Below are 57517 nucleotides of genomic sequence, written 5' to 3' on the forward strand. Positions count from 1 at the left end.
TACAGAAGATAGGCTTGTGCCAAAGATTGTAGTAAGAAAGGGAGATAAAGTAATAGTAGCCATAAGGGAGAATGGTGTTTTATTAGAGTTTTTATTAGAAGCACAAAAAAATGCGGCAATAGGAGATGTAATAAAAGCCAAGATTGATAAAAAAACATATCAAATAAGAATCATAAGCGAGGGTAGGGGTGAGCTTATATGAGGCGTATTGTAGTTGGCATTAGTGGTGCTAGTGCTATTTATTTGGGTTTTAGGTTTTTAAATATTTTGCCTAATGAGATTGAAAAGTATCTTGTCATATCAAATGGTGCAAGGCTTGTGTTACAGAGTGAGGATATAAAGGTTGATTTTAGCGGTGTAGAAAATTTAACGATTTTTGATGATACAGCTTTAGAATCTTGTATTTCTAGTGGGTCTTTTAGATGTGATTGTATGGCTATTATCCCTTGTTCTAGTAATACTTTAGCAAAGATTGCATGTGGGATTAGTGATACTTTAATTACTAGAGTTGCACATGTGATGATAAAGGAAAGTAGAAAATTGCTTCTTGCTCCTAGAGAAATGCCATTTAGTGCTATTATGCTAGAGAATATGTTAAAGCTCTCACGGCTTGGAGTTGTGATTTCTCCTCCGCTTTTTGGTAGTTATAGTGGGAGAACATTAGATGATATTGAGAATCTAATTTTGGGTAAATGGTGCGATAGTTTGGGGATAGACTATGATTATAAGCGTTGGAGTTAGCAGTTATATGTTTTTGCTAAGAAATCTTCTATTTTATTAAAATCAAGCTTATCATTTATGTCATTTGCAAAGTCTTTATAAACAAGGATCCCTTTATCAATTACAAATAATGCCCTGCTTAGAAGTCCTTCCAAGATTCCATTACCTATTAGAGTGCCATATTTATAGCCAAAACTTTTATTTGCATAATCACTAGCAAAGGTTAGGTTGCTAATCCCAGAAATTGCACAAAATCTATTTGCCGCAAATGGTAAATCCATACTAACTATAATTGTATGAAACCCCTCTTTGGAGGCTAGTTTTTGGTTTATTTCTTTTGTTTGTTTAGAGCATACAGAAGTATCAAGGCTAGGTAGAGACATTATTATTTGGGATTCTGTTTCTTTTGCTATTTCTACATATGACAGATTCCTGCTTCTTAGCAATACCTTTGGTGCTTTTATATCTAGTGTTGGTTCATCTCCTAGTAGTTGCAAGATTTGATCTTTAAAAGATACAATACGCATATAGCCTCCATAAAGTTTTTTAAAATTTTACAATATTCATTTCTAATTAGACTTAAAGATTCTGCTAGGGTGGCGGTATATCTCCCTAGCTTTAGAGTATAGAAAAATTAGTCTTGGATATTTAATTAGTTTTTCTTCTTTTAGTTTATTTATTAGATTTAGTATATCTTTGTTTTTATAAAGTAAAATGTAGTGCAGTATGTATGTTGTGAATAATTTTTTGTATGCTTTTTTATCTTGTAAATTTATTTGTTTGTAGAATCTATATATGTGTAATGCTGCAATTACTTTAGAATATGATAGAAAATATTCTCCCAAGTCTTTGTAATTTGTAAAATGTCCTCTTAGTGGTTCTAAGATTCTTGGCATTTTCTGTGGCATTGTTTTAGTGTAGTGCATTGTTGAATTTTCTCTTATTGTGTAGATATAACCTATAAAGTTTTTATATAAAAATCCCCTGCATAAAGCATATAATATCGTCCCAAAATCTAAGTCTTCACAATAGATTCCTAACTGATGTCGCAAGTTGTATCTATTTAGTATATTTGTATTTATAATCCCTTGCCAACAAAATGAAGAAATATATTTTTTGTGATTTTTTAGCATTTCTAGTCCATTATCGTATGATAGAGATTCATATCTGCATAAAGAATCGCAAGTTATATCGTTTGTGTTTGTGTTATTATCATTTGTTATACTGTGGCTAACAAGCTCTAAGTGTTTGTTATTTTGTGTTTCTCTAACACATCTTTCTATACTATCTAGTGGCAGATAATCATCAGAATCTACAAATCTAATCCACGAATCTTCTGGTAGCTTTTGTGTTAGCAGTGTGCTTATATCTTCTAGGTTTGTTTTTATGTGATTGTTGTTTGTTGTGAAGTGTTTTAGTATTGTTTCTTTGTCTATTATTTTGGATTCTTCGTTGAATGAGTTTTGTGTATATGATGTAACTTTAGTTGTATTACCAAATATACACTCTCTAAGCTCACTACCATGAATAAATTCTAGTCCCATATTTTTTGCGCTACTTTGCAGTGCATTTGGTTTTTGGATTATTAGAATCCTATTATCATTTTGTGCGTATTGTAGTGCTATATTTAGGCTATTATCAGTGCTTCCATCATCAACTAAGATTATGTCAAGATTCTTATATGTTTGATTTATTATTGATTGCAGACATCTAGCTAGGTAGAATTCTACGTTATGTATTGGTATTATTATTGAGACTAGCGGGTTTTCCATTTTGCAAAGATAGAGATTATCCTCTATCTTTTAGTCCTAATTTATCAATTAGTGTTGCATATCTTTTAAAATCACTCTTTTTAAGATAGCTAAGAAGTCTCTTTCTGTGAGAAACCATTTTTCTTAATCCTAAACGACTTGAGTGATCTTTTTTGTTGATTTTTAAGTGATCTGTTAGAGTTTTTATCCTATCGCTTAGTAGTGCTACTTGCACTTCTGTCGAACCTGTATCCTTTGGATTTCTAGCAAAAGCAGAAGTAATTTCTTTCTTTTTCGCCGAATCTTGAGCCATTTTAGACCTCCTGATTGGTAATTTAAAATAAAGGCGAGATTCTAGCATAAAATTGTAAAAAATTGCTAAAACTTAGTGGATTTATTGATTTTATGGGCTAAAGTAGATTAGAATATCAGATTATTTTTGTCTTTAGGAGATAAGTTGGCTAAAAGTAGCGGTGCGAAGAGTTCATTATTAGGAAAGATAGCTCCATTTTTTGGATTTCTAACTGGTTCAAAAGATTTAACGGTTGTCTTTTTTATCGTTGCTATTTTAGCAATCATTATCGTGCCTCTACCTAGTGCATTATTAGACTTTTTCTTGGCTATATCAATTGCACTCTCCGCACTTATTATCTTAATTGCACTTTATGTAAAAAAGCCTACCGATTTTTCAGCATTTCCGACATTACTTTTGATTGTTACGCTATTTAGGCTTTCTTTAAATATCGCTACTACAAGAATGATTTTGAGTAATGGACACATGGGACCAGAGGCTGTTAGTGATATTATTACTGCATTTGGGCAGTTTGTTGTCGGTGGAAATTATGTAATAGGTGTTATTTTATTTATTATTTTGGTAATTATTAATTTCATGGTTGTTACTAATGGTTCTACGCGTGTATCTGAAGTAAAGGCAAGATTCACACTAGATGCTATGCCCGGGAAGCAAATGGCTATTGATGCGGACTTAAATACCGGACTTATAGGACAAGAAGAAGCAAAGGCAAGAAGGGATGAACTAGCAGCTGAAGCGGATTTTTATGGTTCTATGGATGGTGCTAATAAGTTTGTAAAAGGTGATGCAGTAGCTGGTATTATAATTACGCTTATTAATATAATCGGCGGATTTTTAATTGGCGTATTTCAAAAAGATATGTCTGTTGCAGATTCTGCTTCTACTTTTACTATCCTTACTATTGGTGATGGGCTTGTATCTCAACTTCCTGCACTTATTGTATCTACTGCTACGGGTATTATTGTTACACGATTTAGTAAAGAGGGAGAAAACTTCGCTGCAGGAATTATAGACCAGCTAGTTAATGAATCTAAGACTTTGTTAATTGTTGGTTGTGTTCTGCTTATGTTTGCGTTAGTGCCGGGACTTCCTACTTTATCGCTTGGGTTTGTTGGATTGTTATTTCTATCATTATCCTTGCTTTTAAACAAGCAAAAAGATGGCGAGGTATGGAAGTTTGTAGAATCCATGTTCCAAAAACTAAAAAAACCAAAACAAGATGAAGAATTAGACCCACAAGCAGCACTAAATGCAGCAAAGCAAAGACAAGAAAAAGCCACACAACAAGCACAACAAGTCGCCTCCCAACCACCACAGCCACAAGAGAGTGAAGAAGCAAGGCGAAAGAGAGAGGAAGCAGAGCTTGATAAGGCATTAAAAGTTACTATTCTTAGAGTATCGCTTGGTTATCAGCTAATTAAATTTGCAGATCCAGCACAAGGTGGAGAGCTTGTAAATAAAATAAGGCAGATTCGTAAAGCAGTTGCAACAGAACTTGGTGTTTTAGTCCCTATGGTACATTTGAGGGATAATTTGAATTTAGAACCAGATGAGTATCAAATATTCTTAAAAGATGTAGAAATTGGAAAAGGCAAAATAATGCCTGATAAATTCTTAGCAATACCGGGTGGCTTTGTTGGTGAGCCACCAGATGGGATTCCTACAAAAGAGCCTGTATTTGGTATGGACGCATATTGGATAGATCCAGATAAAAAAGAAGATGCAATTATAGAAGGATATACTACTATTGATTGTGCAACGGTGATTTCGACGCATATTCAAGAGGTAATCAAACAATATGCAGAGGAGCTATTAACAAGACAAGAAGTATCAAATCTAGTATCAAAACTAGGAGAAGATTATCCTATATTAGCAGAAGAAATGAAAGGCGTCGGCGTAGGTATCATTCAACATGTATTAAAAGAGTTGTTGCATGAGCAGATTCCTATTAGAGATATGCTAAGCATTTCAGAAGCAATAGCAAATGGAGCTCCTGCTTATAAGGCTGATTTGCCATCTTTGGTGGAGTATGTTAGGGCTTCTTTAAAGAGAGTTATTACTTATAACTTCAAAAGTGATGATGGTGCGTTAAAGTATTTTGTGCTTTCACCAGCTTTGGAGCAGTTTTTATTAGAGAGATTACCAGACCAGAGTAAAATTGGTCAAAGATTGCGCCTAAGTCCTACTGAATCTCAAAGCCTATTTGATGCTATTGTGGCTTCATATAATAAGAGTGTATCAGTTGGTGCTTCACCTATGATAATAGGTGCTGTGCCTATGATATTAAGAAAACCACTAGCTACTTTTGTAGATCAGTATGGAATCTCTAGGAAAGTAGTTGCGCTATCAGTTGCAGAGATAGATCATCAAAGCAAATATGAGATTTTAGGAATGGTAGATTTTATAGTTTAAAGGTAGATAATGCACATTCACCACCTTTCGCACATTGATTTAGACGGGTATGGTTGTCAGCTTGTAAGTAGTGAGATTTATAAAAATATTGCAACTAAGATGTTTTTTTATAATGCTAATTATGGCAAAGAAGTAATGGCAAGAATCGAACATATAATAAAGAATATAAAACAAAACAAAGAAAATAAGGCACATATAATAATTAGTGATTTAAATCTAACTCTAAGTGAATGTCAGAGTTTAAAAGATGAGATTTTTGAGCTAAATTTAAATGGATATAGCGTTAGTTTCGAACTACTAGATCATCACAAAAGTGGTGCAGAGTGTGCAGCAAAATATGAATGGTATGTGCTAGATACTACAAGATGTGCTACAAAAATAGTCTATGATACGCTAAGTGCCAGGTATGAAGTGTTAGATTTGACTAAAAGTTGGCTATCTCCTATGGTGGATATGATAAATAGTGTTGATTTGTGGTGTGAGAATAGCTATGCCTTTGAGTTTGGCAAGGTGGCTATGCGTATAATTGCTGAATGTAGAGAGTTTAGTAGATTTATGTTTGATGATGATGATAGGGGCTATAAGCTTCATTTATTAAAAGAATCTTCAAAGATTCTTGGACTAAATAATAATTATATAGAGCTTGATAATAGTATTTTGGGGATTAAAAAGAGATATTTAGGTGGTGAGTTAAATAGTGATAGTATTGATAATTTAATATCAAATTTTCAAAATAAGCTATTAAGCAAAAGAGCAGAATCTTCTCTTGTGTATTGTGATGGATATAGAGGGTTTTTGAGTTATGGGCTAGGAAGTATTTCTGTTGTGGCTAATTTGTTTTTAAAAACGAATTGTGATTTTGACTTTTTTATTGATGTTAATACTAGAGGAAATGTGAGCTTGAGAGCAAATAATAAATGCGATGTAAGTGCCATAGCTTCTAAATACTTTGGAGGTGGAGGACATTTTAATGCTAGTGGTGGTAAGATAGAGGGTTTTAAGGAGAGTTTTTTATATGATGATATAAAGGTTATGATAGAAGAAATTTTCAAAGGAGACAAATATGAGTAAAGATAGAATAAAAGAACTAGAAGAAGAAGTAGAAGAACTCTCAATACAGCTTAGTGATATGCTATGTGTAGCACTACTCTTAGCAGGAGTAGATGAAGACAAAATAGAAAAAGCACTAGATTTGTATGTCGAAGAATTAGATGATGAAAGTGTAGAGTATGGTGTAAAGGAAATTTTGGCAAATATAGAGAATCTAAAGACAAAGCACGGAGAATTATTTAAGTGAAAAAAAATATAGCAATACTCTTTAGCGGTAATGGCAGTAACTTAGAGCGATTAATAAGGCAATTACATAATAAAACATTTATCCCTACAAATGAGATTCCAATACATGAATCATTTTTTATCTCTGGGCTTAAGAGGGGGTTTAGAGAAGCTAGAGATAATGAAGATGGAAATAAATTTAGTATAAATGTAGCTCTAGCACTAAGCAATAAAAAAAATGCCTATGGTGTGGTTAGAGCACAAAATCAAGGGATTAAAACAATAGTGTGTGAAAGCAAGGGCAAGGATAGGGAGAGCTTTGATATGGAGCTTGTAAATATCCTAAAAGAGCATGATATTGAGCTTTGTGTTTTAGCTGGGTTTATGAGGATTCTTACTCCTAACTTTACAAATAATTTTAAAGCTATAAATATCCACCCTTCATTGCTCCCATTATATAAAGGTGCAAATGGTATAGAAGATAGCTTTAACTCTCCTATGGTGCTAGGGGGTGTTAGTGTGCATTATGTAACTAGTGAGCTTGATAGTGGAGAGATAATAGCTCAAGGGGTGATACCAAAGTATGAATCTTTAGAAATTTATGAAGAGAGGATTCACGCTTTGGAGCATTTTTTATATCCATTTGCACTATTAGAGGCTGTATATAGGGATATATATGGCATATAGGATACTGCACACAGAGTGGAGTGATGGCTATGGTGGTCAAGAGATGAGAATCATAGCTGAAATGCAAGAAATGAGAAAAAGAGGACATTATGTAGCACTTGCTACTAGGGATTCTTGTATGATATTGCAAAAGGCTAGAGAACTTGGCTTTGATACTTATGTTGTGCCATTTTCTGGGAAGTTTGATTTAAGAAGTATTTTGCAGCTTAAAAAAATAACACAAGAAAATAATTTTCAAATCATCAATACTCATAGTGGGATAGATACTTGGGTAGGTGGTCTAGCCTCTCTTATAAGTAATGCAAAATTCATACGCACAAGACATCTATCAAATAAGATAAATAGCTCTAGGCTAAACTTCATAAACGAACTTGCTGATTTTATAATGACAACTGGTGAGAGTGTAAAAGAAGCAATGATTAAAGATAACAGAATTAAAAGTGATAAAATCCTATCTGTGCCAACAGGCATAGATGAGGAAAGATTCGCACCTATGCGATATGATAAGCAAAAATCAAGAAAAAAATACAATATACCGCAAGAAAAAATAGTTGTCGGTTTTTTAGGGATTTTGAGACGATTTAAGAGGTTTGATAACTTTGTCTCTCTTGCAAGAGAGATTCATAAAAGTTATCCAAATGTATATTTTGCTATCGGTGGTGGAGGAGTTGGCAAAGAATACTTAGATAAGCTTGTATGTGGCTATATAAATGAAAATGGAGAGAAAATAGAATCTGCTGAAAGTTATGTTGGAAGAATTGGATTTATTGATAATCCAGCAGAGTTTTTAGAGGCTATTGATATTTTTGTTCTTACTTCAGATAGTGGAGAGGGAGTATCTCAAGCACTAATGCAAGCACTATTTATGGAAAAGATTTGCATTGCCGCTGATATTGGGAGCTTGAAGGATTTGTATTGTGATAATAACTTTATCCTTACAAATGATGCGACATTAGAATCTTTTATAAAAGCTCTAATAGATGTGCTAAAAAAAAGGGTAGATATAAAAATAAATAGAGAGTTTATGGTGGATAATTTCTCTCTTTCTTCAATGGGGAATAAAATAGAAGGGATATACAAAAGACTTTTAGAGTGTTAGCAAAAAGTTGTAAATATCTTTTGCTATATTTTTGTAATCTAGCTTTGCTTGTGCTAGTTTTAGTAAGTTTTGTTTTTTTTCTATTAGTTTATTTTTGTCTGTTTTGATTATCGATTCTATTGTGCTTGTTATATGTGTTTTGTCAAATTTTGTAAAAAATGCACTATTTTCATCAAATAATCTTATATATTCTGGCAAATCATTTATTAGAGGGATTACACCATTACTTGCATATTCCATTACCTTTATTGGAGAGGCTACGCTATATAGCGGTGTGTTTGGGATTATGCCTAAGCCTATATCATAGTTTGGGATTATATTAAATATCTCATTAAATGGAACAGAATCCCTTAGTCTTATTTTATTATTTTGCTTGGTTATTTCTTTTATTTTATCCATTTCAGAATTTTCACTAGAGCTAAAAATATCTAATACAAAATCACTATTTACTTCATTTATAGCGTCTATTATCTCTAACATTTGTCTATTTTTATCTATTGAGCCTATGTAGAGTAGTTTGAGTGGGGTATTTATTTGGCTTATATTTTTCTTTATTAATTCTAAATTGCACAAACTAAAGTCAATGCCATTTGGTATGTAGGAAGTTGGAATTGTAAGATGGCTATAAAACATGTCTTTAAAATGAGGAGTGCTGCCCATGTATGCTAGGCATTTTTCTAGGATTTTTGTATGCAGATAGTATTTTATTTTATACTCTATGCTTTTTCTAAGAATAGCTTTTTTATCTCTTTTTGCTTCATAGATTCTACGATAGTCATGTGGGAAAGTCTCCCAAAACACTATTTTTTGACTAAATGGTAGAATCTGCTTTGCTATTGAATAAAAGTTTCTAACAATTATAAAATCAAAGTCATTTAGATTGTAATTAAGTCTAAGGAGTGTTTTTACGAAATTTCTATGCTTTGTAGAATATGGAAATATAAGCTTGTTATCAACGCTTATTGCAACTTTTGAATCTTTTGTAAAATACACCATATAGCACTCACAATATTCTAAAATATGGTGTTCAAAGATCCCCTTTAGAGCTGTTTCGTGTTCATTTATTTGCTTGTCTGTGATACATAGGATTCTCATAGCCTTTCTTTTATATTTGGAAATTTATCTAGCAGATATAATTTCACTATTTTACCAAATGAAAAGTATTTTCTGTATTTTAGAATTTCTTTTTTTGTGTATATATCAAAATACCCAGTATATAGGATATATTTAAATAATCGTCTTGCATGGTATCTTATTTTTCTTTTTAGGAATTTTTTCCAAAATTTTGATTCTTGATTTATTAATAGTTTTTCATATTCTTGTATTATTGTGTAGAATGATTTTACTTCTAGTTGTGCTTTTTGCATGGTTATATTTGATCTAGTTAGGGAATCTTTTGACTTTACTATTGTATATACTGCTATGTTGTTTATGTATAGTTTTGTTGTTTTTAACATTATGCTTGTGTGATATAGGTTGTCCTCATGTAGTATGTTTGTTTCTATGAAGTTTATATTTGGTAGAGAATAAAAAGTCTGCATCATAGCAATACATGCAAGGAGAGTGCCATTCATTTCTTAAATGAAACGCTATTTGCTGTGGCGATATTAGATTTGTGTTTATTATCTCTTTGTTAAAGAAGTAATTTTCTTGCAGTTCTTTATTTGTGTAGTCATAATTTGCATAATATACGCTATTGCTTAAAATGCATTGTATATTTTTATTTTCTTCTATTATGTTTTTATAATGTTCTAGTGCGAAATTTTCTAATAAATCATCAGAATCTAGGAAGCATACATATATATCTTTAGCCTTTGTTTTTTCGTATTCTTCTTGTGCTATTTTTAGTGCTTTGTTCCTAGCTATACTTACTCCACTATTTTTATGTTTATGCAAGATTATCCTGTTATATTGGGTATATTCTTGTGCTATATCATAGCTATTATCTGTGCTCCCATCATCTATTAAAATAGCTTTGTAATTTTTATATGTTTGATTCTTTAGTGAGTCTAGCGTGTTTTTTAGAGTATTTTGTGAGTTGTATATTGGGATTATTATTATAAATTGTATCAACATATACACCATGTTAGTTTGTGGTGCGCTGAGCGAGACTTGAACTCGCACGGGTCGCCCCGCCACCCCCTCAAGATGGTGTGTCTACCATTCCACCACCAGCGCAATAGATTCTGCAAAAGCAGAATCTAAATATTGTTAAAGTCCTAGCACTGCTAAGAAAGGATTTGCATAAAGTAGGATTAAAGCTACAACAAGTGTATAGATAACTTGTGCTTCAATCATTGCTAAAGCAATAAACATAGTTGTCATTAGCTTACCGCCAACGCCAGGATTTCTAGCCATACCAGAAATAGTAGCAGCAGAAGTATTACCCATACCAATAGCACCACCTAATGCAGCAATACCTAATCCAATACCAGCAGCAATTGCAGAATATGCAAGTAGTATTTCTCCATTGCTTCCACCTTCAGCAGCAAATGCAAAACCTGCTAATGCCATAAATACGAAAAGTAACTTTTTCATTATTTGTCCTTTGTTTAAGATTCAAAGCCTGTTCGGATTCATTCCCCTACTTATCGCTTTGGAAGTGTGATTATTATAAAACTTGCATAAAGATTCAATAAAATGTGCTAAATTTACTATTAAAGATAAATTTATTACAATTTTTAATTGTATTTAGATTGTTTTGGAGTGTTTTATGTATCACATTGTTCTTAATTCTGATGAATCATATATGAAATATGCTGCTGTTTTAATCTCTAGCATAGCTAAAAATAGCCCACATGATAATGGATATATGATACACATTCTTACAAATGAAATTTCAAAAGAAATAAGCGATAAAATGGAGCTTCTAACTAATAGCCTTAGTAAATATTGCAAAATTAGCATAAAGTTACATCATATGGGTGATAAGGACTTTCAAGGCTCACCTTTATGGGGAGAGAATCAAAACTATCTAGCTTATTATAGGTTAAAGTTAGCACAAGTTATACCAGCAGATATTGATAGATGCTTGTATTTAGATGTTGATATGCTTGTAGTTGGCGATATTAGTTGTTTGTTTGAAGTAGATTTAGGCGAGGCAATAGCTGGTGTTGTGCTAGACTTTTATAGACCACAGAATAAAAGACCACTAGCTCTTAAAAGACAAAAGCTATCTTATGTCACTTTAGATACAAACATTTATTTTAACTCTGGTTTATTACTTGTGAATTTGAAGCAATGGCGAGAGCATAAAGTAGAAGAAACATGTATAGAGTTTCTAAGTAATTATGAATCTATGTTTCCAGATCAAGATGCACTAAATGTAGTTATAAAGGATAAGACGAAGATCTTATCGCCAAAGTTTAATTATTATTTGCTACTTCCTTCTAATAAGCTAGTATTTAGAGGTAAGAACAATGCTAACATAAATGAAGAAGAAAGTGTTTATAATGAGGCACTAAAAGATATTAGAATTGTTCATTTTATAGGACATTTGAAGCCTTGGGATTCATTTGTAGAACCATTTTACAATTATGGTCATTTGGTAGCTACTCCATATATTAGGCAGTGGTGGAGTATAGCACTAAGATGTGAAGCCTTTAGAGATGAGCTTTTAGACATTTATGAAAATAGAGAGCAAGAAAAGCTAGACATTCTAGCACGAGATATATATCTAAAAATGAAAAAACTAGAATACAAAATAAACTCTACACGCCACCCAATAAGAACGCTAATTAAAAAATTAAAAGGAGAATTATGAAAGGCATAATTTTAGCAGGTGGTAGTGGCACACGGCTATATCCTACAACACTCACCATATCAAAGCAACTCCTACCAATATATGATAAGCCTATGATTTATTATCCATTTTCCGTGCTTATGTTAGCACACATTAGAGATGTGCTAATAATCTCAACTCCAAGTGATATAGATAGATTTAGAGAGCTTTTTGGCAGTGGGGATTGGCTTGGTATGAATATAGAATACAAGATTCAAAGCTCTCCAGATGGACTAGCACAAGGGCTTATCTTAGCAGAAGAATTTGTCAAAAACGATGATATGGCATTAATTTTAGGGGATAATATTTTCTATGGGCAGGGTTTATCTCCAATGCTAAAAGAAGCAAAAGAAAATGCAAAAAATAACTACGCAACTATATTTTCATATAGGGTAAATGATCCGCATAGATTCGGAGTAGTGGAGTTTGATGAGAGTGAGAACATACTAAGCATAGAAGAAAAGCCACAAGAGCCAAAGAGTAACTTTGCGGCTACTGGACTTTACTTTTATGATAATTCAGCCATTGATATTGCAAAGAGCATAAAGCCAAGCACTAGAGGTGAGCTAGAAATCACTGATGTAAATTCTGTATATCTAAGCAATAAAAGGCTAAAGACACAGATTCTAAGGCGTGGGTTTGCATGGCTTGATACTGGGACACATGATAGTCTGCTTGAGGCTGGAAGTTTTGTGCAGACAATAGAAGTAAGACAGGGTTATAAAGTAGCGTGTTTGGAGGAAATAGCATACAATAATGGCTGGATAGACAAGGAAACTCTGCTTAAAAGAGCGGAATTTTTGGCAAAGAGTGGGTATGGTGAGTATCTAAAAAAAGTATCAGAAGGCTTTCGATGAATATTTTAATCACTGGTGGAGCGGGGTTTATAGGGAGTAATTTTATAAATTACTTTGCTAAAAAGTATAGAAATTATCATATTTTTAACTTAGATTCTTTGACATATGCTGGGAGTTTGGAGAATCTAAGAGAAGTTGAAAGCGAAGAAAATTACACTTTTATAAAGGGTGATATTTGTGATTTTGACTTTGTTAGAGAAGTGTTTTTGGAGCATAAAATAGATTCTGTCATACACTTTGCTGCTGAATCTCATGTTGATAATTCTATTAAAAATCCAAGTGTATTTATAAATACTAATGTAAATGGCACTTTTAATCTATTGCATAATGCTTATAATGCTTGGTTTGTTGAGCCATTTGTGTGTAAGGATTCTGCAAGACATGTATTTTTTCACATTAGCACAGATGAGGTATATGGCTCACTAGAGATTAATGATGAGCCATTTACTGAATCTACCTCCTATGCACCAAACTCTCCTTATTCAGCTTCTAAGGCATCTAGCGATATGCTTGTTAGGTCTTATTTTCATACTTATGGTTTATGTGGATTTATAACTAATTGTTCCAATAATTATGGGATAAAGCAACATGATGAAAAGCTAATCCCAACAATAATAAGAAACGCATTATTAAACAAAGACATACCAATATATGGAGATGGGAAAAATATAAGGGATTGGTTATATGTAGATGATCATGCAAGGGCAATTGATTTGGTATTTCATAGTGATTATTTTGGAGAGAGTTTTAATGTTGGTGGGAATTGTGAGATTCAAAATATAAATATCGCAGAGTATATCTGTAAGGCACTAGATAAGCTATACCCAAAAGAAGAATCCTATACAAAGCAAATAAGATTTGTAAAAGATAGAGCAGGGCATGATAGAAGATATGCAATAAATGCCTCTAAGATACAAAACAAGCTAGGTTTTATACCGCAAGAATCCTTTGAGAGTGGGATTATGAAAACTATACAATGGTATGCAAAGAAATATGGATTTTAGAAATTATAAATTATTAAATTTTAGCGTTATGGGTGATTTGCGTGGAAATCTTGTGAGTTTGGAAGAAAATAAAAACATACCATTTTGTATAAAGAGAGTGTATTATATATACAATACTAGCGATAAAGAGAGAGGATTTCATGCACATACAAGATTGGAACAAGTAGCAGTTGTGTTAAGTGGTGAGTGCGAGTTTGTGCTCGATAGTGGAAAGAGTAGGGAAGTTATAAAGCTAGATACTCCTAGTGTTGGGCTATATATTGGCATTGGAATATGGAGAGAGATGAGGAATTTTAGCTCTAATTGTGTGCTAATGGTTTTAGCTAGTGAGTATTATGATGAGAATGAGTATATTAGAGATTATGATGAGTTTTTAAAATTTAAGGGGATAAAATGAAAAAAGCACCAAAATTATCATTACTAGCACCTAGTTTCAATCATCAAAACTATGTGAAGTATTTCTTAGATTCTGTATTAAATCAAACTTGTGAAGATTTTGAGCTAATTATTGTTGATGACTGCTCTTCTGATTCAAACATACAAATAATAGAAAGCTATAAAGATAAGAGAATAAAGCTAATCAAACATAAGCATAACTTAGGAATGAATGCTGCACTTAATAGTGCGTTTGAAAAAAGCACTGGAGAATACTTAATGTTTTGTGCTAGTGATGATATTCTAGCTCCAAATGCCATTGAGACAATGATAAATGCTCACAATAATAGCAAAGCAGTTACAATTTATACCAAGCTTATCCCAATAGATATTAATAACAATGTAGTTCATAGTCATATGAATGGATATTTAAATATGCAAAAAAGAAGCACAGAAGAGTTCTTGCGACATACATTTTTAGTGTCAAATCTCTTTGTATCACCCGGAATGTGTGTTAAGAGAGAATATTTTGAGAGAATTTATCCATTGCCACTATCATTGTGTAACTACCAAGATTATAAAATGCACATAGATTTACTTAAGTTTGGTGAAATTGATGTGTTAGAAGAAAGAGTTGTGTATTATAGGTTACCAAGTGCTGTATCTGGTGCTAGTGCTCCAAGTGCTAAGACTGGAATGAGAGAATATTTAGAGACGCATTATTTTTTGGATTCTTATATTGCATATGATGATTTAGAGCTTTTATCTAGGACATTTGCAAATGAGATAGAATTTACAGGGATAAAGCCATTTAAAGATACCTTGGAGTTTTTTTGGGGTTGCATGGCATTATGCTCGCCTCATGATATAAGGAAGACTTGGGGTTATCATAAGATTATGAATTTTTATAATACAAAAGAAGGTGCAACTTTACTTTATAAAAGATATAAATTTACATTTGCACATCTTTTGAATCTTGTTAATTTTTTTATCAAACAATAACTATTTTGCGATAATCACAGAGCCAAATAGATCCGCAATAGGAATTATAGTTACATTGTGTTTTTTGGAGAATTCATCTATGGCTTCTTTAGTGCCACTAAATACCTTGTTATGATAGTCGTGTGCCATTATGTATCCACCTTGACTTAATCTAGGGTAGAATATTTCTAATGCGTCTTTCATTGGCTTATATAAATCCATATCTAAGCTAACAAATGCAAATTTCTCATCATCTAGGTCAAATGTCCCTGGAAAGTAACCTTGTTTTATTATGCAGTTTTCTTTATATGGCATAGATTCTAATACTGCATTAGCGTTTGTATTTTTGAATCCTTTATTAAAGAAATCAGTAGATCCAAACTCGCATTTTATATCACTTGGACTAAAGCCCTCAAATGTATCAAACAAATAAAATTGTCTATCTTTGAAGAATCTATTTATAATCCTTGCGAACTCTCCTTTAAATACACCACATTCAGCGATCGCACCATTTACATTTTTGCTCAGTATTTGTTGTGAGAGTAGATATAGTGTTTGGATTCTTATAAAGTCAAATCCTTCTTGTGTGTTTTCATGCCACATTGTTACGGCTTGGAAGTTTTTTGCTTTCCATTTTGGCATTATTTTTTGCGTTAGATCTAAGTTGAGATACCTTTTTACAAATTCATTTGGTAATTTTAGTGCTTCTTGTATTTTTGGATTATTTTCTCTTTCAAATATATAACCGCATATTATAGATTCATTAATACCTGCTCTTAGTAGTTCTTCTTTTACAGATTCAAAGTTTCCACTTGCTATTAAAATATAATCAAATTCTATATCTTTTAATTTTGAGATATTTATTAAGGGTTTATTATTAAATTGCCCCCCCCCCCCCTTGTTAGCTCATAAGAGTTTATAAAGGCTATAATTTCACAACTATCATCTATTAGTTCCATAGCATATTTATAAGCAGAACCAATGCCACATACTACAAGTTTCATAATTTGTCCTTTGTTTAAAACTAAAAAGCCCTAATTATACCCTTTTTGTCATAACTTTAAGCTATCTTTATAATATCTTTAAATATTTCGCTAGTAGAGTAAAATCCTTTTAGTTTGTTATAGTGTTCAGCATAGACTTTTTGCATTATTGGAATTCTATAATGTGGATTATCCACTGCTTTATATGCTATTGTTTTTAGTCTGTCTTGTATTGTTAAATAGTGTCGAAATGAAGTTGCTAGGGGAAGTATGAATTGTCTATTACTAAATTCCCAAAATTGATACCACAAATGTGCCAATCTATAATGCAATAAATCTTCATTAATACTACTAAACACACCATTTCCATGCATATTATATACAGAATCTACATCAGTAGAATGATATGAAAAGCCATGTATTAAATGTACAAAATTCCTAAAGCTATCCCCACCATATATATCATCTTCTAGTGCATTATCAAAAATGTGCATATAATTATTTAGACAATTTCTAAATATAGAACTACTAGTATGTCCCATAGTAGGATGTGACATTGGAGATTTTATTAATTCTAAGTCTTGTTGTGTGAGTGTTTTGTTTTGTATTACTTTATCTCTCTCATCAGCTGTTAGTAGCGAGAGAAACATACAAGAATGATCAATTGGATAATCAATGTATATATAATCTTCATTTGGCTTTTTAACTAGAGTTTTGCCTTGATAGCTCGTGTAGTTTTTGTTAGATTCTAAGAAATTTAGTGCTTTTTCTATCTTATCATCTCTAAGCCAGTAGTCATCACTATCAAGTGTACAAAAATACTCGCTATCTATTTGCTTGTATAGTGCTATTGCATTTTTACATACTTTTAGATTCTTCTTTTGTTTTATTAGCTTTATTTTGTCTTTGTGCTTTTTTCTGTATTTTTCTATTACTTTTATACTATTATCTGTTGAGGCATCATCGCTTATTATTATCTTGTATGGATAGTTTGTTTTTTGATTTAGGATTGAATCTAGAGTTCTTGTGATTGTTTGTTCGCCATTGTAGTTTGGTATGAGTATGCTTAATGAAGGCTTCACTATCTTGCCCCCCCCCCCCTATTTGTAAAATAAAATTGAAACTATACTTAAGCATTTATTAAATATATTTTAAAATATTATTAATTTTTACTTGCTTGAGCTTTATTTTCTGTGTTGTATAACCATATGAAAACTTCTACTACTGCTTTGTATAGTTCTGGTGGGATTTCTTTATCTATTTCTAAATCCATTAATGAATCCACTAATGCTTTGCTTTGAAACAATGGTATGTCAAATTCTTTTGCTTTTTCTATTATTCTATCTGCTAATAGTCCTTCCCCCTTTGCTAGAACTTTTGGTGCTCTTTGTTTATTTTGTTCATATGCTAGAGCGACGGCTTTTTGTATGTGTTTATTTTGCACTAATACGCTCCTAAGATTCTATCTACTGCTTCCCAAGTGAGCGGACTATTTGGCTTTCTATCTAAAAAATGTTTTATCATTCTTGCAAACATATCTGTTTCTATATTTACTTCATCACCTACTTTGTATGTGTGGAGTAAAGTATTTTGCAATGTGTGTGGGATTATTGTTAGTCTAATTCCATTTTGTAATACTTCATTTATAGTTAGGCTAATACCATTTATACATATGCTTCCCTTTGGGATACATAGACTTAGTATTTCTTGTGTTGTTTTTATATAAAAGTCTGTGCCTATTTTGTGTTTTATTATTTTTGTGATTTCTCCTATACCATCTATATGCCCTTGCACGAAATGTCCATCAAGTCTGTCATTTGTCTTTAGTGCTGGTTCTATATGGACTAGATTCTTGTATGATTTTATTGCTATATTTTTTATGCTCTCTTCGCTTAATTCTAAGGAAAACCCATTTTCTAATATTTCTATAATTGTTAGACATGCACCATTTACAGCTATGCTATCACCTAGTTTTCCTTTGTGTTTTGCAATTATTGTCAGTTTATTGTCTTGTAGGCTTTTTACTTGTGCAATTTCTCTAACCAAGCCTGTAAACATCTATCAATCCTTTAAGGCATGTTGTATTAGAATTTTATTTTAACATAAAGGAATTATTATGAAGCTTTGCGATACACATTGTCATTTAGATGATGAACGATATTTTGATGATTTAGATTTAGTGATAAATAGAGCAAAAGAAAATGGAATTACTAGATTTATAATCCCAGCAGCACACCCAGATGACACAAAAAGAGCACAAGAAATATCTCATAGGCATGATTGTGTATTTTTTGCCACTGGACTTCACCCAAACTATCCTCATTTATATGATGAAAGATTCATAGAATCTTTCATTGAGGATAAAAAATGTGTCGCAATAGGTGAGTGTGGGTTGGATTATTACAATATAGAAGAAGCGTTAAATAGGACACAAATACAAAGTGCAGAAAAGCTAAAAGAACTTCAAAAAGAAGTCTTTGAATCTCAAATAAAACTAGCAATAAAGCATAAAAAGCCATTAATAGTCCATATAAGAGATGCTTCAAATGATTCTTTAGAAATATTACAAAAATACTCTAAAGAGCTTGTAGGTGGTATTTTGCATTGCTTTAATGCAGATTTTCAACTTCTATCTTTAGCAAAAGATGGGTTTTATTATGGTATTGGCGGAGTTTTGACATTTAAAAATGCAAGAAAGCTAGTTGAAGTCTTACCAAAAATACCTTTAGAATCTCTCCTTTTAGAGACAGATTCGCCATATCTTACTCCTCATCCTTATAGAGGTGAGAGAAATGAGCCTAGCTATATACCATTAGTGCTTGATAAAATGAGTGAAATTTTAAATATAGACAAAGAGATTCTAGTTTCTAAAATAAACCAAAACACAGAAACTCTTTTTGGGAATCTTTTTAAAGCGTCTTAGTATTTTTCACATTTTTTAAACATGAGTTCAAAGGCATTTTGTGCCTTTGTTATGAATTCTTTATTTTGCATTATTATTAAATTTTCGTAATTTGTCTCAAATGCACTTTTAGACCAGTTTGCAGAGCCTAAGATTATCTTTTTGCTATCGATAATAGCCATTTTTAGGTGCATTAGCCCTGTATATTTTTTATTTTTTGATAATTCTCCATCCAGTGTGCATACTTCTACATTTTTTAGCTTCGCTAGATAGCCTATTGTTGATTTATCTGGGTTTTTATTTGCCTTTTTATCATAGATTATTCTTATTTTTGTACCTTTTTTAGCAGTGTCTCTTAGTGCTTTTGATATTTCCCTATTTGTGAAGCTATATATGGCTACATCTATGCTTTTTGATGATTCTTTTATTGTTTGTGTTAGTGCCTTTATTGCTTGTTTGCTTTCTTGTGGCATGAAATATATTTCATCAGCATAAACAAAAGATAAAATAGCAATAAAACAAACAAGATATTTTTTTATCATAAAATTCCTTCTTTTAAGATATAAAGTGCTAGAATTGTAGCAGATTTTGGTCTAAACTAGGTCATGGAGTGTTTCTTATGAAGTTGTATTTAGTTAATAAAAATCCGATTATTACAAAGCTTGTAACATTAAGTGCTGGTAAAATAGGACTAGATGTAGAAGAATCACAGGAACTAGACATAACAAACACTAGCGATATTTTATTATTAGATGATGAATGTTATGATGAAACACTCTTTAGCTCCTACAAGGCTAATAACGCAGATTCTAAGTTAATTTTATTTTTCTCCAAATCAACAGACAGGATAGAAGGCTTTGATGAATATGTCCAAAAGCCATTTTTGCCAACAGACCTACTTAAGCTATTAAGCAAACTAACTGGAATTGCCGCAGAGAATACACACGCAGAATCTGATATGTCAGATGATATATCGCAGTTTAACGACGATTCTTTAGATGATTTTGGGTTAGATGGTGATATTGATTTGTCTGGATTAGATGATTTAGGATTAGATGATGAGGATTCAAATATGAATGAGAATAATACTTCAGGTGTATTAGATGAAGATGATGTAAATGAAATTAAAACCCTACTAAATGATGATAGTGATAGTGTAGTTGTAGCTAGTGAAGATTCTGCTAATAATGAGTCTTTAGATATGCCTAGTGATAGTGATATTGGGCTTGATAATGTTTCATTAGATGTAGATTCTAGTAGCACACTCGAAAATCCAATGGAAGGAGCTAATGAATCATTTGACTTTGAAGAAAATGTAGATACAAGTGAAAGTGTGAGTGATGTGTCAGACTTTGATAAAGAGCAGTTTGATGAATTTTCAGCTGATGATGAGAGTAAAGATTCTAGCAATGAAGAGATAGATACAAGTGATCTTTTATCAGAGCTTGATGAGAAGAAAGATGAGAATAATAGCACAGATGATACTTTAGATACTGCTAGTTTGGCTGATGCACTAGATAATCTAAACTTTGATGATGAGCTACCACAAGAGCAACCTAGCGTGGATACTGCAGATTCTAGCCTTACAGATATTATGGATTTAAATATTGATAGCATGGATAGTGTTGAGGGATTAGGAGATAGTATTAGTGATTTAGGTAATGCAGATTCTAGCATGGATAGCACGGAGGATTCCGCACTTGATGATGTTAATCTATCTAGCGAAAGTGCAAACACAGAAGAATCTCTAACAGAAAATGAAAACCTAGATAGCCTAATAGATGAGGTAAGCACAGATACAAGTGATAATATAGCTGATGATATGAAGCTTGAATCTCTAGATGAACTATCTAAAGAAGATGAACCAGGAGACATTCTAGGAGATAGTAAAGAACAAGATAATGCAGATGAAAGTGCAATCACAGAGGATATACAAGATGAACTCTTAGAGATTCCACAAGATAACGAAGAATTCTCACAAGAAGACACAATGCAAGAAGATATGATAAATGACGCTAGTAATGAGTTGCCACAAGTAAAAGAATCACAAGAATCAAAGCTAGAGGCTAATGATAATGAATTTTCAGCTTTAAGCTTAGAGGGTTTAAGCGAGGCATTAGGAGAGCCTATAACAAAAGAGCCAAATACCGCACCAATAGTCCCTAAAGATGCACCAAATGAAAGTGTAAATCTTCCTACAAATATTTCTGCTACTTCACTAGATGGACTAATAGGTGCATTACAAGCATTGCAAACACAGAGCTTAAAGGAATTGCTAAATGGTGCTACTATTAACATTAGCATACAATTCCCAAAAAAAGATGATCTATGATAGATTCTAAACAAAAGGGAGTAATTTTAATTCTATCAGGTCCAAGTGGTGCCGGTAAAAGCTCCCTCTATACTGCTTTAAAAGAATCTTTTCCAAACCATTATTTTTCTATTTCATCTACTACAAGAGATATGCGAGATGGAGAAGTGTGTGGGATTCATTATAATTTTGTTACAAAAGAACAATTTCAAAAAGATATAGAGCTAGGAAATTTTTTAGAATGGGCAGAGGTTCATGGGAATTATTATGGCACTTCAAAAGCTCCTATTTTAAATGCATTAGAGCAAGGGAAGCTAGTTATATTTGATATTGATGTGCAAGGACAGGTAAATGTTAAAAAATCCTTTCCAAATCATACAACTTCGGTGTTTGTAACAACAAAAGATAGCAAGATATTAGAAGATAGATTAATATCGCGTGGCGATATGGATAGTGAAGCCATAAAAAAACGACTTAAAAACGCCAGGTGTGAGCTAGATAATATTTCAAATTTTGACTATCTGCTTATTAATGATGATTTTAACACTACTGCAAGTGAGTTGATATGTATCGTAAAATCAGCCTTTCATAAGGCCAGTTTATACGACTTAGAATCATTTAACAAATCATGGAGTAAATTATAATAAAGAGATAATATGCCAAAGAGAAATGATATACAAACAATTCTACTTATAGGTTCAGGTCCCATAGTTATTGGCCAAGCTTGTGAGTTTGACTATTCAGGCACACAAGCCGCTAAGACTTTGAAGAATCTAGGTTATAAAGTTGTGCTTATAAATTCAAATCCAGCTACCATTATGACAGATCCAGATTTTGCTGATAGAACCTACATAGAGCCAATCACTGAAGAAGTTATTGCAAATATTATCAAAGAAGAAAAAGTTGATGCGATACTGCCAACTATGGGCGGACAGACGGCACTAAATGTTGCGATGAGCATGTATGAGAATGGAATGCTGGAAGGTATCAAGTTCTTAGGTGCAAACCCAGAAGCGATAAAAAAGGGAGAAGATAGACAAGCTTTTAAAGAAACGATGATAAAAATTGGCATGGATCTACCAAAATCACGCTATGCGTATAATATAGAAGAAGCGTTACAGGCAGCCAAAGAGATAGGATTCCCGCTTATTATCCGTGCTAGTTACACACTTGCAGGTGGTGGCAGTGGTGTGGCTTATAATATCGATGAGTTTAAAGCAATAGCACAAAATGGACTTGATGTGAGCCCAATTAGTGAAATTCTAATTGAAGAATCACTTCTTGGTTGGAAAGAATATGAGATGGAAGTTATTAGAGATAAAAATGATAACTGCATTATCGTGTGTAGTATTGAAAACCTTGATCCAATGGGAGTGCATACCGGAGATTCTATAACTATTGCCCCAGCGCTTACTTTAACTGATAAAGAATATCAACGAATGCGAGATGCTTCTTTTAAAATCTTGCGTGAGATTGGCGTAGATACTGGTGGAAGCAATGTGCAATTTGCCATAAACCCAAAAAATGGCAGAATGACAGTTATTGAGATGAATCCGCGTGTATCGCGTAGCTCTGCACTTGCTTCAAAAGCCACAGGATATCCTATTGCCAAGGTAGCTACAATGCTTGCAGTAGGCTTCTCTCTTGATGAGATAAAAAATGACATCACAGGCACACCTGCAAGTTTTGAACCTAGTATTGATTATATTGTTACTAAGATTCCACGATTTACTTTTGAAAAATTCCCACAAGCAGATTCCACGCTTACTACTTCTATGAAGAGCATTGGTGAAGTTATGGCAATAGGCACTACTTTTAAAGAATCTTTGCAAAAGGCACTAAATAGTCTTGAGACAGGGATTTTTGGATTTAACCAAATAAGTAGTGATTTAAATGAGATTCAAAGAAATATAAGAATCCCAAATGCAAACAGAATCCTCTACATCGCTGATGCTTTTAGACGCAATGTAAGCTTAGAAGAAGTGTATGAGTGGTGCAAAATAGACCCATATTTTTTAAAGCAAATACAAGAAATCATAGAATTTGAAAAAGAGGTATCATTCGAATCTTTAGGAGATTCTAGCTTTTTAAGAAGGGCAAAAATACTAGGCTTTAGTGATAGAATGCTTAGCTTTTTAGTTAATTCTAAAGAATCTTTAGAGCTTAGAGAAGAAGATATTTTTGAACTAAGAAAGAAGCATAATATAATCCACTCCTATAATGAAGTAGATACTTGTGCAGCAGAGTTTGCGACACAGACTTCATATCTATACTCTACAATTCCATTTACAAATACACAAGACACACAAAAGCAAGATTCAAAGAAAAAAGTCCTAATTCTAGGTGGTGGACCAAATCGCATAGGACAAGGCATTGAGTTTGATTACTGCTGTGTGCATGCAAGTTTTGCATTGCGTGATATGGGGATAAAGAGCATTATGTATAATTGCAACCCAGAAACCGTGAGCACGGATTATGATACAAGTGATGTGCTATATTTTGAACCAATAACACTAGAATATGTCCAATCTGTAATAGAAAGAGAAAAGCCAGATGGCATAATCGTGCATTTTGGCGGACAGACACCGCTTAAACTAGCTAAGATTCTAACTAAAATAGGTGCGAATATAATAGGTACAAACGCAAAAATCATCGACATAGCAGAAGATAGGGCGAAATTTGCAAAATTCGTAGAAGACAACGGACTGCTTCAGCCCAAAAATGGAACTGCATTTAACAAAGATGAAGCAATAAATATAGCACAGCAAATAGGCTATCCAGTGCTAGTGCGTCCTAGTTATGTGCTAGGTGGTAGGGCGATGAAAATAGTGCATAATGTATCTGAATTACATGAATATATAAATGAAGCCGTTACTTTAAGTGAGGATTCTCCAGTGCTTGTGGATAAATTTTTACAAAATGCAATAGAGTTAGATGTAGATGCAATATGCGACGGAGATGAGGTATATATTGCAGGAATCATGCAGCACATAGAAGAAGCAGGGATTCATAGTGGGGATTCTGCTTGTTCTATACCTACCATTAGCATAAGCAAAGAAAGAATAAGAGAAATAGAGAGCACAACAATGAAAATCGCCAAGAATCTAGGCGTAGTAGGGCTTATGAATATACAATATGCGATTTTTGAAGATACCTTATATCTAATAGAAGTTAATCCAAGAGCATCACGCACCGTTCCTTTTGTGAGCAAAGCTACTGGAATCCCACTTGCAAAAGTAGCTACACATGTAATGGTAAATGGTAGTCTAAAAGACGCTCTAAAAGCATATGACAGATATGGTAGGGTTATATACGAAAATGGACTTTATAAACCTAAAGAGCTAAAGCACATATCGGTTAAAGAATCTGTATTTCCTTTTGATAAGCTAAAAGGTGCGGTTATGATTCTAGGGCCAGAGATGAGATCTACAGGAGAGGTTATGGGCATTAGCCATAGCTTTAGCATAAGCTTTGCCAAGTCCCAACTAGCTTGTAAGAATCAGATTCCTACAAGTGGAGAGGTATTTATTTCTTTACGAAATATAGACAAGTTTCAAGTAGGTAAATTAGCTAAGAATCTCCAAGAGATAGGATTTAGCCTATGTGCCACAAAAGGCACTGCAAAGGCGATAAATGATCTAAATATCCCATGTAAAGAAGTGTTAAAGATAAGCGAGGGAAGACCAAATATCGCTGACATGCTAGCAAATCGAGAGATAGCTCTAGCGATAAATACTAGCGATGAATCTTCTAGTCGAGGTGATACTGATATAATAAGAACTCAAGTGTTAAGAAATAATATCCCATATTTCACCACCCTTGAAGCAGCACTTGTAGCAGTAAATGCAGTATATGAGATAAAGCACACAAACCCAAATGAAGTAAAAGCACTGCAAGATTATCTACTAGAAGTATAAATGTATCCTATATTGTTAGCTCAAAGCGATACTACGGCTGGATTCCTCTCCAAAGATCCAAGTCTGCTAAATAAAGTTAAAAACAGAAGCATAAATCAAAAGATAATAATTACAACAAGCAAACTATCAAATCTAAAATCACTAGCTAGAATCCCAAATATACATAAAAATAAAGTAAGAAGACAGACCCAATCAACATTCATCTACAAGAATAATAAAGCAATAAGGGTAATAAAAGATTCTAAACATTCAAAATTATTAGATAACTTTGACTATCTATATTCCACTTCGGCAAATCCACATAAGCAAAATTTTGAAACCACCTTTGCTATAAATAGTGCAGATATAGTAATATTAGATGAGAGAGGTTTGTATGAAGGCAAACCATCACAAATCTATAAGCTAAATAATAAAACCATAAAAAGGCTAAGATAATGAAAGCAGCAGATATATTACAAAGTATTTTAGTAGGAATTTTTTTGACGCTTGTCTTATATTGCGTGTTTTGGGCGGCTATTTATAACAACTATATACACTTCTATGGGATAAGAGAGTTTTTTAATCCATTCTTTGGAAATGTGGTTAATTTCTATGTGTTTTTTACATTAGCGATTATTTTGGGTATTGGGTTTGCATTGCCTATCATCTCTAGTGTATTTTATATATTATATGTATTATCTCTAGTGTTTTCTCTTACTTTATTTGTTCCCTCATTTGGTAAATATATGGGGTCTAAGCTACTAGCAAAACAAGCAGAAATAATAGTAAAAGGTGAAGGAAAACTAGTAAATAGCATATATGAAAATAACTTCTATATAATATATCTATCATCAGAGATTACCGATACAGATAGCAAAGAAGATAGGGAGAGAAAGCTTATATATTATGAGAAATAATTTTTATTGTTTGCTTTATGTTTATTTTAATATTTGCAATAGTATAATTTAGAGTTTTTTAATTTTTATAGAAGGAGAAGATTGTGAAGAAAAAGACTAATAAAAAATTCACAGCAAGTAAGAAAAGTCTAGTGTTATCACTAGCGTGTGTATCTGTGTTAGCAACTGTTGCTAATGCTGAAATTAGTGGTCTAGATCAGTCTGGTGCAGACAAGTCTAGCGTAAAAGGTGACCAAAATCTAGTTATCAACGAACAAATTTCTGGTAGCATTTTAGATATTAATGGTTTTAGTGGTGGGAAAAACATTACCATAAACAGTGGAGTTACCATAGGAAGCATCACAGATAGTGTAAATCCAAGTAATGGCGATATAGGTAAAGCTCACTCTGGTGGCTTCTCTGGTACTTTTCTAAACCAAGGAACCATAACTGGTGGTGTAGAAATTAAGAACTTTATTGTATCTGGCGGAGAAACTGCAACTTTTAAAAATGATGGCTCTATGGGCTATTTACATTTTGATAAAATAGGTGTAAATCCGACAAATAGTGGGGCTAATGCAGTAATAACTAACAATGGGACTATAGAAGGTGATTTTTCTGTTAAGTTGGTAGATGTTAGCACAAGCAAGAAAGCTTCAGGTGCTAATGTATCTATTACTAACGTTGGACAAATCGGTGGCAATATAGTACTTGATAAGGTAAATGTAGCTATAGTAAATGGTTCTGGAGATGCTACTTTCAATCTAAATAATGAAGCAGGTGCTACAGTTAAAGGTTCCATAAATATTGATAAATTAGTTGTTAGCAATGTTAGTGGCGGTGGAGATTTTGGTAAAATAACAGCCAATATAACTAATGCTGGTACGATTGGTAATGGTATGAATATCGGTTCAATCGACTTCAAAGGCAATGGTGTAAGTGGTGGCTCAATTAATATAGCAAACTCAGGCACTATTAAAGGTTATATGACATTAGGAACAGTAGATATTATTAGCCAATCTGGTTCTCATACGCTAGATATATCTAATAGCGGTCTATTGGATGGTTTAAAACTTAATGGAAATATAACATTAGCAGCTGGTGAAAACAAAGTAAGCAAAGGTTCATCTAATTTAAAAATTTCTAACTCAGGTACATTGGGTACTTTTGAAATAGCTAATGGTGTTAATATAAATGTATCTTCAGGCTCTGCTGTTATTTCAAATACTGGTAGTATTACTGATTGGATTAACAACGGGAATATTAATGCTGAAGGCTCTTCAGGTTCTATAACCATCAGTAACTCTGGCACTATTGAAAACCTTATAAATAATGGTAAGGTTCTAAATAAAACTGGATTTGAAAATAGCGGTAATATTACTAACTTTACTAACTCAAAAACTGGGTTTATTTCTAAAATTACAAATGCTGATGCTTCTGCGAATGCATATATTGGCACATTAAATAATGCTGGTAAAATAACAACAATAGTAAATGGTGGCACTTCTTCATATGGCACAATTAATACCCTAGTAAATACAGGTTCTATTGGTTCAGGTGCTAATACTGCTGCTGGTGTTGCAAATAATGCTGGAAGTGTTATTAACACAATTGCTAACTATGGAAACATTATAGATGGTGCAAATTTCTCTGGAGCTAATGCTGCTATTTATAACCTAGGTTCAATTGGAACAATTATTAACTCAAATAAGTTTATCACTGAGAGCCCAGATGGTAGCGGTTCTACTACAACTTCTACAGCTGGTAAAATAGGACATATAGTAGCAAGCGGTGCTAGCGGTGCTGGTACTATTTCTTTGATAGACAACCAACAAGGTGCAAGTATCACTGGAATATTCAACAACGCTACATCAATTAGCAATATTCAAAATGCTGGCAATATTGGTTCTATTAAATTAAATGGTGGAGATAAAGCTACTGATAATAGCGCTACAATTGGCACTATTACAAACGCTATTGATGGTGTAATTGGCTCTATTGCTTTAAATAGTAGTGGTGCTTCAGCTACAATCGATACTATAAATAATGCTGGTGTTATTGGAAATAAAAATGCTACTAACTCAACACAAGATGCTATTTCATTTAAATCTGGTGGTGGAAACATAGCTACACTTAATAATACTGGAAGCATTAATGGTAATATCAACCTAACTGATGTTAGTGGAAATGGTATTGGAACCCTTAATAACTCAGGAACAATTACTGGAAAAATTACTTTAAATGGTGGCAAACTGGATGCTTCTTCTGTTGCAACTATTAATACGCTTACTAACTATGAAACAGGTTCAATTGGTGAAATATTAGTTGGTAGCAATAGTGGTGGTCATATTGGAACTCTTAACAACTACGGAACAATTACAAATGGTATAACTATAGCTAATGGTTCTGGTTCAATTGTAAACTTAAACAACTACTCTACACTTGGAAATGTTGATACTGGTAAAGTTGGTTTAACTAACAATAACACAATCGACAATCTAAGAAACTATGAGACAGGTTCAATCGTATATGCTGGAACTGGAACAATCGATAAGCTTCTAGATAACAAAGGAACAATTGCTTTAGCTAAAGGAACTTCTAATGCTATAAATCTAGCAGATGGTGCAAGAGTAACAAATACTGGTAAAATCATAGGTTCTCAAGATGGAGTTAGTATATTTAGCACTATGGGAGCTATTAGCATCAACAATACAGGTTCAGTAGATGTTAGAAACTATAAGCAATCTCAAATTCACCTATCTGGTGCAGGTGCAAGTGCAAACATTGAAGCTTGGAAACTAACTCTAAATGAAAGCACATCAACATTTAACAACACTCCTGGATATACATACAGAGTAAGTGATGAAAGATATCTATCAGGCACATTTATTCCTGCAGAAGTAACTCCTCCAACAGATGGAAGTGGTGGTGATACAGGTAGTGGTGCAGATGTTGCAACTCCAAAAGGTAAGTGGGTATTTACAACTATTGGTTCTGGTGCTAATACAGATTCAAACAAAATGAATGCTAATTCACATATTTATGTATCTAAAGATGAGAATGGTAAGTTTGAAAATGTAAACTTCCTAGATAAATCTATAGTTCTAGATCTATCAACTCAAGGCTTTGAAATAGGTCAAGTATATAATATGGATAATCTAGTATATGGTGTTGATAATAACGGTCTATTAACAGGTATAGGTTCTGCTGAATGGACTATTAAAGACAATGGTAGTGGTAATGGAACACTAGTATATGAATTAGATAGTGGTGCTTCAAGCGTTAATGGTGGTAGAGGTCTAACATCTGCTAACTTAGCAATCCAAGATGATCTATACACTATTAGTGATACATTCATTGATACAATAACTTCTGAAAAGGGTGATGGTAAGAGAGTAAGAGGTTTCTCTGTTGGTGTTGATGTAGCAAATGGTGCTGGAGCAATCCTAGCTCAAGGTCTAACAAATGTTAGTGCTAGAAGATCTCTATTCATTGATTCAATTACAACAACAGCTATCCAAGCTACAGTTGATCAAACAAATAGAATGCAACAAGTTAGCTACAATGATAGTGATGTTAATTTTGAAAGCCTAGCTAAATATGCTCAAATCTCTACAGATGCATATAGTGCAACAACAAATAGAGATACATATTTCTATGCAATACCTTACTATACAGCAGATAGCATGGATCTACAAGGTGGATTTGAAAACCTAGAAGGTAACACTTATGGTCTTATTGCTGGTGCTCAAAAGAATCTATATGATGCAGGTATAGTTGGTATCTTCTTCGGATTTGAAAGTGGTAGCTATGATACAAGTGCTAGATACACATCATACAAGCAAGATGACTTAACATTCTATGGTGGTCTAAACTACTATAAAGTATTAGGTGGAACAGAAAGCAGAGAATACTATGTAAAAGCTATAGCTAAAGCTGCATTAATTAGCTCAGATGTTTCAAGAAGCACAACAGCAGGAAGTGGAACTGGTGATGCAAGCGTAGATAGTGCTAACTTTGGTGCTGGTGTTGATTTAGGTATCAATTTCTATCTAACAGATGCTCATGTAATTTCACCAGAAATTGGTATAAGCTATGATAGATTAAATACTGATAGTTTTGTAATAGGCAATCAATATTATGAAGAAAGCGATGCAAATCTATTACAAGGTAAAATAGGATTTAACTGGTTAGCTCAATGGTCACCAGTATTTAGCACAAATTTCGGTGCAGGTATCAAAAACAACTTCACAGGTGATATTGATACAGCTGTAAGAATTGACAATAATCACATTAGCCAAACAGTTGATCTACCAAGCACATATCAATATGTTCAAGGTGGTCTAAGCTATATGATTACTAATAACATTGAAGTTTCTCTAAACTACAATGGTAACTATTCAAGTGATACATCATCTCACTCAGGTCTATTAAGACTAGGTATGTGGTGGTAAGCGATTCTTCCCTCTAAGGGAGGAGTAAATTCAATTCTTTACAATCTTCTTTCTTAAAAGTCTAAGTTTCAACACTAAGTTGGATCTTAGCTTTTAGAATTAACACTCTTTTTATTTTTGTTGTAAAATCAAGTTTTAATTTAGGGAAAATGGAGTTTTTATGTCTAGAAGTAGTGCTTTTATATTGGGATTAGCATTTATAATTGGTAGTATAGTAGTCTTTTTTGGTGGTCTGAAACTTGGAGAGGAGTTTCTATCTAAAGAAAGAAGTGTTATTGTTAAGGGGCTAAGTCAAAGGGAAGTGGAAGCAGATATTATTGTCTTGCCGATACAATTCAGCAAAGCCAGTAATGATTTAAACGCTTTATCAATAGAGCTAGAGAGTGATTCTAAGAAAATTTATAACTTTTTGCTTGAATCTGGCTTTAGTAATGATGAAATAACCTTTATGCCAAATACTATAAATGACAAAATAGGTAATTCATATAATAGCGACGCTCAAATTGCGTATAGATATGATGGTTCTGGTGGACTTACTCTATATACCGATAAAATAAAACTTGCAAGAGATGTAATGAATAATTTATCAAGCTTGAGCAAACAAGGCGTTATCATACAAATTAATAATTATGAAATAGAATATTTATATACAAAACTAAATGATATAAAGCCTTTGATGATAGAGGAGGCTACAAATAATGCAAGAGAAGTTGCAAGTAAGTTTGCACAAGATTCTAATAGCAGTCTAGGTAAGATAAAGAAAGCTTCTCAAGGTCAATTTAGCATACAAAATAGAGATAAAAATACAAAGCATATAAAGACTATAAGGGTTGTATCTACTATTGAATACTATTTAAAAGATTAAGTTGTTCTTGTGTTTGTTAGTATGCTTTAATCTAAATAAGCTATAAAAGCTTTGTTTGGCTTTTGTCTTTAGTTTGTTAGTGGGAGTGATGTCTGCTTCCATTATATCTGCATAAAACACTTAATAAGAAGCGTTTATATTTTGGTTTGCTCTAGCAAATAATAGTTAAAATTTTATATTTCAATGCAAACAAAATTTAGTATTTTGTAATATCGCTTGAATCTTTTCTTTTTACTTTTGTATTGACTTTACTTGTTGTGCTTGAACAATGCTAGAGAACAATGAAAATAAAGTGTGAAAATAAAGTGGCCGGGAGAGAGGGATTCGAACCCCCGGAGGTGTGACCCTCAACGGTTTTCAAGACCGCCGCTTTCGACCACTCAGCCATCTCCCGAGAATGGAGGCGACACCCAGATTCGAACTGGGGAATCAAGGCTTTGCAGGCCCATGCCTTACCGCTTGGCTATGTCGCCAACAAAACAACAAAATAAGTGGTGCCCAGAGCCGGACTTGAACCGGCACGGACGCAATGTCCGAGGGATTTTAAGTCCCTTGTGTCTACCATTCCACCACCTGGGCTTATAAATATAAAATAAAAACTTATACTTTTTATGATTATGGAGCGGGAGACGGGGATCGAACCCGCGGCCCCAACCTTGGCAAGGTTGTGCTCTACCACTGAGCTACTCCCGCAAATTAAAAAAGAAATGTGATTATAGCTATGGTTTTTTTAAAATTTTATAAAATTTTACATTTAATAGTAAATTTTACAAAAAATGTTAGAATCGGCAAATTTTATTTTTTAGGTTTATGATATGAAATTAATTGTTATGTTGTTTATGATTTTTATGATTGTTGGTTGTGATACAAGAAAAGATATAGATGATGCACAAATCAAAAGTGAAAAATTAATAAATCTCACATTAAGTGCAAATAATGGTGAAAAGGTAGAGATAAAGCAGATACAAGCAACAAGCGATAATTTATTAGAAAATTTAGAAGTTAAAGGAAGTAGCGAGATTGTTTTGTTGTTTTTCTTTACTACTTGGTGTGAGCCTTGTTTGGGTGTTATGCCACATATGGAAAGATTGTCTATGCAATTTGATAACAAAGTCAAGATTTATGGAATCCCTATTGATGATTTTGTTGGAGAAATTGAGAATTTTGAAAGTAGTGTTATGCTGTTTGTAAATAGCAATGAAATTAAAATGCCAATCATTGTTGATAATTTTAGGCTTGAGTTGTTGGAATACTTGCAAAATATAGAAGGAATACCGTTACTAGCTTTATATGATAATGGATCATATGTTATTGATTATTTGGGTGCTATACCTGAAGAAATGCTTGAATTTGACATTACACAATTATTAAATAAAGATAATCAAGGATAGATATGTTTGGAATCTTTAAAAAAACTATGCAAAAAACAACAGAAAATATAAAAGAGCTAATACCAAAAGCCAAGAAAAAGCTAAGCAAAGATGAGCTTGAGGAAATTTTGATATCTACTGATATGGATTATGAATTAGTCGAGCTAATACTCTCTCCTCTTGGTGATGAGATAAGTAAAAATGAACTTGAAGTTGCATTGCTTAGGTTATTCCGCGGAGAGAGCTATTATGATAAGGTAAAGGAAGTTAAAGTAGAAGCTAAGCCTTTTGTGGATTTGATAGTTGGGGTAAATGGAGCTGGTAAAACAACCACAATAGCAAAACTTGCAAATTTATATAAAAAGAATGGAAATAGCGTCATTTTAGGGGCTGGAGATACATTTCGTGCTGCTGCAATTGAGCAGTTGCAATTATGGGGAGATAGGCTAAAGATTCCTGTAATAGCTTCTAAACAAGGACATGATCCTAGTGCGGTCGCCTTTGATACTATAAGTTCTGCAGTGGCAAAAAATATAGATAATGTAATAATAGATACTGCAGGAAGATTGCACAATCAAAGTAATTTACAACAAGAATTAGAAAAAATAATGAGAATCTGCAACAAAGCAAAAGAAGGCTCACCACATAGGAAAATACTAATACTAGATGGCACTCAAGGCACTTCAGCAATAGAACAAGCAAAGATATTTAGCCAAACACTAAATGGTGTAAATGGTGTTATCATAACCAAGCTTGATGGCACAAGTAAGGGTGGGGCTATATTTAGCATTATACATACTCTAAGAGTGCCTGTGTTATACATTGGCGTAGGAGAGGGTGCTGATGATTTGGTAGAGTTTGATGAGAGTGAGTATATAAATACTATTTTAGATTCAATATATGGCAACTAAATGGCAAAGAAAAAAGTAGTAATTTATGAATGTCAGCATTGTGGATTCCAAAGTTCAAAGTGGCTTGGTAAATGCTCTAATTGTAATGCTTGGGATAGTTTTTTAGAATTAAAAGATGAGCATATACAAGCCTTTGGCACTACTCCTTTAGATGTAAAAATTACTCCAATAACAGAAATAAAAGATGAAGAATATATAAGGTTTAGCTCATGTGAGAGTGAGTTTGATATAGTACTTGGTGGTGGAATCGTGCTTGGTGGGCTATATTTGGTTGGTGGAAGCCCCGGAGTTGGCAAATCAACTTTGCTACTTAAAATATCAAGTAATTTAGCAAAAAATAATAAATCCGTATTGTATGTAAGTGGCGAGGAGAGTGCATCTCAAATAAGAATGAGGGCAGAGAGATTAGATGCATTAGATGATAATTTGTATTTATTAAATGAAATAAAGCTAGAAGATATAATTAGTGCTATTAAAGCCAATCAAAATAAGTTTAGCATGCTTGTAATAGATAGTATCCAAACTATATATAGTGAAAAAATAAGCTCTAGTGCAGGTAGTGTATCGCAGGTTAGAGAAGTTACATTTGAGCTTATGCGACTTGCAAAAAGTTTGCAAATATGTATTTTTATAATCGGACATATTACAAAAGATGGCTCTATTGCAGGTCCTAGAATCTTAGAACATATGGTTGATTGTGTGTTGTATTTTGAGGGGGATTCAAGTAGGGAGCTTAGATTTTTAAGAGGGTTTAAGAATCGTTTTGGAAATACTAGTGAGGTTGGTATTTTTGAGATGAAAAGAAATGGGTTAGTTGGTGCAAAAGAGGCTTCAAAGATGTTTTTTGCCTCTAAAGGAGCAAGTCCAGGCAGTGCATTAAGTGTAGTGCTAGAAGGTAGTAGGGCATTGGTGCTAGAAGTTCAAGCGTTAGTTAGTGATTGTGCTTATGGTATGCCTAAGCGTTCATCAACTGGGTTTGATAGTAATAGGCTAAATATGATTTTAGCACTCTTGGAGAGGAAGCTTGAGATTCCGCTAAATAGATATGATGTTTTTATTAATGTTACTGGTGGGATTAAGATTGTGGAGACTTCTGCAGACTTAGCAATTGTTGCTGCAATTATTTCTAGCTTTAGAAATAGAGTGATATCAAATTCTAGCGTGTTTATTGGTGAGGTTAGCTTGGTTGGTGATATTAGAGATGTCCCAAATATAGAACAACGACTAAAAGAAGCACAATCTCTAGGTATAGATAAAGCAATACTGCCTAAAAAACCACAAAATAGCACTATAAAATGCTTTGAAGTATGTGAGGTTACTAAGATAGTTGATTGGATGTAAATTTTTTATAATTTATATTTGTTGATGTAGTATGTATGGTAATACTATTTATAAGAAGTAAATTATGAAAAAAATTATTTCAGTATCCATGTTAATGTTTGTTTTGGCTACAAATTCATTTGCTATTAATTGCACCTTTTATGGAAATTGTCAAACAGATAAGCAACCTAATATTGCAAGATGTAGCTTGTAAATATCTTGGTATTTGTTGGTAGTTTTATTTAAAATCCATGTTAAAGGATTACTATGGAATATTTCTAAAGCTTTTAAAGGTATTTATGCGACAGTTATGATGAGTGATAAGCCTATGAGTCAAAGTGAGATTCTAAGCTTAATTAAACAACAAGAGAGTAGGTTTCTTATATATTCTAAAGAAAAACAAGATGAAAAATTACAAAAAGAAGAAAGCAAGGCAAATTCCACAAAAGAAAGTAAGGAAGCAAACGATGAAGTAGGTGTAGATGAGAATGTAGAAACTAAATTGCCAAAAGGAAATGATAGTGCAGGTTTGGAGCTAACAGCTTAGTGCTGTTGGATAGATTTAATTGGTCTTATAAGAAAGTAAATCACACTAAGTAAGGCAATAGCACCTCCTGCATAGCCAATTAGTCCAATTGAAGCCCTCTCTACTACTATACCTCCGACAAATGCTCCTCCTCCTATGCCTATATTATAAATCCCAGAAAACATTGACATAGCAACGGGTGTGCCTTTTGTAACAGAGTTTATAACTAGTGATTGGAAAGTTAGGGCAAAGAGCATTATGCATAAGCTCCATACAATACATAGACTAACTAAAGCTATAGGATTCTTCGCAGAAACTGCTAGTAGGATTAAACTTAGCATAATCCCAAATAATGCAATGTATGGGAATATTTTTTCATTTTTTTTGTAGTATTTAGTAAATATCACACTGCTAACAAATCCCATAATCCCATATAGTGATAGCATTATGGTTATTACTTGATTGTTAAAGTATGCAATTTGTGCAAAAAATGGTTCTATATAGCTATATGCACTAAAGTGTGCCGTTATTATTGTTGCAGTAATTATATAGATAGTGATTAAATTTGGAGCTTTTAGAATCTCTGGCATATCTCTTAGCTTTATAGCACCTGCACTTGGCATTTTTGGGAATGTCTTTAAGATTGCAAAAAATACTAAAAACGCTACTATTCCTATACATAAAAATGTAACTCTCCAGCCTAGATACAAGCCTATTGTTCTGCCTATTGGTAGCCCTGCTACAAATGCTATTGCAGAGCCACTAACCACCATGCTTAAAGCAAGAGATTCTTTACCTTTAGGAGCTGCTTTGACTGCCATTGGGGTAGCAATAGACCAAAATATAGCATGAGATAGTGCAACTATGATTCTAGATATCATTAGTGTTGTGTAATTTGTGGATATAAAAGATATTATATGTGCTATTGCAAAGACTAAAATAACCCCTAAGAGCAACTTTTTTAGCTCCATTTTTGAAAATGTAAGCATAAGTGGTAATGAAGCTAATGCTACAACCCACGCATATATTGTAATTAGCAGTCCTGATTCTCTCTCGCCAATCCCAAAATCATTTGCTATTAGACTTAAAATACCTATTGGCACAAACTCTGAAGTATTTAATACAAATGCTGCAAAGCTAATTGCCAAAACGCCGATATATGCTTTCAATCATTCTCCTTGTAATATTTGGACTTCTTCTTGTAGTTGTATTTTGTGAATCTCTAGTGCTTTTTGTTTTGCTAGACTTATTAGCTCTATTGCATCAAAAAATGATGAATCCCCTAGATTTATTAAAAAATTTGCATGTTTTGGGCTAAACATTAATGATTTATTCTTGCCAAAACCAATTCCTTTTAGTCCGCATTCTTCTATTATCTTCCCTGCAAAGTTATTTGGTGGATTTTTAAAACAGCTCCCAAAGCTTGGTTCTTTTGGCTGATTACTCCTCATTTGCCTAAATAATGGCACTAAAGATTCATTAAAGCCAACTTCTTTTTTGAAGATTCCTGCAAAGATAAGAGAATTTATATTGCTTGTTCTATATCCTAAGTTTAGTAGTTTAGAATCTATAAACTCTAACTTGCGAGAATCTTTTATGCTTAAGATTCCTAAAAGATTCTTCTTTATCTCATATTCCTTTAAACCTGCATTCATTTTTATAATCCCACCAATTGAACCGGGCAAACCACATAAAATTTCAAAACCAGATAGATTGTTTTTCTTTGCATAAGAAAATAGTCTGCCACTTTTTGTATTTGCTCCTACTTCTAGGTAGTCTTCACAATCTTTTATATAGTCAAACTCATTTCCTAATTTTATTAGTTCATTTGTATTTGGTGCAACTAGCAAATTATTTGCAAAACCTATGATTTTTGGAGTTTTGTAAGTATTTAGAATCTCATAGTAATCAAGCGGAGATTCTATTATTGTTACTTCATTTATAGAGCCTATTTTTATGCTTGTGTATTTTGAGAAGTCTATTTGTTTTTTTTGCATTAAAAAATAAAAGTTGGCATCATGTTAAAGATTCTAGCAGTAAAGTCAAGTAGCATATTTAGCATCCATGGCATTGTAAAGATTATCACAACAATAACTGCTAGAATCTTTGGAACAAATGTAAGTGTCATTTCGTTTATTTGAGTGGTAGCCTGGAATATGCTTATTAATAAACCAACAACTAGTCCTACAAGCAACATAGGTAACGATAATATTAATGTTATTTTGTAGGTTTCTATTGCTAGATTCATAAGCTGTGCTTCCATACCTTTCCTTTATTTGTCTAGTTCCCAAACCATTGATGCTTTGCCATCTCTTTCTTCTACTGCACACATTCCCATTATATTGTATCCACAATCAACATAATGAATCTCTCCAGTGACCGCACTTGATAGAGGAGATAATAAATACATAGCAGAGTTTCCAACTTCCTCTATGCTTACATTTTTTCTTAAAGGAGAATTTAGTTCATTCCATTTTAATATGAATCTAAAATCACCAATACCGCTTGCTGCTAGTGTTTTTATTGGTCCTGCTGAAATTGCATTTACTCTTATGCCTCTAGCTCCTAAATCATGTGCTAAATATCTCACACTAGATTCTAGTGCCGCTTTTGCAACCCCCATTACATTATAGTGTGCTACATGCTTTACACTTCCTAAGTAGCTTAGAGTTAAAATTGAAGCATTATCATTTAGTAGTGGCTCAAATTCCCTGCATAGCTCTATTAGAGAATACACAGATATCCCCATAGCTGTGTTGAATGCTTCCTTGCTTGTATTAAGAAAGCTACCATCTAGTGCATCTTTTGGTGCAAATGCTACGCTATGCACGATAAAGTCAAGTTTGCCGAAATCTTTTTGTATTTGTTGTCTTAGCTTCTCAAAATGTTCTTTTTTGCTTACATCTAGTTCATATACATATTTAGAATCCCCAATTTCTTCTGCTATTGGTCTTACTCTTTTTTCTAATTGTTCATTTAGGTATGTTAGAGCTATTGTTGCACCTTGCTCTTTGCATGCCTTTGTTATCCCATATGCTATTGATTTGTTATTAGCAACTCCTACTATAAGTCCCTTTTTGCCTTGCATTATCATTTAACACTCCTTAGAATTTTCCAAAATTTTACAAAAGCTTCCTAGTTCCCAGCTAGCACTGCCAACTAAGATTCCATCAACTCCACTTATGCTTAGTATATCTTTTGTATTATCTGGCTTTACGCTCCCTCCATAAAGAAGTGGAATCTTACCTAATTTTTGTTTTAATTTACTATGCACATTTTCTATATCACTGCAAGTTGCACTAACTCCAGTGCCTATCGCCCATATTGGCTCATAAGCGATAATCAATTTATCATAATTTATATCAATTCCTAAAAGTTCAGATTCTAAGAAGCTTAAAGTAGAATCTAGTCCATTTTGCTTGGTTTTTAGATTCTCTCCTATGCAGTATATTATGGTAAATCCATATTGTTTAAAAAAGTTAAATTTTTCAATGCAAATTTCTTGGCTTTCTTTTATAATCTCTCTTCTCTCACTATGTCCTATTAGAATTGTATTTATATTAAATTCTTGTAGTTGATTTAGCCCTATTTCTCCTGTAACTGACCCACTTTCTATTGGATAGGCATTTTGAGAGCCTATTGTTAGATTTTTGAAACTATCTTCTAGGAGTGCTGTATTAGGAGGGAATACAAAAACTCTATTGTTTGAATCTTGACTTAGAGATTCATCTAGTTTTGTTATGAATTCTTGTGTGCTTTTTCTTGTGTGATTAGTTTTAAAGTTGCTTGCTATTATTTTCATTTACTTCCTTTTTTAATAGCTCTAATATAGATATTTCTAAGTTTAATTCTCTTTTTATATCAAGAACTTTTTGTTCTAGTTTTGATATTTTATCCATATCTTTGCCTTTGAATTTTGCCTTTTGCAAGTCATATTCTTTATCTTCTAATTTATCCTTTAGTTTATTGATTGTTTTTTGTTGATTTTCTATTATATCTTTATCGTTACAATATTTTAGATGATTGTTTAGTGCTATTGTTAGCTTTTCTTTGGTGTATTTTAGATTTGATTGTTTTGCTATGCTTATTTTTTGTTCTATTATTTTGGTTTTTATATCACATAAATTTCCTGCATTAAGAGACAATAAAGACATTGTAAAAGTCATAACAATTTTATTCATGGTAAGTCCTCCTTTTATGTTTGTGCTAGATTTTGTAATTATATCAATATTTGGTGTTATAATGGTGTAAAAAGCAAGGTTGCGCCATGCAATACAATAAACTAATTGAAAGTGTAAAATTGATTTTTACATGGAATAAGAGTGATAGACTTTGGCAAATGCCATTTTTTGCTGGGCTTGGTGTTGGTATTATTTTGTTTATTGCGGGTTATTTTAATAGACCAGATTTAGGACTTGTAGCAATAATAGGCGCAAATATTTTTTTATATGTGCAAGATACGCCTATTTATCATAAAATGGTTGTTTGTTTTTGTTGTGCATTTGGTATGACTACTTCTTTTGCTTTAGGGCTTATTGGGCAGTCTTTTCCGTTTTTGATACCTATTATAATTTTTTTTGTTACGATGATTAGTGCTCAAGTTGTTAGGTATTTTAGCATAGGTGCTCCGGGTTTTTTCTTTTTTACATTTGCTGCAATTTTAGGGACTTATATACATTTTGATATTGAAGATTATCCATTTGCCATAGGACTTGTTGCCTTAGGCACTATGCTTGCCAATGTTATGGTATTGCTTTACTCTTTAGTTGTTATATATGTCTTTCATCATTCTCCCAAGCCAGTGCCAAAGCTTGGAGAGTTTGGATTTGGAGTTATTGTTATTGATCCAATAATTATTGCCTTTTTTGTTGCGTTTTCTATGTATTTGCAGAGCTTTTTTGAGCTTGATAGAGGATATTGGGTTGGAATCTCTTGTGCTGCAGTTTTAACCGCTGTTACATTTAAGCAAATATGGGTCAAGCAATTTCAAAGAATTCTAGGCACTATTGTAGGTGTTTGCTTTTCGTATTTTTTATTGCATTTTTCACTCCCTCCCATATATTTTGCTTTGCTTATGATGTTTTTTATGTTTTGTGGAGAGTTTTTAGTAGTTAGAAATTATGCCTTAGCTATGGTGTTTCTAACGCCTTATTCTACATATTTAGCAGAGGTGTCTAGCTTTATGAATTATGACCCTGATTTGATTATCAAATCTAGAGTGTTTGATATTGTAATTGGTAGCTTAATTGGATTGCTTGGAGGAGCATTTATGCATTGGAGTGCATTAAGAGGAGTGATAGATAAAGTAGCTAGAAGGATTGTTTTTAGATGGATTGGTAGAGATTAGGCAAGATTGGGAGAATCCCAAAGACTATTTTAGGATTCTAGGTAGTGTAATTCCAGTTTGTTCTTGATACTTGCCTTTTTTATCTTTATAGCTTACTTCGCAATCCTTATCTCCTTGTAAAAATAGAACTTGTGCAATTCCCTCATTTGCATATATTTTTGCAGGTAGTGGCGTTGTATTGCTTATTTCTATTGTTATATGTCCTTCAAATTCTGGTTCAAAAGGAGTGACATTTACGATTATCCCACATCTTGCATAGGTGCTTTTACCAAGGCAAATAGCCAAAATATTTCTAGGAATCTTAAAATATTCAATAGTCCTTGCTAGTGCAAATGAGTTTGGAGGGACAATACACACATCGCCTATGAAATCAACAACATTGGCAGAATCAAAGTTTTTAGGATCTACAACCATAGCATTTATGTTTGTAAAAATTTTAAATTCATTGCTTACTCTTATATCGTAGCCATAGCTTGATAGTCCATAGCTTACAACGCCTTTTCCTACTTGATTTTCACAAAATGGCTCTATCATCTTGTGTTTTAGTGCCATTTCTCTTATCCAGCTATCTTCTTTTAATCCCATAATTTGCCTTAAAGTTTTTTACTATCATTTTGTGCTATTATAGCAAAAGAATTACATGAAAAAGGCTAGTTATGGATTTCAAAGAAATAAAAGAGTTAATTAAAATTTTTGATTCAAGCTCTCTTAGTTCTCTTAGTATTACAAAAGAAGATTCTAAAATTAAGCTAGAAAAGGGTGGTAAAGTAGCTCCACAAGCAATAATCCCAGCAAGTGTAGCACAAGCTCCACAACCACAAGCGATACCAAGTGAAATAAAGTCTCCTAGTGCAGAATCTGCTCCCAAAACTATAAGTGGTGAGACTATAAACTCTCCTATGGTTGGAACATTTTATAGATGTCCTTCTCCAAATGCACCAGCTTATGTAAATGTAGGCGATAAGGTTAAAAAAGGTCAAACTTTAGCAATTATTGAAGCTATGAAAATTATGAATGAAATTGAAGCAGAGTTTGATTGTGTGATAAAAGAGATATTGCCAAGCGATGCACAACCTGTAGAATACAATATGCCATTATTTGTAGTGGAGAAAATCTAATGTCTTTAAAGCGAGAGATTAATACCATTTTGGTAGCTAATCGTGGTGAGATAGCATTGCGTGCTATAAGAACAATAAAAGAAATGGGAAAGAGAGCTATAGCGGTGTATTCTACTGCTGATAAAGATGTTCATTACCTAGATTTAGCCGATGCGAAGGTGTGTATTGGTGGCGATAAAAGCAGTGAATCTTATTTAAATATACCTGCAATTATTTCTGCAGCGGAGCTTTTTAACGCAGATGCAATCTTTCCGGGATATGGATTTTTGAGTGAGAATCAAAACTTTGTAGAAATTTGCAAACATCATAATATAGAGTTCATAGGTCCAAATTCTGATGTAATGGCGCTAATGAGTGATAAAAGTAAAGCAAAAGAAGTAATGAAAAATGCTGGAGTGCCTGTAATACCAGGAAGTGATGGTGCAGTATCATCAAAAGAAGAAGCCAAAAAAATAGCAAATGAAATGGGTTATCCTGTGATACTAAAAGCAGCAGCCGGTGGTGGTGGTAGAGGAATGAGGATTGTTGATAGTGAAGAAAATATGTTTAATGCATTCCTAGCAGCTGAAAGTGAGGCTATTAGTGCATTTGGTGATGGCACAATTTATATGGAGAAATTCATTGATAAGCCAAAGCACATAGAGGTTCAGATTCTAGCAGATAAGCATGGAAATGTCTTGCATGTGGGCGAGAGGGATTGTTCATTGCAACGAAGACATCAAAAGTTAATTGAAGAATCTCCTGCACCAACTTTGGAACCACAAACAAGAGAAAAACTTCTGCAAACTGCAATTACTGCAACTAAGGCTATAAAATATGTCGGTGCTGGAACTTACGAGTTTTTGCTAGATTCTAATCAAAATTTTTATTTTATGGAGATGAATACAAGGTTGCAAGTTGAGCACCCTGTAAGTGAGCTTGTAAGTGGGCTTGATATAATCGAGCTTATGATAAATATTGCAGAAGACAAAGAACTACCAAAGCAAGATGATATAAGATTTAATGGTTGTGCTATTGAATGCAGAATCACAGCAGAAGATCCTGTGAAATTCTATCCATCTGCTGGGAAAATAACAAAATGGATATCACCTGGTGGAAATAATGTAAGAATAGATACTCATGCTTATGCTGGATATAATGTGCCTATGTTCTATGATTCCATGATTGGTAAGCTTATCGTATGGGGCAAGAATCGCAATGAAGCAATATCAAGAATGAAAAGAGCATTAGATGAATTTTGCATAGAAGGCATAAAGACTACTATAGATTTTCATAAAGAAATGATGAAAAATGATGATTTTGTAAGAGGTGTGATACATACTAAATATTTGGAGCAAAAGTCATAAAAGTGGAATGAAAAATGCTTGATATTTGTAGTATAATATTTAACAAGGAAGTAAATTAAATTGAAAGGAGATATTATGAAAATTGGAAATACTGGTATAAATGAAAGTTTGGTATCTATAAATAAAGCCAAAGAAGAAGAAAAAGAGTCTATTAAAAAAATTGCATCTCCTAGACCAATAGAAGCTATTGATGGTGCTTCTTTAGCTATTGCTAATGAGTTATTAGCACAAGCAAATTCTATGTCTCAAGGTATTAGAAATGCAAATGATGCACTAGGTGTGCTACAAATTGCTGATGGTGCATTATCAGAAATTTCTAATTCTGCTATTAGAATGAACGAGCTTTCAGTTGCTTTGGGGAATCCTGCGTTAAATAGTGATCAAAGAGCAATGATTGAGAGCGAATCTCAAGCATTAACACAATCAATGAATGATTCTATCTCTCAAGCTACATTTAATGGAAAGAATGTTTTTGGTGGTCAAATGAGCTTCATGCTTGGTAGTGGTCCTATAGACTTTAGTTTGCAATCACCAAATACTTCTAGTTTGCAAGTTACAAACCAACAAAGCATTTTGGACTTTATAAGTAATGTCAGCTCAAAAAGAGGCGATATTGGTGCTGTTATGAATCGTATTGAATCTACAATTAATAGCGATATGAATACGGTTGTTAATCTAAGATCTGCTGAAAGCAATTTGCAAGACAATGATATTGCTGAAAATTACAATGAGCTAAACACTGCTAAATTAAAAGAAAATGCTTCATTGTATGTAGCTTCATTTAATGCACAATATCTTCAAAATAAATTCAATTCCCTATTAGGTTAATTTCATAGCCCTTTTTGGGCTATTTGCGAGTGTTGTTATGTTTTTTAGTAAGTATTCTGCTAGTGGCAATGACTTTATAATTACCCATTTATTTAAACACAATGTTATTCCATATTCTAAATTAGCACAAAAGATTTGCAATAGGCATGAAGGAATCGGTGCTGATGGACTTATTGTTCTAAAACCGCATGATAGCTATGATTATGAGTGGGAATTTTATAATCAAGATGGTAGCGTGGCTAGTATGTGTGGTAATGGTAGTAGAGCTGCTGGTGCATATGCTGTAAGTATGAATCTTACAGATAAGAATCATAGATTCTTAAGTGGTGCTGGTGTCATCAACATTAGAGTAGATAATAATATGGTCGAAAGTGAGCTTGGAATTGCCAATATCATAGATAAGAATATATTAGAGGCTAACTCATCTTGGTGGCTTATAGATACAGGCGTTCCGCATTTAGTAACTTTTGGAGATGACATTTTTGAGTTAGATTCGTCAGTAATGTCAGAATTAAGACACAAATACAATGCTAATGTAAATGTAGCAAAAATTGAGTGTAAGTATATTTCAATACGCACATTTGAGCGTGGAGTAGAGGGTGAAACTCTAGCTTGTGGGACTGGTATGGCTGCTATGTTTTATAGACTTTTATTAGAAGGTTGTGCAATGAATATGCAAGCCTTTAAACCGGCAAGTAAAGAGCTAGTTTATCTAAGAGAGGATAATAAAAGTTTATTTTTAAAAGGTGAGGTTAGAAAAGTTTGTGATTTTAGTTATGAAATTTGATTGTGAATCTACCTTTATTTAATATTATTTCGTATTTTTCTCTTGTTTGTAAGTCTATTAAAAAGCATTCATCGCCATTTTCTAAATCGTATCTTTCATCAGGGTAGAGGGATAGTCGCCTCTCTACTTCCTCTATATCTTCGCATAATGCACTAAAACCAAACATTGTTAGCTTATATTGGAATTCTTCCATTAAAGATTCTTTTTTCTAGCTACACCGCTATTTATCGCAGATTGTGCAACTGCATTTGATACATACTCTTTTAGTCTTGTGTCAAATGGAGAAGGTATTATGTATTCCTTGCCAAATTCAAATTTTCTATTATGAATCTTTTCTAGCTCTTCTTTTAGGTCTTGTGGTATTTCTTTTTGTGCAAGTTCAGCTAATGCATTAGCAGCAACCATTTTCATTTCTTCATTTATGCTTCTTGCTTGAACCATTAATGCACCTTTGAAGATATATGGGAATCCTAATACATTATTGATTTGGTTTGGATAATCGCTTCTACCTGTTGCAATTATGGCATCTGGTCTTGCTTGTCTTGCTAGTAGCGGATCTATTTCTGGATCTGGATTGCTCATCACAAAAATCATAGGATTTTCATTCATATTTTCTATATCCGTAGCCTTAAGGATATTAGCCCTTGATAGCCCAAGTAACACATCAGCACCATCTAATGCTTCTTTGTAGCTATTTATTTCTCTATCTGTGGCGAATTCTTTTTTTGCACTATTTAGGTCTTTTCTATTTGTTGTTATAGCACCTTTGCTATCAAACATTATAATCTCTTTTGCCCCTAGTTGTTTTGCCATTTTAGCGCATGCAATAGCAGCACCACCAGCACCTATTACTACTATTTTTAGAGATTCTATGCTTTTATTTGCTATTTTTGCACCATTGATAATACCTGCTGTGCTTATTATGGCAGTTCCATGTTGGTCATCGTGCATAATTGGTATATTTAGAATCTCTTTTAATTTCTTTTCTATATAGAAGCATTCTGGGGCTTTTATGTCTTCTAGGTTTATTCCTCCAAAAGTTGGTGCAATAGCTCTTATTATATCTATAAATTTATCTGGATCTGTTTCATCTACTTCGATATCAAAGGCATCTATATCTGCAAATTTCTTAAATAGCACAGCTTTACCTTCCATTACAGGCTTACCAGCTAGAGCTCCTATGTCTCCAAGCCCAAGCACGGCAGTTCCATTTGATATTACCGCTACTAAATTTCCTTTTGAAGTATAGTCATATGCCAATTGCGGGTTTTTTTGTATTTCTTTACATGGTGCAGCTACACCGGGTGAGTATGCTAAAGATAAATCATTTTCATTGTCTAGTTTAGTCTTTGGGCTTATTGCTACCTTGCCACCTTGATGATAAATAAGTGCATCTTTATTTAATTTTTCTAAATCTTTCATATTAGGTCTCTTTCAAGTGTTAAAAATTGTAAAATTTAATCTAAAAAAAGATAAATTCAAGTTTAAAATACTCTTTACTTTATTGTTTGATGCATCATTTATATATTGTGATTTTTGGGCTATTTATAGTGTTTGTAATAATATATTTTTTGTTGGCTATTGTTATTTCTCCATCTATTTTATTAGAATCTAGATTTGTTGTTATTTTTTGGGAATTTAGCGTTATTTTGTCAGACTTTAGTTGCATTCTACTTTGTATTGTATTGTTTTGAATCGTGCTGTATATATATCCGCTAAATAACAGATTTGTAAGCTGTGGCTTTATGTGCTTGTTTATTTCTTTTGATAAGTTTGTATTGTTAAACTTTGCTTTATTTATGTCAAAATTTATATTTTTTGTATTTGTTGCTAAATCCAAATTTAGATGCATATTAGCAGTGCCATTTAGTATCTTTGGGATTTGTGGGAATATGTTTTGTATTGTTTTGGTGTTTATATTGTTTAACCTTAAGTTTAATCCTTGCTTTGTGTTTGATAGCATAAATGGATTTTTTGAATCTTTTTGTAGTATATCGCCTTGTATGGTTAAGTCATTGTTTGTAAGTTTGCCATTTGCTTGCACATGACCATTTAGCAAACTTTTATTGTTATATGATATATTTTGTATCTTTTCTATTTCTAATTTTAGTGGTATTTCTATGTTAAATGGCTTTATGCTTATTTTTCCATTTTCAGATTCTATGTTTGCTATTTGTGAATTAAGGCTACTTCTAATTATGCCATTACCATTTGCTAAATCTATATTTGTCCTTAGTTTAAACAAGCTAGATGGGAATCCTATTTTTGTTCTCTCTTCTAATAATGGGCTGTTTATAAAAAGCCTATCACTATTTAGCGTTATCGCACCAGAGATTCCATTGTTGAAGTCCCTTAAATTAAGCGATAAATCCAATGAACCATCAAAATATGCTTCTTTATTAAATAAAGTAAAAATATCTTTTGGATCCATTTGTGAAGCATTGGCTATGAGATTTTTTGGCTTTAGATTATTTAAGCTTAGTTCATAGTTTATCTTTGAGTTTTTTAAACCCAAATCCCCAACTATCATCATATTTTTAGAATCGCCTTTTGAAGTGCCACTACTTTTTATATAACCATTTAAAGGGACCTTAAACAATGGAGATAGAGGAGCTATATTTTCAAGTTGTATGTCAAATTGTGTGTTTGTGTTTAAAGAATGTATGTTTGTAACTCCATTTAGAGTTATATCGCCTATTGTTGAGTATATTGATAGTTCATGTTCTAGTGTATTGTTATCAACTATGGCTTTTAAATCTCCTGCAAAGCTTGTTCTTGGTATTTTTATTGAGAATTCTTCTTCCATTGTACTTCTATTTACCTCACCGCCATCTATTTGCATATTTATAACGCCGCCAAATACAGAATCTTTTATGGTTACATCTGCATTCATGGTTATGATTCCATCGCTATATGGTTTTTGATTTAATACCTTTAGAAGTTCTAATAAAGAAGCCTCTTTGGTGCTTAGAGTTAGATGGCTTATATTTAGATAATTTCCATTTATTATAATATCGCTATTTGATTGCAGAAAGTTGCTTTGCGAAATTATCGTGTAATTATTAAATTTACCACTTAATTTTCCTTCAATCCACTCGTTTTCTGATACATTATACTGCTTGTTATTGATTGTTGCTTTAAATCCTTTGGAATTTATAAAGAAGTTTCCATCTATGTTGCGTAAGAATAGGGAGTATTCGACATTTAAAAAAAGTTCTAATGCACCATCATAAGCACTAAAATCAACTAAAATTGATGTTGGAGATAGTGTAAATGAGTTGCTATACCATTGCGTATTTGTTATTTTGCTAAGCTTTGCGATTGCTATATTAGATACTATTTTATTGCCTATGCTAGAAAATAGCACAAGCGGAGTTAGTATTAGAAATGAAACGAAAAATAAAATAACTAGTTTAAGTTTCATATCTCAAAGCTTATAATTCACCAGAGCATCTTTTTTTGCATCGTTCGGCTTCTTGTGTGCCTTTGCCAAATTTCATATTGCAATCTTGCAAACAACCTTTTGTTTTTACTGCTTCACACATTCCTCTAACTTTCTCACATTCTGTGAGACATGATTTCTGGCTTTTATTATCTTTGCGACATTTATTTAGACAATCCTGTTTTATGTCATTACAGTTTGAGCTCTTATATCCAAAGCTCTGTCTGCCACCACCTTCACATCCAACTATAAATAAACCAAATCCAATAAGAGTTAATAAAATAAACAAATTCTTCATAAAAGAAAGTGTAGTGGAAAAATATTAAAAATAACTTTAATTTTGTTTAGAATAATGCTTATTTAAAGCTTATTGTTATAGAATCTAGGCATTTTATTTTTAGGATATTTTATGGATTATAAAGATACTTTAGAATTGCCATCTACTGAATTTCCAATGCGTGGGAATCTCGCACAAAATGAACCAAAAACATATAATAAATGGAAGCAAGATTTAGTCTATTCAAAAATGCTAGAAAATAGACAAGGTTGTGAAGAATTTAATTTGCACGATGGTCCTCCATATGCCAATGGACACTTACATATAGGGCATTCTTTAAACAAGATTCTAAAAGATTTTATTGTTAAATATCACTATTTTAATGGTAAGAAGGTTTATTATACTCCCGGTTGGGATTGTCATGGACTGCCAATAGAACAAAAGGTTGAAGAAAAAATAGGCAAGGAAAAAAAGGAAACTTTACCAAAGGTTAAAATTAGAGAGCTATGCAGGGAGTGGGCTACTAATTTTGTAAAGATTCAAGGTGATGAATTTCAATCATTAGGTGTGGTAGGTGATTTTGATAAACCATATAAAACTATGGAGTTTGCATTTGAAGCTGATATATATAAGGCATTGTGTGAAATAGCTAAAAATGGACTTTTATTAGAAAGAAGTAAGCCTGTATTTTGGAGCTGGGCCGCTAAGAGTGCTCTAGCTGAAGCTGAAGTTGAATATCAAGATAAAGAGGATTATTCGATTTTTGTTGCTTTTGAGCTTAAAAAAGATTCAGTAGATAAATTAAATATAAGCGGTATTGATAGTATAAAGGCAATATTTTGGACGACTACCCCATGGACACTACCTGCAAATCAAGCAATAGCACTAAATCCAAATGAAATGTATGTAATAACAAAAGAGGGCTATATTTTAGCTAAGGAATTGTTATCTAGCATGGTTGATAAGGGTATTACAAAAGGTGAGATTTTATGTGAATATAAAGGAAGCCATTTTGAAAATCTAGTAGCTACTAATCCGCTAAATAATAGAGATTCTAGACTTATTTTAGGTGAGCATGTATTAATGAGTGGCGGAAGTGGGCTTGTGCATAGTGCTCCGGGGCATGGTGAAGATGATTATTATGTATGCTTAAAATATGATATACCAGTTATTATGCCTGTTGATGATGGTGGATTGTATGATAATACTTTAAAAACACAAGGATTATTAAAAGAAGATATAGTAGATGAATTTATAGGAATGCATATATTTAAGGCAAATGAGAGAATCTTAGAGCTTTTGGGTGATAACTTGCTTCATAGTTCAAAGTTTGTGCATTCTTATCCATTTTGTTGGAGAACACATAAGCCTGTAATTTATAGAGCAACAAAGCAGTGGTTTATTCTTATGGACAAGCCATTTTTTGAGGGTAAGACTTTAAGAGAAATTGCATTAAGTGAGCTAGATAAAACTAGATTCTATCCTGAACATGGGAAAAATAGAATCTATTCTATGATAGAAAATAGACCTGATTGGTGTATCTCAAGGCAGAGGGATTGGGGGGTTCCAATAGCTTTTTTTAACGATAAAGAAAGTGGTGAGCCAGTCTTGGATAAAGAAGTGCTTGATTATGTAGCAGATATATTTTATAAAGATGGTTGTGATGCATGGTGGGAGAGAGAGATTGTGGAATTATTACCAGAATCTTGGAAGCATAAAGCACAAACGCTAGAAAAAAGTAAGCATATATTAGATGTGTGGTTTGATAGTGGTAGCACATGGAAGGCAGTATTGCAAAGCGGAAATTATAATAGTGGAAATTATCCTGCTAGTATGTATTTAGAAGGTAGCGATCAGCATAGAGGTTGGTTCCAAAGTTCGCTTCTAATAAGCTGTGCTATAAATCATAAAGCACCATTTAAAAACATCGTAACTCATGGATTTACTATGGACGAACATGGTGAGAAGATGAGTAAATCAAAAGGGAATGTAATAGCACCACAAGAGATTCTAAAAGAGCATGGTAGCGAGATACTTAGACTTTGGGTTGCGATGAGTGATTATCAAAATGACCAAAGAATCTCAAAAAATATATTAAAACAAGTTGGTGAAAATTATAGAAAAATAAGAAATACAATTAGATTCTTGCTTGCCAATACAAATGGATTAGATGAGCTTTACTATGAGTTTAGTGAGATTGATTTGTGGATACTAGAATCTGCTAAGAAATGCTTTGATAGCATACATGCTTTACTTGGAGAATATGAGTTTGCAAAGGCGATTCAAGAGCTAACTTATTTCTTAAATGCAGAGTTAAGTGGAATTTATCTTGATATTTGTAAGGATAATTTGTATTGCAATGCAATAGATTCAAAAGAAAGATTAGCCTCTCAAAGCGTTATGGCATTGATTGCTAGTAGATTATTTGCACTACTAGCTCCTATTTTGACTTATACCATAGATGAAGCATTGGGATATAACAAAAGCAAGGCATTGTTGCAACTATGTAATGGTGGAGATAGTGTATTTGATATTATTTACTCTCCGATGCCTTCTTTTGCTACTCCAAGTCATAACTTTGAATCTTTGCTTGAGTTTAGAAGTTTATTTTTAGAACAGATAGATATTTTAAAGAAAGATTCAAAAATAAAATCTACTTTAGAAGTTGATTTATTAGCGTTAAATAATACATTTAAAGAGTTACATTTATGGCTTATGGTAAGCAATGTTACTAATTCTAGCAATGAAGAGATTCTTGGAACTTTTAGTAGTGGTGGCATGGATTATAAGATAGTAAAGGCAAGTGGCAAGAAATGCCCAAGATGTTGGCAGTATCTATCAAAAGAAGAAGATAAACCATGCCCTAGATGTGATGAGGTATTGAGTAAAAAATGCAAATAACAGATGGATTTTTTGATTTTACTAAGCCCGTTGGGCTTGATGAGGTATTATTTAGTGCGGTTATTATTTGTGGATTGTTTTATTTGTGCTATGTATTTATAAGAAATAAGAATCTAAACAAGTAGAGCTTGTTTAGATTTTGAAATAAGATCTAATTTCTTCTGCTTTGTCTGTCTTTTCCCAAGTAAATTCAGGTAATTCTCTTCCGAAATGTCCGTAACTTGCAGTCTTTTGGTATATTGGTCTTAGTAGATCTAGAGATTCTATTATTCCTTTTGGTGTTAGTCTAAATATCTTTCTTACACATTCTTCAATCTTAGAATCTTCTACCTTTCCAGTACCATGAGTATTTACTAGGATTGATACAGGTTCTACAACACCTATTGCGTATGCGATTTGTATTGTTGCTCTATCACAGATTCCACTCGCTACTAGATTCTTCGCTACATATCTCATAGCATAAGCACCGCTTCTATCTACTTTACTAGGGTCTTTGCCACTAAATGCACCACCACCATGTGGGCAACTACCACCATATGTATCTACAATTATCTTTCTACCAGTTAGTCCAGCATCTCCTTGAGGACCGCCTATTACAAATTTTCCTGTTGGATTTACAAAATATCTTATATTATCATTTGCAAATTGCTCTGGCAAAGCTTTTTTGATTACTTCTTCAATTACTGCTTGGTGTAGTGTTTCTTGCATTGTTTCTGGGCTATGTTGTGTTGATACTACTATTGTGTCAATGCCAACTGGAATCCCATTTTCGTATTTTACTGTTACTTGTGATTTCCCATCTGGTCTTAGGAATGGTAGAGTGCCATCTTTTCGCACTTGTGCTAGTTTTTCTGTGATTCTGTGAGATAGATATATTGGAAGAGGCATTAATACATCTGTTTCTTTACAAGCATATCCAAACATAAGTCCTTGATCACCCGCACCGATTTCGCCATCTTCTCTATCTACACCTTGATTTATATCTGGGCTTTGCTCTCCTATACCATTTAAAACACCAGCACTATGATAGTCAAAGCCATATTTTGCGTCTATATAGCCTATATCTCTAATTACATTTCTAGCAATGTCTTGCATTGGTGCATATGCTGTTGTTTTTAGCTCACCTGCTATTACGCAAAATCCATTTGATAGCAATGTCTCACAAGCAACTCTAGCTTTTGGGTCTCTTTGTATAATGTAGTCTAGTATTGCATCGCTTATTTGGTCTGCCATTTTATCTGGATGTCCTTCAGTTACAGATTCTGAAGTAAAAAGAAATTGATTTTTCATAAATTCACCTTGTATTTTTAATTTTTGTGATTATAGCATTATCAAACTTAATTGTGTGATGCTTTGTTTTATTTTTATCCTATGGAATGTGAAAAATAACTTTTTATGTTTTATATACTTTATATTTATAATTTTTGGATATAATCTAACTTAATGTTGATAGTTTTTATCAACAACTAAATTATTTTAAAAGGATTTTTAATGTTAGTAACTAAAAAAGCCCCAGATTTTAAAGCACCAGCTGTTTTAGCTGATAATAGAATTGTTGAAGATTTTGAGCTTTCTAGAAATTTAGGAAGAAATGGTGCAGTAGTATTCTTTTGGCCAAAAGACTTTACATTTGTTTGTCCATCAGAGATAATTGCTATGGATCATAGAGTGAAAGATTTCGCTGATAAGGGATTTAATGTTATTGGTGTATCTATTGATTCTGATGTAGTTCATTTTGCTTGGAAAAACACTCCTGTGAATCAAGGCGGTATTGGCAATGTTCAATTCCCTATGGTATCTGATATTACAAAGCAAATTTCAAGAGATTATGAAGTTCTAATCAATGAAGCTGTTGCTCTTAGAGGTTCTTTCTTAATTGATAAAAATCAAATTGTAAGACATGCAGTAATTAATGACCTTCCATTAGGTAGAAATATGGATGAAATGCTAAGAATGTGTGATGCATTAACATTTTTTGAAGAGCATGGTGAAGTATGTCCTGCTGGTTGGAACAAAGGTGATAAAGGTATGAGGGCTGATGCAAAAGGTGTTGCTGAGTATCTATCACAAAATGCTGATAAACTTTAATTAATTGATTGCTAAAGCATGGTTGGTATAACCAACCATGCTTACATAATTCTCTCTAATTGTTTTAATGTGATATTTATTTAAACTTCTTCATCTTCTTTTTGCAAGTTTGCTTTTGCAGTATTTGGTAACTTTTCCATGAAGTTTTCTATATCAAATGTTATATTTTGTGTTTTTGCTTCTTTTATTAGCGCTATTGCTTTTTTGCAATTAAAGGAACTAAGTGGATTGTATGGCTCAAATAGACAATTGATAATAGATAAAGCATATGCACTTTTTTTAGTTTCTGAAGAGGCGGAGTGTGGATTATTTATATATGTCACGCTTTGTATTAGAATTTCATCAAACTTCCAATAATCAAATAAGAATCCTAAAAATGATAAGCTGTCAATCCCGCAATATTTATCCTCTAACTCATGGATATTTTGGAAATTATTTTTCATATTTTCTGCTAAAAACTCTTTATCTTTATTTGACTTTATTAGTATTGAAGATAGTAAAATCATTCCGAGTCTTAATAGCATTGCACATGGTATTAATGTGTCTGATAATGCTTTATCTTCTTTGTTTAGCCAATTTGAAATAAATTCTGTTTCTTCTGCTGAATATCTTAAGAATGTATCTGTATCCAATCCATAAGGCGATACATCAACTACAAATTTTTTCTTCACAGCATCTGCTAAGATAGTATTTTTTACATTGCTTACACCAAGTAGTGATACAGCTTGTGGTATTGTTGATATTTGTCTTGAAATCCCATAATATGGCGAATTAGCTAGTTTTAATAATTCTGCTATTAATAATGGATCTTTTGAGATAATGGTTGCAACTTTTGATAATTCTAAATTATCTCCAGCAGTATTTATATAATCCCTAAGTTCAGATACTGTTGCAGGAAGCGGAGGCAAATTGTTTATGGTTTCTAATAATAACGAGTTCATGCGTATCTCCAAAAATACATAATTGATGTTTATAGTTTTACATCCTTCAATCATATAACTTGACAATTGTAGCATGTTTTGCAACATAAGTCATTATTTCGCAAAAAGTGTTAAAATGTGTAAAAACTTTAGGAAGTTAATATGAGATTTGGTAAGATAGATTATTTGAATCTTTTGCCTTTTGAAGTCTTTATGCGTAAATATCCTGCTCCTTCTTATTGCAAGTTATTTTATAATAAGAAAAAATCGTATCCTGCAAAACTTAATATAGAATTTTTATTTAATAGAATCGATGCTGGTTTTATATCTTCAATCACAGCCATGAGGGCACAGAATGAAAGATTCCGTGTATTTGATGTAGGTATATGTGCTAAAAAAGAAGTAAAAAGCGTAATTTGCATAAAAGATGATCTAGGAAATGATTATCAATCTGCTACTTCAAATGCTCTTCTTAAAGTGTTAGGGCTTCAAGGTAGGGTATTAATAGGAGATAGGGCTTTAAGATATGTATTAGATTCATCAACAAATAAACAAGACTACATAGATATGTGTCTTTTTTGGGTGGAGAAGGAGAGGATACCTTTTGTTTTTGGTAGATTATGTGCTAGAAAGCATAAGGAGTTTTTTTGTAAAGTTGCTTTGCTTTTTGCAAAGTCTCATGTAAAAATACCTCATTATATAATTGATGAATATTCCAAAAAGAGTGGCGTATCAAAAGAAGATATATTGGAATATTTGAATCTGCTTACATATAAAATAGATAAAAAAACTAAAATAGGCTTATATAGATTCTATAGAAAAGCTAGGATTTTAGGAGTGAAATCACCAAAAAGATTTTAATAACATTTTGATTTAATATTTAATGTAGTTTTGTTTTTGTATAATTGACGCTTTAAATTTTTAATTTCTTAGGAGCGAGAATGGAACAGACATTGTCCATAATAAAGCCAGATGCCGTTAAAAAAAATGTTATTGGTAAGATAGTAGATAGATTCGAGAGCAATGGTTTAAGAGTGGTAGCTATGAAGAGATTACATCTTGGAAGATGTGATGCAAAAGAATTTTACGCTGTTCATAAAGAAAGACCATTTTTTAATGATTTAGTGGATTTTATGGTTAGCGGTCCAGTTGTTGTTATGGTGCTTGAAGGACTAAATGCAGTAGCAAAAAATAGAGAATTAATGGGTGCTACAAATCCAAAAGAAGCAGCTGTAGGCACGATTAGAGCGGATTTTGCAGATAGCATTGATGCTAATGCTGTTCATGGTAGCGATAGTTTAGATAATGCAAAAAAGGAAATAGAATTTTTCTTTGCAAAAAGAGAAATTTGTTAATAATATAGATGAATAAAATACCATTTTTAAAAGCATTTCAGATATGCAGGAATGGTGATAAGATTCCATTTAGTGTATCATTAGATAGTGTTAGTTTAGATGGTTATTTGTGTTTTGAATCATCTCATAGTGATTTTTTGAGATTATGTGCCAAACTGACCGGAAGCGTGAATCTAGTTTGCGACATTAGTGGTGATGAATACTTAGAGAATCTAGATGAAAATTTGGATTTTTATCTAAGCAATGGAGCAGTTAGTTTGAGTAATGAAACTTTCGAAGAAGTTTTAGAGTGTGAAGGTGGAATTATCGATTTTGAAGATATTCTTAGAAGCGAGATAGAAATTATTATTTGTGATTATCATATTAAGGAGTAAAAAATGGCAGTACCAAAGAGAAGAGTTAGTAAAACTAGAGCAGCTAAAAGAAGAACACATTACAAAATTACATTGTCTATGCCTGTGAAAGATAGTGATGGAACTTGGAAAATGCCTCATAGAATGAATAAATTCACTGGAAGTTATAAAAATTAAGTTTAATAATGAGAATCGCAGTTGATGCAATGGGTGGGGATTTTGGTGCTTCCCCACTTGTTGAAGGTGCTATATCAGCATTAAAGGAAAAGAACTTTACGCTTGTGCTCGTTGGAAATGAAGAGGTGTTAAGACCGCTTGTTCCTTCATCTTTTGCTAATAGAGTTCAGATTGTTCATTGTGATGATGTCATTACGATGGACGATCTAGCTACTTCAGCAATTAAGCGAAAAAATAGTTCAATTTATGTAGCTATTGATATGCTAAAAAATAAAAGTGTTGATGCAGTAGTGTCTGCTGGACATAGCGGTGCTACTATGAGTTTAGCTACTTTAAGAATAGGCAGATTAAGTGGAATCTCTCGTCCTGCTATATGCACTCTTATGCCTAGAATCGACGGAAATAAAAGTTTGGTTGTAGATGCTGGGGCTAATGTAGATTGCAAGGCAGAGAATCTATTTGAGTTTGGGATTATGGGGCATGAGTATGCATGTTCTATATTGAAGTATCAAAATGCACGAATTGGGATATTATCCAACGGAGAAGAAGAGTGTAAGGGTAATGAGATTAGCAAGAATGCTTTTATGTATTTAAAGTCCCACCCTTCCTTTATCGGTAATATAGAGGGCAATAATATATTTGATGCTTCAGTTGAAGTTATAGTTTGTGATGGTTTTGTTGGTAATATAGTGTTAAAAACTAGTGAAGGAGTTGCAGATTCAATAGTGTATCTGTTAAAAACCTATATAAAATCATCGCCACTTGGCACTTTTGGTTCTTTGTTTTTAAAGAGTGTTTTTAGCAAACTTAAAAAGCAAATTGATTATGCAGAATATGGTGGTGCTCCATTGCTTGGCATTGATGGAAATGTAATTATTTGCCATGGCAA

At 32.8% G+C, this 57517-nt stretch carries 63 protein-coding genes and 5 tRNA genes (2 of these 68 cut by a window edge); 37 read left to right on the forward strand and 31 right to left on the reverse strand.

Annotated elements, in window-relative coordinates:
- Positions 1 to 202: the 3' portion of a flagellar basal body P-ring formation chaperone FlgA gene (gene flgA / locus PF021_RS07025; protein WP_271021779.1), read on the forward strand. Its footprint begins 686 nt before the window's first position; 202 of the gene's 888 nt are visible here — the last part of the coding sequence; its start codon lies off the left edge, out of view; its stop codon occupies positions 200 to 202.
- The gene (locus tag PF021_RS07030) at positions 199 to 741 is read left to right on the forward strand and encodes a UbiX family flavin prenyltransferase (RefSeq protein WP_271021780.1); all 543 of its coding nucleotides are present in this window, start codon (positions 199 to 201) and stop codon (positions 739 to 741) included. The genes flgA and PF021_RS07030 overlap by 4 nt, the downstream gene beginning before the upstream one ends.
- Here PF021_RS07030 and tpx read toward each other — a convergent pair.
- From tpx to rpsO, 3 genes are read right to left on the reverse strand one after another with little or no spacing between them, the layout of a single operon-like run.
- A complete protein-coding gene (tpx, locus tag PF021_RS07035) occupies positions 738 to 1247 on the reverse strand; it encodes a thiol peroxidase (RefSeq protein ID WP_271021781.1) in 510 nt (169 codons plus the stop codon). The genes PF021_RS07030 and tpx overlap by 4 nt on opposite strands.
- Before the next feature lie 42 nt (positions 1248 to 1289).
- Positions 1290 to 2492 (reverse strand): glycosyltransferase family 2 protein, encoded by a 1203-nt coding sequence (locus PF021_RS07040; protein ID WP_271021782.1) that lies wholly within the window; start codon positions 2490 to 2492, stop codon positions 1290 to 1292.
- 16 nt (positions 2493 to 2508) lie between these two features.
- Complete coding sequence (gene rpsO / locus PF021_RS07045) at positions 2509 to 2784, reverse strand: 30S ribosomal protein S15 (RefSeq protein WP_271021783.1); 276 nt, start codon at positions 2782 to 2784, stop codon at positions 2509 to 2511.
- Positions 2785 to 2928: 144 nt separating this feature from the next.
- Here rpsO and flhA point away from each other — a divergent pair, with 144 nt between their 5' ends.
- Genes flhA through PF021_RS07070 form a run of 5 tightly spaced genes read left to right on the forward strand, consistent with a single transcriptional unit; the run spans position 2929 to position 8257 of the window.
- Positions 2929 to 5196 (forward strand): flagellar biosynthesis protein FlhA, encoded by a 2268-nt coding sequence (flhA, locus tag PF021_RS07050; protein WP_271021784.1) that lies wholly within the window; start codon positions 2929 to 2931, stop codon positions 5194 to 5196.
- A 9-nt stretch (positions 5197 to 5205) separates the two neighbouring features.
- The gene (locus PF021_RS07055) at positions 5206 to 6267 is read left to right on the forward strand and encodes a DHH family phosphoesterase (protein WP_271021785.1); all 1062 of its coding nucleotides are present in this window, start codon (positions 5206 to 5208) and stop codon (positions 6265 to 6267) included.
- Positions 6260 to 6493 carry a hypothetical protein gene (locus PF021_RS07060; protein ID WP_271021786.1) on the forward strand — a complete coding sequence of 78 codons (234 nt, stop codon included), beginning with the start codon at positions 6260 to 6262 and terminating at the stop codon, positions 6491 to 6493. Before PF021_RS07055 ends, PF021_RS07060 begins: the two co-directional genes overlap by 8 nt.
- Positions 6490 to 7158 (forward strand): phosphoribosylglycinamide formyltransferase, encoded by a 669-nt coding sequence (purN, locus tag PF021_RS07065; protein WP_271021787.1) that lies wholly within the window; start codon positions 6490 to 6492, stop codon positions 7156 to 7158. Before PF021_RS07060 ends, purN begins: the two co-directional genes overlap by 4 nt.
- A complete protein-coding gene (locus PF021_RS07070) occupies positions 7148 to 8257 on the forward strand; it encodes a glycosyltransferase family 4 protein (RefSeq protein ID WP_271021788.1) in 1110 nt (369 codons plus the stop codon). The genes purN and PF021_RS07070 overlap by 11 nt, the downstream gene beginning before the upstream one ends.
- Here PF021_RS07070 and PF021_RS07075 read toward each other — a convergent pair.
- The 5 genes from PF021_RS07075 to PF021_RS07095 all read right to left on the reverse strand — a co-directional run bounded on the left by PF021_RS07075 (position 8246) and on the right by PF021_RS07095 (position 10795).
- Positions 8246 to 9352, reverse strand: a complete 1107-nt coding sequence (locus tag PF021_RS07075; protein WP_271021789.1) for a glycosyltransferase family protein — start codon at positions 9350 to 9352, stop codon at positions 8246 to 8248. The genes PF021_RS07070 and PF021_RS07075 overlap by 12 nt on opposite strands.
- Positions 9349 to 9801: a hypothetical protein gene (locus tag PF021_RS07080; protein WP_271021790.1), complete on the reverse strand. Its 453-nt coding sequence runs from the start codon at positions 9799 to 9801 to the stop codon at positions 9349 to 9351. The genes PF021_RS07075 and PF021_RS07080 overlap by 4 nt, the downstream gene beginning before the upstream one ends.
- A complete protein-coding gene (locus PF021_RS07085; protein WP_271021791.1) occupies positions 9740 to 10333 on the reverse strand; it encodes a glycosyltransferase family A protein in 594 nt (197 codons plus the stop codon). The genes PF021_RS07080 and PF021_RS07085 overlap by 62 nt, the downstream gene beginning before the upstream one ends.
- An 18-nt stretch (positions 10334 to 10351) precedes the next feature.
- Positions 10352 to 10435, reverse strand: a tRNA-Leu gene (locus PF021_RS07090).
- A gap of 33 nt (positions 10436 to 10468) precedes the next feature.
- Positions 10469 to 10795, reverse strand: coding sequence for a F0F1 ATP synthase subunit C (locus tag PF021_RS07095; protein WP_271021792.1), 327 nt, complete (start codon positions 10793 to 10795; stop codon positions 10469 to 10471).
- 175 nt (positions 10796 to 10970) lie between these two features.
- On the opposite strand from PF021_RS07095, the gene PF021_RS07100 reads away from it, so the two are divergent.
- The 5 genes from PF021_RS07100 to PF021_RS07120 are packed head-to-tail and all read left to right on the forward strand — an operon-like array spanning position 10971 to position 15276.
- A complete protein-coding gene (locus tag PF021_RS07100) occupies positions 10971 to 12020 on the forward strand; it encodes a glycosyltransferase family 8 protein (protein WP_271021793.1) in 1050 nt (349 codons plus the stop codon).
- On the forward strand, positions 12017 to 12895 hold the full coding sequence (gene rfbA / locus PF021_RS07105) for a glucose-1-phosphate thymidylyltransferase RfbA (RefSeq protein ID WP_271021794.1): 879 nt from the start codon (positions 12017 to 12019) through the stop codon (positions 12893 to 12895). The genes PF021_RS07100 and rfbA overlap by 4 nt, the downstream gene beginning before the upstream one ends.
- A complete protein-coding gene (rfbB, locus tag PF021_RS07110) occupies positions 12892 to 13899 on the forward strand; it encodes a dTDP-glucose 4,6-dehydratase (protein ID WP_271021795.1) in 1008 nt (335 codons plus the stop codon). Before rfbA ends, rfbB begins: the two co-directional genes overlap by 4 nt.
- The gene (locus PF021_RS07115; protein ID WP_271021796.1) at positions 13889 to 14296 is read left to right on the forward strand and encodes a sugar 3,4-ketoisomerase; all 408 of its coding nucleotides are present in this window, start codon (positions 13889 to 13891) and stop codon (positions 14294 to 14296) included. Before rfbB ends, PF021_RS07115 begins: the two co-directional genes overlap by 11 nt.
- The gene (locus tag PF021_RS07120) at positions 14293 to 15276 is read left to right on the forward strand and encodes a glycosyltransferase family 2 protein (protein WP_271021797.1); all 984 of its coding nucleotides are present in this window, start codon (positions 14293 to 14295) and stop codon (positions 15274 to 15276) included. Before PF021_RS07115 ends, PF021_RS07120 begins: the two co-directional genes overlap by 4 nt.
- Here PF021_RS07120 and PF021_RS07125 read toward each other — a convergent pair whose 3' ends face one another.
- From PF021_RS07125 to ribE, 5 genes are all read right to left on the reverse strand, one after another.
- Positions 15277 to 15897, reverse strand: coding sequence for a TylF/MycF/NovP-related O-methyltransferase (locus PF021_RS07125; protein WP_271021798.1), 621 nt, complete (start codon positions 15895 to 15897; stop codon positions 15277 to 15279). It lies immediately after the preceding gene.
- Between the two features lie 221 nt (positions 15898 to 16118).
- Positions 16119 to 16259, reverse strand: a complete 141-nt coding sequence (locus PF021_RS07130) for a hypothetical protein (protein ID WP_271021799.1) — start codon at positions 16257 to 16259, stop codon at positions 16119 to 16121.
- Between the two features lie 56 nt (positions 16260 to 16315).
- Positions 16316 to 17320: a glycosyltransferase family 2 protein gene (locus PF021_RS07135; RefSeq protein ID WP_271021800.1), complete on the reverse strand. Its 1005-nt coding sequence runs from the start codon at positions 17318 to 17320 to the stop codon at positions 16316 to 16318.
- A gap of 80 nt (positions 17321 to 17400) precedes the next feature.
- On the reverse strand, positions 17401 to 17682 hold the full coding sequence (locus PF021_RS07140) for an EscU/YscU/HrcU family type III secretion system export apparatus switch protein (protein ID WP_271021801.1): 282 nt from the start codon (positions 17680 to 17682) through the stop codon (positions 17401 to 17403).
- Positions 17682 to 18296, reverse strand: a complete 615-nt coding sequence (gene ribE / locus PF021_RS07145) for a riboflavin synthase (RefSeq protein ID WP_271021802.1) — start codon at positions 18294 to 18296, stop codon at positions 17682 to 17684. The genes PF021_RS07140 and ribE overlap by 1 nt, the downstream gene beginning before the upstream one ends.
- A gap of 58 nt (positions 18297 to 18354) precedes the next feature.
- On the opposite strand from ribE, the gene PF021_RS07150 reads away from it, so the two are divergent.
- Positions 18355 to 19161 carry a TatD family hydrolase gene (locus PF021_RS07150; protein WP_271021803.1) on the forward strand — a complete coding sequence of 269 codons (807 nt, stop codon included), beginning with the start codon at positions 18355 to 18357 and terminating at the stop codon, positions 19159 to 19161.
- Here PF021_RS07150 and PF021_RS07155 read toward each other — a convergent pair.
- On the reverse strand, positions 19158 to 19682 hold the full coding sequence (locus PF021_RS07155) for a phospholipase D-like domain-containing protein (protein WP_271021804.1): 525 nt from the start codon (positions 19680 to 19682) through the stop codon (positions 19158 to 19160). The two genes, PF021_RS07150 and PF021_RS07155, sit on opposite strands and share 4 nt — an antisense overlap.
- Before the next feature lie 77 nt (positions 19683 to 19759).
- On the opposite strand from PF021_RS07155, the gene PF021_RS07160 reads away from it, so the two are divergent.
- From PF021_RS07160 to PF021_RS07190, 7 genes are all read left to right on the forward strand, one after another.
- Positions 19760 to 21472, forward strand: a complete 1713-nt coding sequence (locus PF021_RS07160; protein WP_271021805.1) for a midas domain-containing protein — start codon at positions 19760 to 19762, stop codon at positions 21470 to 21472.
- Entirely contained in the window at positions 21469 to 22095 is a 627-nt protein-coding gene (gene gmk, locus PF021_RS07165; RefSeq protein WP_271021806.1) for a guanylate kinase, read from the forward strand. Before PF021_RS07160 ends, gmk begins: the two co-directional genes overlap by 4 nt.
- A gap of 12 nt (positions 22096 to 22107) precedes the next feature.
- Positions 22108 to 25368 carry a carbamoyl-phosphate synthase large subunit gene (gene carB, locus PF021_RS07170; RefSeq protein WP_271021807.1) on the forward strand — a complete coding sequence of 1087 codons (3261 nt, stop codon included), beginning with the start codon at positions 22108 to 22110 and terminating at the stop codon, positions 25366 to 25368.
- Positions 25369 to 25803, forward strand: coding sequence for a hypothetical protein (locus PF021_RS07175; protein ID WP_271021808.1), 435 nt, complete (start codon positions 25369 to 25371; stop codon positions 25801 to 25803).
- A complete protein-coding gene (locus tag PF021_RS07180; RefSeq protein WP_271021809.1) occupies positions 25803 to 26264 on the forward strand; it encodes a hypothetical protein in 462 nt (153 codons plus the stop codon). The genes PF021_RS07175 and PF021_RS07180 overlap by 1 nt, the downstream gene beginning before the upstream one ends.
- A gap of 83 nt (positions 26265 to 26347) precedes the next feature.
- Positions 26348 to 30697 carry a beta strand repeat-containing protein gene (locus PF021_RS07185; protein WP_271021810.1) on the forward strand — a complete coding sequence of 1450 codons (4350 nt, stop codon included), beginning with the start codon at positions 26348 to 26350 and terminating at the stop codon, positions 30695 to 30697.
- A 160-nt stretch (positions 30698 to 30857) separates the two neighbouring features.
- Positions 30858 to 31562, forward strand: coding sequence for an SIMPL domain-containing protein (locus PF021_RS07190; RefSeq protein ID WP_271021811.1), 705 nt, complete (start codon positions 30858 to 30860; stop codon positions 31560 to 31562).
- A 306-nt stretch (positions 31563 to 31868) separates the two neighbouring features.
- On the opposite strand, the gene PF021_RS07195 is transcribed toward PF021_RS07190, so the two are convergent.
- The 4 genes from PF021_RS07195 to PF021_RS07210 all read right to left on the reverse strand — a co-directional run bounded on the left by PF021_RS07195 (position 31869) and on the right by PF021_RS07210 (position 32255).
- Positions 31869 to 31956, reverse strand: a tRNA-Ser gene (locus PF021_RS07195).
- 4 nt (positions 31957 to 31960) lie between these two features.
- Positions 31961 to 32035 (reverse strand) — tRNA-Cys (locus tag PF021_RS07200).
- Positions 32036 to 32054: 19 nt separating this feature from the next.
- A tRNA-Leu gene (locus PF021_RS07205) sits at positions 32055 to 32141 on the reverse strand.
- Positions 32142 to 32180: 39 nt separating this feature from the next.
- Positions 32181 to 32255: transfer RNA gene (locus PF021_RS07210), tRNA-Gly, on the reverse strand.
- A gap of 122 nt (positions 32256 to 32377) precedes the next feature.
- Between PF021_RS07210 and PF021_RS07215 the strand changes: the two genes are divergently transcribed.
- The 4 genes from PF021_RS07215 (at position 32378) to PF021_RS07230 (ending at position 35710) form a co-directional block, all read left to right on the forward strand.
- The gene (locus tag PF021_RS07215) at positions 32378 to 32953 is read left to right on the forward strand and encodes a TlpA family protein disulfide reductase (protein WP_271021812.1); all 576 of its coding nucleotides are present in this window, start codon (positions 32378 to 32380) and stop codon (positions 32951 to 32953) included.
- A gap of 2 nt (positions 32954 to 32955) precedes the next feature.
- Entirely contained in the window at positions 32956 to 33843 is an 888-nt protein-coding gene (gene ftsY / locus PF021_RS07220) for a signal recognition particle-docking protein FtsY (RefSeq protein WP_271021813.1), read from the forward strand.
- Entirely contained in the window at positions 33844 to 35184 is a 1341-nt protein-coding gene (radA, locus tag PF021_RS07225) for a DNA repair protein RadA (protein WP_271021814.1), read from the forward strand.
- A 208-nt stretch (positions 35185 to 35392) separates the two neighbouring features.
- The gene (locus PF021_RS07230) at positions 35393 to 35710 is read left to right on the forward strand and encodes a hypothetical protein (protein WP_271021815.1); all 318 of its coding nucleotides are present in this window, start codon (positions 35393 to 35395) and stop codon (positions 35708 to 35710) included.
- Here the strand turns inward: PF021_RS07230 and PF021_RS07235 are convergent.
- From PF021_RS07235 to PF021_RS07260, 6 genes are read right to left on the reverse strand one after another with little or no spacing between them, the layout of a single operon-like run.
- Positions 35707 to 36858, reverse strand: a complete 1152-nt coding sequence (locus PF021_RS07235) for a sugar transporter (protein ID WP_271021816.1) — start codon at positions 36856 to 36858, stop codon at positions 35707 to 35709. The two genes, PF021_RS07230 and PF021_RS07235, sit on opposite strands and share 4 nt — an antisense overlap.
- On the reverse strand, positions 36859 to 37686 hold the full coding sequence (locus PF021_RS07240) for a UDP-N-acetylmuramate dehydrogenase (protein WP_271021817.1): 828 nt from the start codon (positions 37684 to 37686) through the stop codon (positions 36859 to 36861).
- Positions 37686 to 37952: a flagellar biosynthesis protein FliQ gene (gene fliQ, locus PF021_RS07245; protein ID WP_271021818.1), complete on the reverse strand. Its 267-nt coding sequence runs from the start codon at positions 37950 to 37952 to the stop codon at positions 37686 to 37688. The genes PF021_RS07240 and fliQ overlap by 1 nt, the downstream gene beginning before the upstream one ends.
- 9 nt (positions 37953 to 37961) lie before the next feature.
- A complete protein-coding gene (gene fabI, locus PF021_RS07250; RefSeq protein ID WP_271021819.1) occupies positions 37962 to 38783 on the reverse strand; it encodes an enoyl-ACP reductase FabI in 822 nt (273 codons plus the stop codon).
- Positions 38784 to 39491, reverse strand: a complete 708-nt coding sequence (locus tag PF021_RS07255) for a triose-phosphate isomerase (protein WP_271021820.1) — start codon at positions 39489 to 39491, stop codon at positions 38784 to 38786. It abuts the gene before it with no gap.
- Positions 39466 to 39870, reverse strand: a complete 405-nt coding sequence (locus tag PF021_RS07260; protein WP_271021821.1) for a DUF1090 family protein — start codon at positions 39868 to 39870, stop codon at positions 39466 to 39468. The genes PF021_RS07255 and PF021_RS07260 overlap by 26 nt, the downstream gene beginning before the upstream one ends.
- 86 nt (positions 39871 to 39956) lie before the next feature.
- On the opposite strand from PF021_RS07260, the gene PF021_RS07265 reads away from it, so the two are divergent.
- Positions 39957 to 41036, forward strand: coding sequence for an FUSC family protein (locus PF021_RS07265; RefSeq protein WP_271021822.1), 1080 nt, complete (start codon positions 39957 to 39959; stop codon positions 41034 to 41036).
- 24 nt (positions 41037 to 41060) lie between these two features.
- Here PF021_RS07265 and dcd read toward each other — a convergent pair whose 3' ends face one another.
- A complete protein-coding gene (dcd, locus tag PF021_RS07270) occupies positions 41061 to 41621 on the reverse strand; it encodes a dCTP deaminase (protein WP_271021823.1) in 561 nt (186 codons plus the stop codon).
- 71 nt (positions 41622 to 41692) lie between these two features.
- Here dcd and accB point away from each other — a divergent pair, with 71 nt between their 5' ends.
- The 4 genes from accB (at position 41693) to dapF (ending at position 45115) form a co-directional block, all read left to right on the forward strand.
- Positions 41693 to 42154 (forward strand): acetyl-CoA carboxylase biotin carboxyl carrier protein, encoded by a 462-nt coding sequence (gene accB, locus PF021_RS07275; protein WP_271021824.1) that lies wholly within the window; start codon positions 41693 to 41695, stop codon positions 42152 to 42154.
- Positions 42154 to 43500, forward strand: a complete 1347-nt coding sequence (locus PF021_RS07280) for an acetyl-CoA carboxylase biotin carboxylase subunit (RefSeq protein ID WP_271021825.1) — start codon at positions 42154 to 42156, stop codon at positions 43498 to 43500. The genes accB and PF021_RS07280 overlap by 1 nt, the downstream gene beginning before the upstream one ends.
- Positions 43501 to 43575: 75 nt before the next feature.
- A complete protein-coding gene (locus PF021_RS07285) occupies positions 43576 to 44328 on the forward strand; it encodes a flagellin (RefSeq protein WP_271021826.1) in 753 nt (250 codons plus the stop codon).
- Between the two features lie 37 nt (positions 44329 to 44365).
- Positions 44366 to 45115: a diaminopimelate epimerase gene (gene dapF, locus PF021_RS07290; protein WP_271021827.1), complete on the forward strand. Its 750-nt coding sequence runs from the start codon at positions 44366 to 44368 to the stop codon at positions 45113 to 45115.
- Here dapF and PF021_RS07295 read toward each other — a convergent pair.
- From PF021_RS07295 to PF021_RS07310, 4 genes are all read right to left on the reverse strand, one after another.
- Positions 45099 to 45308, reverse strand: coding sequence for a hypothetical protein (locus tag PF021_RS07295; protein WP_271021828.1), 210 nt, complete (start codon positions 45306 to 45308; stop codon positions 45099 to 45101). The two genes, dapF and PF021_RS07295, sit on opposite strands and share 17 nt — an antisense overlap.
- On the reverse strand, positions 45308 to 46537 hold the full coding sequence (locus PF021_RS07300; protein WP_271021829.1) for a malic enzyme-like NAD(P)-binding protein: 1230 nt from the start codon (positions 46535 to 46537) through the stop codon (positions 45308 to 45310). Before PF021_RS07300 ends, PF021_RS07295 begins: the two co-directional genes overlap by 1 nt.
- A 94-nt stretch (positions 46538 to 46631) precedes the next feature.
- Positions 46632 to 48539 (reverse strand): translocation/assembly module TamB domain-containing protein, encoded by a 1908-nt coding sequence (locus PF021_RS07305; RefSeq protein ID WP_271021830.1) that lies wholly within the window; start codon positions 48537 to 48539, stop codon positions 46632 to 46634.
- 10 nt (positions 48540 to 48549) lie between these two features.
- Entirely contained in the window at positions 48550 to 48846 is a 297-nt protein-coding gene (locus tag PF021_RS07310) for a hypothetical protein (RefSeq protein WP_271021831.1), read from the reverse strand.
- A 120-nt stretch (positions 48847 to 48966) separates the two neighbouring features.
- On the opposite strand from PF021_RS07310, the gene ileS reads away from it, so the two are divergent.
- Positions 48967 to 51735, forward strand: coding sequence for an isoleucine--tRNA ligase (gene ileS, locus PF021_RS07315; protein ID WP_271021832.1), 2769 nt, complete (start codon positions 48967 to 48969; stop codon positions 51733 to 51735).
- Entirely contained in the window at positions 51726 to 51860 is a 135-nt protein-coding gene (locus PF021_RS07320) for a hypothetical protein (protein ID WP_271021833.1), read from the forward strand. Before ileS ends, PF021_RS07320 begins: the two co-directional genes overlap by 10 nt.
- 7 nt (positions 51861 to 51867) lie before the next feature.
- On the opposite strand, the gene metK is transcribed toward PF021_RS07320, so the two are convergent.
- Positions 51868 to 53025 (reverse strand): methionine adenosyltransferase, encoded by a 1158-nt coding sequence (gene metK, locus PF021_RS07325; protein ID WP_271021834.1) that lies wholly within the window; start codon positions 53023 to 53025, stop codon positions 51868 to 51870.
- A gap of 201 nt (positions 53026 to 53226) precedes the next feature.
- On the opposite strand from metK, the gene PF021_RS07330 reads away from it, so the two are divergent.
- Complete coding sequence (locus PF021_RS07330) at positions 53227 to 53823, forward strand: peroxiredoxin (protein WP_271021835.1); 597 nt, start codon at positions 53227 to 53229, stop codon at positions 53821 to 53823.
- Positions 53824 to 53903: 80 nt separating this feature from the next.
- On the opposite strand, the gene PF021_RS07335 is transcribed toward PF021_RS07330, so the two are convergent.
- The gene (locus PF021_RS07335) at positions 53904 to 54764 is read right to left on the reverse strand and encodes an HDOD domain-containing protein (protein WP_407081418.1); all 861 of its coding nucleotides are present in this window, start codon (positions 54762 to 54764) and stop codon (positions 53904 to 53906) included.
- Positions 54765 to 54905: 141 nt separating this feature from the next.
- Between PF021_RS07335 and PF021_RS07340 the strand changes: the two genes are divergently transcribed.
- The 5 genes from PF021_RS07340 to plsX all read left to right on the forward strand — a co-directional run.
- Positions 54906 to 55604, forward strand: coding sequence for an MqnA/MqnD/SBP family protein (locus tag PF021_RS07340; protein ID WP_271021836.1), 699 nt, complete (start codon positions 54906 to 54908; stop codon positions 55602 to 55604).
- Positions 55605 to 55684: 80 nt separating this feature from the next.
- Complete coding sequence (ndk, locus tag PF021_RS07345; RefSeq protein WP_271021837.1) at positions 55685 to 56098, forward strand: nucleoside-diphosphate kinase; 414 nt, start codon at positions 55685 to 55687, stop codon at positions 56096 to 56098.
- Positions 56099 to 56106: 8 nt separating this feature from the next.
- Positions 56107 to 56472, forward strand: a complete 366-nt coding sequence (locus PF021_RS07350; protein ID WP_271021838.1) for a hypothetical protein — start codon at positions 56107 to 56109, stop codon at positions 56470 to 56472.
- 3 nt (positions 56473 to 56475) lie between these two features.
- Positions 56476 to 56628 carry a 50S ribosomal protein L32 gene (gene rpmF / locus PF021_RS07355; RefSeq protein ID WP_271021839.1) on the forward strand — a complete coding sequence of 51 codons (153 nt, stop codon included), beginning with the start codon at positions 56476 to 56478 and terminating at the stop codon, positions 56626 to 56628.
- Positions 56629 to 56633: 5 nt separating this feature from the next.
- Positions 56634 to 57517: the 5' portion of a phosphate acyltransferase PlsX gene (gene plsX / locus PF021_RS07360; RefSeq protein WP_271021879.1), read on the forward strand. Its footprint extends 106 nt past the window's final position; the window shows 884 of its 990 coding nt (coding positions 1-884); it begins with the start codon at positions 56634 to 56636; its stop codon lies off the right edge, out of view.

Origin of the sequence: Helicobacter ibis (assembly GCF_027859255.1) — a bacterium.
Taxonomy (GTDB): Bacteria; Campylobacterota; Campylobacteria; order Campylobacterales; family Helicobacteraceae; genus Helicobacter_D; species Helicobacter_D ibis.

Coding starts and splice junctions, on each gene's coding strand:
- PF021_RS07080 (WP_271021790.1), bottom strand. CDS start 9,801: ATGATGCAGACTTTTTATTCTCTACCAAATATAAACTTCATAGAAACA.
- ftsY (WP_271021813.1), top strand. CDS start 32,956: ATGTTTGGAATCTTTAAAAAAACTATGCAAAAAACAACAGAAAATATA.
- PF021_RS07280 (WP_271021825.1), top strand. CDS start 42,154: ATGTCTTTAAAGCGAGAGATTAATACCATTTTGGTAGCTAATCGTGGT.
- PF021_RS07285 (WP_271021826.1), top strand. CDS start 43,576: ATGAAAATTGGAAATACTGGTATAAATGAAAGTTTGGTATCTATAAAT.
- PF021_RS07180 (WP_271021809.1), top strand. CDS start 25,803: ATGAAAGCAGCAGATATATTACAAAGTATTTTAGTAGGAATTTTTTTG.
- dcd (WP_271021823.1), bottom strand. CDS start 41,621: ATGGGATTAAAAGAAGATAGCTGGATAAGAGAAATGGCACTAAAACAC.
- PF021_RS07085 (WP_271021791.1), bottom strand. CDS start 10,333: ATGTTGATACAATTTATAATAATAATCCCAATATACAACTCACAAAAT.
- PF021_RS07070 (WP_271021788.1), top strand. CDS start 7,148: ATGGCATATAGGATACTGCACACAGAGTGGAGTGATGGCTATGGTGGT.
- fabI (WP_271021819.1), bottom strand. CDS start 38,783: ATGATAATGCAAGGCAAAAAGGGACTTATAGTAGGAGTTGCTAATAAC.
- PF021_RS07305 (WP_271021830.1), bottom strand. CDS start 48,539: ATGAAACTTAAACTAGTTATTTTATTTTTCGTTTCATTTCTAATACTA.
- tpx (WP_271021781.1), bottom strand. CDS start 1,247: ATGCGTATTGTATCTTTTAAAGATCAAATCTTGCAACTACTAGGAGAT.
- PF021_RS07125 (WP_271021798.1), bottom strand. CDS start 15,897: ATGCCAAAATGGAAAGCAAAAAACTTCCAAGCCGTAACAATGTGGCAT.
- PF021_RS07130 (WP_271021799.1), bottom strand. CDS start 16,259: ATGAAACTTGTAGTATGTGGCATTGGTTCTGCTTATAAATATGCTATG.
- PF021_RS07155 (WP_271021804.1), bottom strand. CDS start 19,682: ATGATAAAAAAATATCTTGTTTGTTTTATTGCTATTTTATCTTTTGTT.
- PF021_RS07265 (WP_271021822.1), top strand. CDS start 39,957: ATGCAATACAATAAACTAATTGAAAGTGTAAAATTGATTTTTACATGG.
- PF021_RS07215 (WP_271021812.1), top strand. CDS start 32,378: ATGAAATTAATTGTTATGTTGTTTATGATTTTTATGATTGTTGGTTGT.
- PF021_RS07175 (WP_271021808.1), top strand. CDS start 25,369: ATGTATCCTATATTGTTAGCTCAAAGCGATACTACGGCTGGATTCCTC.
- PF021_RS07100 (WP_271021793.1), top strand. CDS start 10,971: ATGTATCACATTGTTCTTAATTCTGATGAATCATATATGAAATATGCT.
- rpmF (WP_271021839.1), top strand. CDS start 56,476: ATGGCAGTACCAAAGAGAAGAGTTAGTAAAACTAGAGCAGCTAAAAGA.
- metK (WP_271021834.1), bottom strand. CDS start 53,025: ATGAAAAATCAATTTCTTTTTACTTCAGAATCTGTAACTGAAGGACAT.
- PF021_RS07030 (WP_271021780.1), top strand. CDS start 199: ATGAGGCGTATTGTAGTTGGCATTAGTGGTGCTAGTGCTATTTATTTG.
- rfbA (WP_271021794.1), top strand. CDS start 12,017: ATGAAAGGCATAATTTTAGCAGGTGGTAGTGGCACACGGCTATATCCT.
- PF021_RS07115 (WP_271021796.1), top strand. CDS start 13,889: ATGGATTTTAGAAATTATAAATTATTAAATTTTAGCGTTATGGGTGAT.
- radA (WP_271021814.1), top strand. CDS start 33,844: ATGGCAAAGAAAAAAGTAGTAATTTATGAATGTCAGCATTGTGGATTC.
- PF021_RS07040 (WP_271021782.1), bottom strand. CDS start 2,492: ATGGAAAACCCGCTAGTCTCAATAATAATACCAATACATAACGTAGAA.
- PF021_RS07095 (WP_271021792.1), bottom strand. CDS start 10,795: ATGAAAAAGTTACTTTTCGTATTTATGGCATTAGCAGGTTTTGCATTT.
- ndk (WP_271021837.1), top strand. CDS start 55,685: ATGGAACAGACATTGTCCATAATAAAGCCAGATGCCGTTAAAAAAAAT.
- PF021_RS07150 (WP_271021803.1), top strand. CDS start 18,355: ATGAAGCTTTGCGATACACATTGTCATTTAGATGATGAACGATATTTT.
- carB (WP_271021807.1), top strand. CDS start 22,108: ATGCCAAAGAGAAATGATATACAAACAATTCTACTTATAGGTTCAGGT.
- ileS (WP_271021832.1), top strand. CDS start 48,967: ATGGATTATAAAGATACTTTAGAATTGCCATCTACTGAATTTCCAATG.
- PF021_RS07190 (WP_271021811.1), top strand. CDS start 30,858: ATGTCTAGAAGTAGTGCTTTTATATTGGGATTAGCATTTATAATTGGT.
- PF021_RS07255 (WP_271021820.1), bottom strand. CDS start 39,491: ATGAAAATAATAGCAAGCAACTTTAAAACTAATCACACAAGAAAAAGC.
- ribE (WP_271021802.1), bottom strand. CDS start 18,296: ATGTTTACAGGCTTGGTTAGAGAAATTGCACAAGTAAAAAGCCTACAA.
- PF021_RS07055 (WP_271021785.1), top strand. CDS start 5,206: ATGCACATTCACCACCTTTCGCACATTGATTTAGACGGGTATGGTTGT.
- PF021_RS07075 (WP_271021789.1), bottom strand. CDS start 9,352: ATGAGAATCCTATGTATCACAGACAAGCAAATAAATGAACACGAAACA.
- accB (WP_271021824.1), top strand. CDS start 41,693: ATGGATTTCAAAGAAATAAAAGAGTTAATTAAAATTTTTGATTCAAGC.
- PF021_RS07240 (WP_271021817.1), bottom strand. CDS start 37,686: ATGCAAAAAAAACAAATAGACTTCTCAAAATACACAAGCATAAAAATA.
- PF021_RS07340 (WP_271021836.1), top strand. CDS start 54,906: ATGAGATTTGGTAAGATAGATTATTTGAATCTTTTGCCTTTTGAAGTC.
- PF021_RS07350 (WP_271021838.1), top strand. CDS start 56,107: ATGAATAAAATACCATTTTTAAAAGCATTTCAGATATGCAGGAATGGT.
- rfbB (WP_271021795.1), top strand. CDS start 12,892: ATGAATATTTTAATCACTGGTGGAGCGGGGTTTATAGGGAGTAATTTT.
- PF021_RS07300 (WP_271021829.1), bottom strand. CDS start 46,537: ATGAAAGATTTAGAAAAATTAAATAAAGATGCACTTATTTATCATCAA.
- PF021_RS07330 (WP_271021835.1), top strand. CDS start 53,227: ATGTTAGTAACTAAAAAAGCCCCAGATTTTAAAGCACCAGCTGTTTTA.
- PF021_RS07120 (WP_271021797.1), top strand. CDS start 14,293: ATGAAAAAAGCACCAAAATTATCATTACTAGCACCTAGTTTCAATCAT.
- PF021_RS07295 (WP_271021828.1), bottom strand. CDS start 45,308: ATGGAAGAATTCCAATATAAGCTAACAATGTTTGGTTTTAGTGCATTA.
- PF021_RS07320 (WP_271021833.1), top strand. CDS start 51,726: ATGCAAATAACAGATGGATTTTTTGATTTTACTAAGCCCGTTGGGCTT.
- PF021_RS07260 (WP_271021821.1), bottom strand. CDS start 39,870: ATGAATAAAATTGTTATGACTTTTACAATGTCTTTATTGTCTCTTAAT.
- dapF (WP_271021827.1), top strand. CDS start 44,366: ATGTTTTTTAGTAAGTATTCTGCTAGTGGCAATGACTTTATAATTACC.
- PF021_RS07060 (WP_271021786.1), top strand. CDS start 6,260: ATGAGTAAAGATAGAATAAAAGAACTAGAAGAAGAAGTAGAAGAACTC.
- rpsO (WP_271021783.1), bottom strand. CDS start 2,784: ATGGCTCAAGATTCGGCGAAAAAGAAAGAAATTACTTCTGCTTTTGCT.
- fliQ (WP_271021818.1), bottom strand. CDS start 37,952: ATGGAAGCACAGCTTATGAATCTAGCAATAGAAACCTACAAAATAACA.
- PF021_RS07160 (WP_271021805.1), top strand. CDS start 19,760: ATGAAGTTGTATTTAGTTAATAAAAATCCGATTATTACAAAGCTTGTA.
- gmk (WP_271021806.1), top strand. CDS start 21,469: ATGATAGATTCTAAACAAAAGGGAGTAATTTTAATTCTATCAGGTCCA.
- PF021_RS07335 (WP_407081418.1), bottom strand. CDS start 54,764: ATGAACTCGTTATTATTAGAAACCATAAACAATTTGCCTCCGCTTCCT.